The organism is Roseburia sp. AM59-24XD, assembly GCF_003478445.1.
Classification (GTDB): Bacteria; Bacillota; Clostridia; order Lachnospirales; family Lachnospiraceae; genus Jutongia.
On record NZ_QUET01000012.1, the window covers coordinates 57,672 to 99,783 of the forward strand.

38 protein-coding genes and 2 pseudogenes (1 of these 40 running past the window's edge) are annotated in these 42,112 nt (G+C 46.6%); 6 read left to right on the forward strand and 34 right to left on the reverse strand.

What is annotated here, in order from left to right; translation table 11 throughout:
- The 5 genes and pseudogenes from mraZ to cls form a co-directional block, all read right to left on the reverse strand.
- A protein-coding gene (gene mraZ / locus DXA20_RS07430; RefSeq protein ID WP_022306638.1) for a division/cell wall cluster transcriptional repressor MraZ crosses the window boundary here: on the reverse strand, positions 1–73 show its 5' portion. The gene continues 353 nt to the left of window position 1, outside the view; the window shows 73 of its 426 coding nt (coding positions 1–73); it begins with the start codon at positions 71–73; its stop codon lies off the left edge, out of view.
- A gap of 449 nt (positions 74–522) precedes the next feature.
- A pseudogene (gene ruvB, locus DXA20_RS07435) lies at positions 523–1,523 on the reverse strand (Holliday junction branch migration DNA helicase RuvB).
- Between the two features lie 132 nt (positions 1,524–1,655).
- Complete coding sequence (gene ruvA, locus DXA20_RS07440) at positions 1,656–2,270, reverse strand: Holliday junction branch migration protein RuvA (RefSeq protein ID WP_022306649.1); 615 nt, start codon at positions 2,268–2,270, stop codon at positions 1,656–1,658.
- A 47-nt stretch (positions 2,271–2,317) separates the two neighbouring features.
- The gene (locus DXA20_RS07445) at positions 2,318–2,569 is read right to left on the reverse strand and encodes a MerR family transcriptional regulator (RefSeq protein ID WP_022306650.1); all 252 of its coding nucleotides are present in this window, start codon (positions 2,567–2,569) and stop codon (positions 2,318–2,320) included.
- A 53-nt stretch (positions 2,570–2,622) separates the two neighbouring features.
- Positions 2,623–4,320, reverse strand: coding sequence for a cardiolipin synthase (cls, locus tag DXA20_RS07450; RefSeq protein WP_118559837.1), 1,698 nt, complete (start codon positions 4,318–4,320; stop codon positions 2,623–2,625).
- Between the two features lie 83 nt (positions 4,321–4,403).
- Between cls and DXA20_RS07455 the strand changes: the two genes are divergently transcribed.
- Positions 4,404–5,585 carry a ribonuclease H-like domain-containing protein gene (locus DXA20_RS07455; RefSeq protein WP_118559838.1) on the forward strand — a complete coding sequence of 394 codons (1,182 nt, stop codon included), beginning with the start codon at positions 4,404–4,406 and terminating at the stop codon, positions 5,583–5,585.
- Between the two features lie 85 nt (positions 5,586–5,670).
- Positions 5,671–6,546 carry a LysR family transcriptional regulator gene (locus DXA20_RS07460; RefSeq protein WP_118559839.1) on the forward strand — a complete coding sequence of 292 codons (876 nt, stop codon included), beginning with the start codon at positions 5,671–5,673 and terminating at the stop codon, positions 6,544–6,546.
- Positions 6,547–6,575: 29 nt separating this feature from the next.
- Here the strand turns inward: DXA20_RS07460 and atpC are convergent, their stop codons facing one another.
- The 11 genes from atpC to pta form a co-directional block, all read right to left on the reverse strand.
- Positions 6,576–6,995, reverse strand: coding sequence for an ATP synthase F1 subunit epsilon (atpC, locus tag DXA20_RS07465; protein WP_118559840.1), 420 nt, complete (start codon positions 6,993–6,995; stop codon positions 6,576–6,578).
- A gap of 2 nt (positions 6,996–6,997) precedes the next feature.
- Positions 6,998–8,380: a F0F1 ATP synthase subunit beta gene (gene atpD, locus DXA20_RS07470; RefSeq protein WP_022306655.1), complete on the reverse strand. Its 1,383-nt coding sequence runs from the start codon at positions 8,378–8,380 to the stop codon at positions 6,998–7,000.
- Positions 8,381–8,401: 21 nt separating this feature from the next.
- Entirely contained in the window at positions 8,402–9,289 is an 888-nt protein-coding gene (gene atpG / locus DXA20_RS07475; protein ID WP_022306656.1) for an ATP synthase F1 subunit gamma, read from the reverse strand.
- 24 nt (positions 9,290–9,313) lie between these two features.
- The gene (atpA, locus tag DXA20_RS07480; RefSeq protein ID WP_022306657.1) at positions 9,314–10,822 is read right to left on the reverse strand and encodes a F0F1 ATP synthase subunit alpha; all 1,509 of its coding nucleotides are present in this window, start codon (positions 10,820–10,822) and stop codon (positions 9,314–9,316) included.
- 4 nt (positions 10,823–10,826) lie between these two features.
- Positions 10,827–11,330, reverse strand: coding sequence for an ATP synthase F1 subunit delta (gene atpH / locus DXA20_RS07485; RefSeq protein ID WP_118559841.1), 504 nt, complete (start codon positions 11,328–11,330; stop codon positions 10,827–10,829).
- Positions 11,311–11,808 carry a F0F1 ATP synthase subunit B gene (atpF, locus tag DXA20_RS07490; RefSeq protein ID WP_118559842.1) on the reverse strand — a complete coding sequence of 166 codons (498 nt, stop codon included), beginning with the start codon at positions 11,806–11,808 and terminating at the stop codon, positions 11,311–11,313. Before atpF ends, atpH begins: the two co-directional genes overlap by 20 nt.
- Positions 11,809–11,850: 42 nt before the next feature.
- A complete protein-coding gene (gene atpE / locus DXA20_RS07495) occupies positions 11,851–12,075 on the reverse strand; it encodes an ATP synthase F0 subunit C (protein WP_022306660.1) in 225 nt (74 codons plus the stop codon).
- Between the two features lie 151 nt (positions 12,076–12,226).
- A complete protein-coding gene (locus DXA20_RS07500) occupies positions 12,227–12,928 on the reverse strand; it encodes a F0F1 ATP synthase subunit A (RefSeq protein WP_022306661.1) in 702 nt (233 codons plus the stop codon).
- A gap of 226 nt (positions 12,929–13,154) precedes the next feature.
- On the reverse strand, positions 13,155–13,337 hold the full coding sequence (gene rpmF, locus DXA20_RS07505) for a 50S ribosomal protein L32 (protein WP_022306662.1): 183 nt from the start codon (positions 13,335–13,337) through the stop codon (positions 13,155–13,157).
- Between the two features lie 83 nt (positions 13,338–13,420).
- Entirely contained in the window at positions 13,421–14,611 is a 1,191-nt protein-coding gene (locus DXA20_RS07510; RefSeq protein WP_118559843.1) for an acetate/propionate family kinase, read from the reverse strand.
- A 173-nt stretch (positions 14,612–14,784) separates the two neighbouring features.
- On the reverse strand, positions 14,785–15,786 hold the full coding sequence (gene pta, locus DXA20_RS07515; protein WP_022306664.1) for a phosphate acetyltransferase: 1,002 nt from the start codon (positions 15,784–15,786) through the stop codon (positions 14,785–14,787).
- Positions 15,787–15,979: 193 nt separating this feature from the next.
- Here pta and DXA20_RS07520 point away from each other — a divergent pair, with 193 nt between their 5' ends.
- The 3 genes from DXA20_RS07520 to DXA20_RS07530 all read left to right on the forward strand — a co-directional run bounded on the left by DXA20_RS07520 (position 15,980) and on the right by DXA20_RS07530 (position 18,414).
- Positions 15,980–16,864, forward strand: coding sequence for a tRNA(Met) cytidine acetate ligase (locus DXA20_RS07520; protein WP_118559844.1), 885 nt, complete (start codon positions 15,980–15,982; stop codon positions 16,862–16,864).
- 47 nt (positions 16,865–16,911) lie between these two features.
- Positions 16,912–17,211, forward strand: a complete 300-nt coding sequence (locus DXA20_RS17145) for a nucleotidyltransferase family protein (RefSeq protein WP_279222360.1) — start codon at positions 16,912–16,914, stop codon at positions 17,209–17,211.
- A 174-nt stretch (positions 17,212–17,385) separates the two neighbouring features.
- A complete protein-coding gene (locus tag DXA20_RS07530; RefSeq protein WP_022306666.1) occupies positions 17,386–18,414 on the forward strand; it encodes a 3-deoxy-7-phosphoheptulonate synthase in 1,029 nt (342 codons plus the stop codon).
- Positions 18,415–18,559: 145 nt separating this feature from the next.
- Here DXA20_RS07530 and ung read toward each other — a convergent pair whose 3' ends face one another.
- The 11 genes and pseudogenes from ung to DXA20_RS07585 all read right to left on the reverse strand — a co-directional run bounded on the left by ung (position 18,560) and on the right by DXA20_RS07585 (position 31,971).
- Positions 18,560–19,216, reverse strand: a complete 657-nt coding sequence (ung, locus tag DXA20_RS07535; RefSeq protein ID WP_330420693.1) for a uracil-DNA glycosylase — start codon at positions 19,214–19,216, stop codon at positions 18,560–18,562.
- A 37-nt stretch (positions 19,217–19,253) separates the two neighbouring features.
- Entirely contained in the window at positions 19,254–20,015 is a 762-nt protein-coding gene (gene hisF / locus DXA20_RS07540; RefSeq protein WP_118559846.1) for an imidazole glycerol phosphate synthase subunit HisF, read from the reverse strand.
- A gap of 154 nt (positions 20,016–20,169) precedes the next feature.
- Positions 20,170–20,775 (reverse strand): imidazole glycerol phosphate synthase subunit HisH, encoded by a 606-nt coding sequence (hisH, locus tag DXA20_RS07545; protein WP_118559847.1) that lies wholly within the window; start codon positions 20,773–20,775, stop codon positions 20,170–20,172.
- Between the two features lie 393 nt (positions 20,776–21,168).
- Positions 21,169–21,366: pseudogene (locus DXA20_RS07550) on the reverse strand (transposase); the annotation flags it as partial.
- 291 nt (positions 21,367–21,657) lie between these two features.
- Positions 21,658–21,945: a hypothetical protein gene (locus DXA20_RS07555; RefSeq protein WP_118559848.1), complete on the reverse strand. Its 288-nt coding sequence runs from the start codon at positions 21,943–21,945 to the stop codon at positions 21,658–21,660.
- A 298-nt stretch (positions 21,946–22,243) separates the two neighbouring features.
- The gene (locus tag DXA20_RS07560) at positions 22,244–22,498 is read right to left on the reverse strand and encodes a hypothetical protein (protein WP_118559849.1); all 255 of its coding nucleotides are present in this window, start codon (positions 22,496–22,498) and stop codon (positions 22,244–22,246) included.
- A gap of 30 nt (positions 22,499–22,528) precedes the next feature.
- The gene (locus tag DXA20_RS07565; RefSeq protein ID WP_158577164.1) at positions 22,529–24,835 is read right to left on the reverse strand and encodes an ABC transporter permease; all 2,307 of its coding nucleotides are present in this window, start codon (positions 24,833–24,835) and stop codon (positions 22,529–22,531) included.
- Between the two features lie 52 nt (positions 24,836–24,887).
- Positions 24,888–25,664 (reverse strand): ABC transporter ATP-binding protein, encoded by a 777-nt coding sequence (locus DXA20_RS07570; RefSeq protein WP_118559851.1) that lies wholly within the window; start codon positions 25,662–25,664, stop codon positions 24,888–24,890.
- Between the two features lie 51 nt (positions 25,665–25,715).
- Positions 25,716–27,248: a leucine-rich repeat domain-containing protein gene (locus DXA20_RS07575; protein ID WP_118559852.1), complete on the reverse strand. Its 1,533-nt coding sequence runs from the start codon at positions 27,246–27,248 to the stop codon at positions 25,716–25,718.
- Between the two features lie 244 nt (positions 27,249–27,492).
- On the reverse strand, positions 27,493–30,966 hold the full coding sequence (locus DXA20_RS07580) for a leucine-rich repeat protein (protein WP_118559853.1): 3,474 nt from the start codon (positions 30,964–30,966) through the stop codon (positions 27,493–27,495).
- Positions 30,967–31,140: 174 nt separating this feature from the next.
- The gene (locus DXA20_RS07585; protein ID WP_118559854.1) at positions 31,141–31,971 is read right to left on the reverse strand and encodes an AraC family transcriptional regulator; all 831 of its coding nucleotides are present in this window, start codon (positions 31,969–31,971) and stop codon (positions 31,141–31,143) included.
- A 212-nt stretch (positions 31,972–32,183) separates the two neighbouring features.
- On the opposite strand from DXA20_RS07585, the gene DXA20_RS07590 reads away from it, so the two are divergent.
- A complete protein-coding gene (locus DXA20_RS07590; protein WP_118559855.1) occupies positions 32,184–33,662 on the forward strand; it encodes a DUF1846 domain-containing protein in 1,479 nt (492 codons plus the stop codon).
- A gap of 194 nt (positions 33,663–33,856) precedes the next feature.
- Here DXA20_RS07590 and DXA20_RS07595 read toward each other — a convergent pair whose 3' ends face one another.
- From DXA20_RS07595 to DXA20_RS07625, 7 genes are all read right to left on the reverse strand, one after another.
- Positions 33,857–35,659, reverse strand: a complete 1,803-nt coding sequence (locus DXA20_RS07595; protein ID WP_118559856.1) for a hypothetical protein — start codon at positions 35,657–35,659, stop codon at positions 33,857–33,859.
- A 124-nt stretch (positions 35,660–35,783) separates the two neighbouring features.
- Positions 35,784–36,698: a chemotaxis protein gene (locus DXA20_RS07600; RefSeq protein WP_118559857.1), complete on the reverse strand. Its 915-nt coding sequence runs from the start codon at positions 36,696–36,698 to the stop codon at positions 35,784–35,786.
- Between the two features lie 56 nt (positions 36,699–36,754).
- Positions 36,755–37,465, reverse strand: a complete 711-nt coding sequence (locus tag DXA20_RS07605; RefSeq protein ID WP_118559858.1) for a hypothetical protein — start codon at positions 37,463–37,465, stop codon at positions 36,755–36,757.
- Between the two features lie 109 nt (positions 37,466–37,574).
- Positions 37,575–39,152 carry a sensor histidine kinase gene (locus tag DXA20_RS07610; protein WP_022306683.1) on the reverse strand — a complete coding sequence of 526 codons (1,578 nt, stop codon included), beginning with the start codon at positions 39,150–39,152 and terminating at the stop codon, positions 37,575–37,577.
- Between the two features lie 6 nt (positions 39,153–39,158).
- Positions 39,159–39,830, reverse strand: coding sequence for a response regulator transcription factor (locus DXA20_RS07615; protein WP_022306684.1), 672 nt, complete (start codon positions 39,828–39,830; stop codon positions 39,159–39,161).
- Positions 39,831–39,861: 31 nt separating this feature from the next.
- Positions 39,862–40,980: an FKBP-type peptidyl-prolyl cis-trans isomerase gene (locus DXA20_RS07620; protein ID WP_158577165.1), complete on the reverse strand. Its 1,119-nt coding sequence runs from the start codon at positions 40,978–40,980 to the stop codon at positions 39,862–39,864.
- Positions 40,981–41,045: 65 nt separating this feature from the next.
- Complete coding sequence (locus DXA20_RS07625; RefSeq protein WP_118559860.1) at positions 41,046–41,720, reverse strand: HAD hydrolase-like protein; 675 nt, start codon at positions 41,718–41,720, stop codon at positions 41,046–41,048.
- Positions 41,721–42,112 lie beyond the last annotated feature (392 nt).

Below are 42,112 nucleotides of genomic sequence, written 5' to 3' on the forward strand. Positions count from 1 at the left end.
CCTCACGGTACTTCGCCGGTACGATAGCTCTGCCCTTTGCATCGATCGAGTGCTCATACTGACCCATGAACATCGCTATCACCACCTCTCCACTTTTTGGGTATTCCCTGACACTTTCCCCCACTTTCTACCACTTTCAAATTTATTTTAACTGGTTTTTGGGAATTTATCAACCCCTTTCCCGTAATTTATTCATTTTTTTGTCACATTTATGTCACATTTAAGGACAAAGAACAAAAGGGCAAAACCAGCGTTTTGCCCTCCAAGAATTGCTTCGCAATTCTCGTTGGCATTCCACCACGTTACGAGCATTTTCCTATACCGGAACAAAGCGGGCTTGCCCACTTTGCGCGTCACCGCACAATTGCTTACGCAATCTTCCTCTGTGCGGTGATCGCATCCTCGCGGAGCGTTTTCACATTATAGGAAACAACAAGTTTCCTATAATGTGAAAAACACCAGACTCCATAACTGTCTGGTGTTTCATTCCTTTTATGATATTGTTTCACGTACTTCTGCGCATTACGCTTCCTCTCCGGACAGCCCGAAATGACGGTACGCCAGATCCGATGCCATACGTCCCCGCGGCGTCCTTAAGATCAGTCCGTTCTGGACAAGATATGGCTCATACACATCCTCCAGTGTCCCTGCATCCTCTCCGATCGATACTGCAAGCGTCTCCAGCCCCACCGGCCACCGCCAAAGTTATGGATCATCGTCTCGATGATCTGACGATCCGTGTTATCCAGTCCCAGCTTGTCAACCTCTAACAGGTCCAGCGCAAAGTCCGTGACCTTTTTGTCGATCCTGCCGTCGTACTTGATCTGCGCAAAATCACGCACCCGCTTCAAAAGGCGGTTAGCAAGACGCGGCGTTCCTCTGGATCTTCTGGCCAATTCCATCGCACCCTCCTCGTCAATCTCCACATTAAGGATCCTTGCAGAGTGCTTCACAATCGCCGCCAGCTCCTGCGGCGTATAAAACTCCAGACGGTTCACAACACCAAACCGATCACGCAGAGGTGCTGACAGCATACCGGCACGCGTCGTTGCTCCGATCAGGGTAAACTTCGGAAGATCGATGCGTACCGACCGCGCAGACGGTCCCTTTCCGATCACGATGTCGATCACATAATCCTCCATTGCCGGATAAAGTACCTCCTCCACCTGGCGGTTCAGACGATGGATCTCGTCCACGAAAAGCACATCCCCGTCCTGAAGCTTTGTAAGGATTGCTGCCATCTCTCCCGGTTTCTCGATCGCCGGTCCCGCCGTGATCTTCATATTGACACCCATCTCGTTTGCCACGATGCCTGCGAGTGTCGTCTTACCAAGTCCCGGCGGACCATATAACAGCACATGATCCAGTGCATCGCCTCTCTGCTTTGCCGCTTCAATATAGATCGCCAGATTTTCCTTAATCTTCTGCTGTCCGATATAATCCGTCAGACGCTGCGGTCTGAGTGTCGGTTCCAGCTTCGCATCCTCCGCTGTAAATTCCGTACTGATCGTCCGTTTTGCCATTCTAATCAACCATGCCTTTCCAAAATTCGGTGTCCAGCCCCACAAGATTTCCTGCTGCTTCCCCTTCACACCGCGCCGGTACATCTTCTCTTTACACCGCGCCGGTTACGCCTTTCCTTCACGCCGTGCCGGTTACATCAGCTTCAACGCCTGCTTCAAAAGCTCCTCCGTGCTAAGCTCGTCTGCATTCGTAATCTGCCTGACTGCCTTTAATGACTCTGCCGCAGAATAGCCCAATGCCGCCAGTGCCTCGACCGCCTCTGCGGACGCCTTTGCCACCGGTGCCGTATTCTGCGTACCGCCGCGCTCTGCCGCCTTCTCTAATACGGCATCGACCGTTTCCCTCGCCGCGATCTTATCCTTGAGTTCCACGATCAGCTTCTTTGCCGTCTTGGCACCGATGCCCGGTGCCTTTGCGATCGTTGCCGCATCATCTGCCAACACCGCAAACCGGATATCGTCTGCCGACAGCGTTCCAAGAATGCTTAATCCCGCCTTCGGACCGATCCCGCTGACCGTGATCAGCTGACAGAACATCTCCAGCTCATCCATACTCTCAAAGCCAAACAGCTGCATGGCGTCCTCCCTGACATTCATATAAGTATATATCTTCATTTCACCGCCAATGCCCGGAAGCCTGTCCATCAACGCCCCCGACACAAGGATCCGATAGCCGATCCCATGATTGTCAAGCACCACCGCATCCTCCTCGATCATTTCCAGCGTTCCCTTAATATATCGAATCATGATTACTCCTTTTCCTATATAATTATAATGACTTCAATACACTCACCTCAATCCGGCAGCTTCTCAAAGCTCCCCGTCGACTCTCCCAGCCAGCCCTCTTCCATGAACTTGAGGATCACATAAGGATGAATTCCGAGCTCCTCGGAGATCTGAAGTGCATTGCTGTTGGGATATTCCTTCAGATACTTTACAATATCATCTAACTGATCTTCATCCTCCGCACGGCAGTCCTTACAGCACAAGGTCCGTATCTTGGAATGAAAAACCTTATGGCAATGCTTACATACATTGGTATACATATCAATAACCGCACCTTTCTAAAGTGTTCCGTACCACTGCACAGGCAGCCGCATCAGAACAGCGTTGCAAACAGATTTAACAGCGGCTGTATCAACTTCCAGACAAGCGGACGTCTCTGCCAGTCCTCATAGCTGATCTCCTTACTCTCCTGAAACATCTTCTCAAAATCCCTGTGAATATCATTCTGGATCTTCTCCCCGGACATCCACACACCATTCTCATAATGCAGGTAAAAGCTCCTGTAATCCATATTGATCGTGCCGACGATCGCCGCATCCTCCGTTAAAATCTGTTTTGCATGGATAAAGCCCGGCGTGTATTCATAAATACGCACACCACCCTTGAGCAGCGGACCATAATTAAAGTTCGTCAGCATCTTGGCATACTTCTTATCCGGGATATTCGGTGTCACGATGCGCACATCGACGCCACGGCGCACCGCCTCGATCAACGACTGCTTCATATAATCCTCAATCACCAGATACGGTGTTGTAATGTACAGATACTGATCAGAATACATGATCATCTGATTGTAAATGCTCTCGATCGGATTCTTCGGATTGTTGGCAGGGCCGTCTGAGATCACCTGACACCAGGTATCTCCCTGAACATCCTGCATCACCTTATATTTAAGATAATCCACATGCTCCTTGTCGTGACTGCTCGCCTCCCACATCTGCAAAAACACGACCGTCAGTCCCCAGACAGCATCGCCGCGCACACGGATTCCGGTGTCCTTCCACACACCAAAGCGCTCCACCAGATTAGCATATTCATCTGCCAGATTAAAGCCTCCGGTATATCCAACCTTTCCGTCGATCACCATGATCTTCTGATGCGAACGGAAATTCATATAAAGCTGGCTTGTATACTTCATGATCGGATTGAACACGCGTACCTCAAAGCCCTCATGTTCCAGAATCTGCTTAAAATACTTTCTGGTACGGATCGCCGCACCAAAGTCATCGTACAGAAACTTTACCTCGACACCCTCCTTGATCTTACGCTTCAATATATCATGCATTTTGTCCCACAGACCGCCCTCTGCCACAATAAAGAAGTCGATCAGTACAAATTCCTTTGCATTTTCAAGATCTCGGAAGATTGCCTCAAACGCATCCTCCCCCATCGGGAAGTAATCAACCTCATTCCCCTCTGTCAAAAGAAAATTCTCGGAGAGCATGAACTTGACCATACGACCGGAAACCGGATTCTCCTCCGCATAATCCACCCACAGATCATCGTCCTGCACAAGAAACTTATTGCCATAGCTGATCTGCCGCATAATATAGGTATCGAGTTCTTTTTTCTTTTTGCCGGTACGTCCCCACAGGAAATAAAGCAGGAAACCGGTCAACGGCAAAAGCGTAATGATCGATATCCACGCAATCCGGTACGACGGACTCTGATTACGGTTGATCAGCGCAACGATCGCCACCATGGAAGACACCTGGATCAGATAATACCAGACTGTGCCGTTCGTCCGGATCTGCAGGGAAAGCCACATTACAAACACGATCTGTACCAAAACAAGTAAGGCTGTCATAACCACCTTCAGAAAACCGCTGGTATTATTCTGTATCCTGCCCTTTAACTCCCTAAGATAGCTTTCCTCTCGCTCATCCTCATGAAAATATTTATCATTGCCCCGCCGCTGGTTTCGCTGATCCCATCGTTCGTACGCAGCGTCTTTATCGAATAATTTCTTCTCTCCGATCTCCATAAACACGTCTCTCCTTTTCGCTGCCATAAATTCACATTTCTTCTATTATATGATATCCTTAAATAAATTACAAACACGACATCTACGTTTTTGTTTAAAGGAGCAGACACATGAAGACAATACAAAGTACCGTTTCCACCCCTGATGAGCTCTATCCTTTTCATCAGCCGCTCGAACAGATCGCATTTTTTGATATCGAGACAACCGGACTGTCCCCGAAGACATCCTCCATCTATTTGATCGGAGTCATGCACTACAACAACCATAAGCAAAGCTGGCAGATCACCCAGTGGTTTGCGGATGATTATCAAAGTGAAGAACCGATCCTTGAGGCATTTTTATCCTATCTGGAGGACTTTTCGTATCTTTATCATTTCAACGGCTGCACCTTTGATATTCCTTTTGTAAAGGCAAAATGCCAAAAGCACCACATCGCCATTCCGGAGACCGTTCAGCCGCTTCTGTCAGAGACCATCTCCAGCCAGGTCAACGATGCCGGTGCCAATATTGATCTCTTAAAGGAGATCCGGCCTTTGAAAAAACTTCTCGGGCTCGCAAAAGCTAACCAGACCTATCTGGAACACTGGATCGGTCTGAACCGCGAGGACACCTATGATGGCGGGCAGTTGATCAAAGTTTATTCCGAATATATGCAGCAAAAGATTATGAAAAAACCAGGCGCTGACGAACTGGAGCATCTGCTTCTTCTGCACAACCACGATGATATTGCCGGCATGCTCTCCGTCTGCATCATGTTAAGCTATAAGGATCTGTTTTATCCGGTCAGACCGTTTTTTTCCTGCTCCTGCACCGCAGAAAACGACCGTATCCATATCTCCTTTCCGGTCAGACTTCCACGGGAAAGCACACTGTATCATGCCTTCGAAAAGTCCGACTCTTCAGAATGTATCTTCACAGAGCCCGCCTGTTTGTCTCTGCAAAAGAATCTTGCTACCCTCTCGCTTCCGCTGTACCGGGGCGTGCTGAAGTTCTTTTTCCCGGATCATAAGGATTATTATTATCTGCCGCAGGAGGACACGGCGATCCACAAAAGCGTTGCTCAGTTTGTCGATGCATCCTGCCGACGGAAAGCAACGGCAGCCAACTGCTATACCAAAAAAGAGGGCATTTTCCTGCCATCGCTTGCCGCAAAGGAAAGCAGTCTTGACAAACCACGCTTTTACATGGCATACAAAGCATCTCCTGCCTGCTATCTGCTGTCCGCAGATGACCCGGACGAACAAAAAGAAATGCTATCCTCCTACCTTTTCCACGAGCTTCCTTTCTTTTGATCATACTTGAATTTTGCAGATAAATCCTGTATGATATGAAAATATTGTTTATGATCGTTAGCATTCGAAAGAAAAGAGGGAAATCATGGAATTATTTCAGCTTAAATATTTTCTGACCGTTGCCCGGTTTGAGCACGTGACAAAAGCCGCCGAGAGCCTGCATGTCGCACAGCCTGCCGTATCACAGGCAATCCGTCATCTGGAGGAGGAACTGGATGTTTCCCTTTTTGACCGCGAGAATCATCATATTGCACTGAACAGTAACGGCAAATATCTGCAGAACCGTCTGCTCCCTATTATGTCTGCACTCGACAGTCTTCCGGAGGATCTCAAGGAGGCATCCCTGCAGAACCATCCCGTGATCCACATGAACCTGCGCTCCGCTTCTGCGATCATCACGAACTGCATCATCGCATACCGTGCGATCCACCCGGAGATTCGTTTTAAACTTTCCCAAAAGCCTGAAGATCCGACTGCCGACTACTTTATCTCTGCCGTCCGCTGCGACACGGAGCTTCTGCCCTCGCAGCATGTTCTGTTTGAGGAGGATTTCTATCTGGCTGTGCCGGCCAACTCAAAGCTTGCCTCCCATCCTTCCGTCAAGCTCGAGAAAACCGCAAACGAATCCTACGTCAGCCTTGAAAGCAACCGGCCACTGCGTACAATCTGTGACCTGATCTGCCAATCCATCAGCTTCACACCAAACATCGTCTATGAAAGTGACAATCCGGAAACCGTACGGGATCTGATCGCCGCCGGTCTCGGTGTCGGCTTCTGGCCGCAATACTGCTGGAAGAAACCCGATCCGACGCAGGTGGCACTTGTGCCGATCGACAATTCTTCCTGCTGCCGCAAGGTCGTCGCATCGATTCCAAAAGCATCAACGCAGAATCCTGCGATCATGGAATTTCATACATATCTGACTGACTGGATCAACAAAAACCTGATATCCGGCAATTAGCCGCCGGATATCAGGTTTTTTGGTCTAAATTATATTCTCATATCATCCTTGCTGCTGTAACGCAGACGCGACATGGCTCTTGCAAGCGATGCCTTTGACATGTAATACTCCTTAATGCTTTGTTTCTGTCTGAGCTGCTCTCTCGCACGCTCCTCGGCCTCCTTCGCTCTCCGGACGTCAATCTCCTCCGGATGCTCTGCCGTATCCACCAGTATACTGACACGATTATTGATCACCTGCGCAAACCCGGTTCCAACCACACCGGTGATCCATTCTCCATCCTCTGTCTGAATGCGAAGCTCTCCTACCTCAACCGCAAAAACCATGTTTTCATGATGCGCCTGAATTTCCTTATCACCATCCTCCAGAGGGATCACCACCTGCTTACATCGTCCCTCAAAAAAGACTCTGTCACAGGCAGTTACATTTAACAGAAATGTATTATCCATACTTACTTCCTGCCTTTCTCAATTACCTCATCAATCGTACCAACATTGAAAAATGCCTGCTCCGGATAATCGTCCATCTCTCCGTCAATGATCATTTTAAAACCGCGTACCGTTTCTTTAAGCGGAACATATTTGCCCGGAACACCGGTAAAGGTCTCTGCCACATGGAACGGCTGCGACAGGAAACGCTGAATCTTTCTTGCACGGTAAACCGTAATCTTATCCTCCTCGGAAAGCTCCTCCATGCCAAGGATTGCAATGATATCCTGAAGCTCTGTATATTTCTGCAGAATCTCCTGAACACGGCGTGCCGTCTCATAATGCTCCTTGCCGACAATGTCCTCCTCCAGAATACGCGAGTTGGATTCCAGCGGATCGACTGCCGGATAAATTCCCTGCTCCACAATCTTTCTGGAAAGCACCGTTGTCGCATCCAGATGGGCGAAAGTAGTCGCCGGAGCCGGATCAGTCAGATCATCCGCAGGCACATAGACTGCCTGTACCGAAGTAACGGAACCGTTCTTTGTCGATGCGATCCGCTCCTGAAGCTCACCAACCTCATTGGCAAGCGTCGGCTGATATCCTACTGCGGACGGCATACGTCCCAACAGGGCGGACACCTCAGAACCCGCCTGTACAAAACGGAAGATATTATCAATGAATAAAAGCACATCCTGATGCTCCTCATCACGGAAATATTCTGCCATCGTAAGTCCTGTCTCAGCCACACGCATACGTGCTCCGGGCGGCTCATTCATCTGTCCGAACACCAGTGCTGTTTTGTTTAATACGCCGGACTCTTTCATTTCAGACCAGAGATCATTTCCCTCACGGGAACGCTCACCCACACCGGTGAAAATAGAATATCCACCATGCTCCGTGGCAACGTTCTGGATCAGCTCCTGGATCAGCACAGTCTTGCCGACACCGGCGCCACCGAACAGACCAATCTTACCGCCCTTGGCATACGGAGCCAGAAGGTCAATAACTTTAATTCCTGTCTCCAGCACCTCAACAGCCGGACTCTGCTCCTCAAAGCCCGGTGCATCCCTGTGAATGCACCAGTGCTGTTCATCCTTAAGAGATTCGCCTTTATCAATAGTATCTCCCAACACATTGAACAGACGTCCCAAAGTCTTTTCACCAACCGGAACCTTAATACCGCTGCCGGTTGCAACGACCTCCATATCCTTATGAAGTCCCTCGCTGGATGCCAGCATGATACAACGCACCGTATTGTTACCGATATGCTGTGCCACCTCCATGACACATCGTTTTCCATCATTATCTACTTCCAAAGCATCCTTGATATAAGGAAGATCGCTGTCCTCAAACTCCACATCAATGACAGGACCTGATATCTGAACTATTTTTCCCTTCTTCATATTCATCCTCATTTCTGCACTTTACTTTTTGCGTTTCTGTGCCTTTGCACCACTGATAACCTCTGTGATCTCCTGCGTGATCGCCGCCTGACGCACACGGTTGTATTCGATGGAAAGCTGCGCCAGAATCTGTCTGGCACTGTCGGTTGCCGACTGCATTGCCATCATACGTGCGTTGTGCTCGCTCGCATAGGATTCCACCAGAGCGCCGTAAATGAAGCCATTTACATAGTTGGGAACCAGATGATTTAAGATCTTTTCCCAGGACGGCTGCGGCGTCAGCGTCTCCTGATACACATCCACAGGAAGCTTCTCCGCAAACTTATCCTTTTCCAACGGCAGAAGCTTTCGCTTTTCCGCCACGGCTGTTACGGCATTTTCCATTCGTGTGTATAAAATATACACCTCATCAAGCTCTCCCTTCCGGTACCGCTCGATAATGTCATCCGTGATCATGCGGGCTCTGTGAAGGCTCGGATCCTGCACCGTATATTTGAAATGCTTGTGAACCCTGAGTCCCTCTCTCGCAAAATATTGTCTTCCAAGTTCTCCCAGAACGAAAAGACTGTTCTTGCCTCCCTGCTCAAAAAGGGAATGTGCCATTTTGAATATATTGTGATTGTAGGCTCCGGCAAGACCTTTGTCTGCCGTGACTACAATATAGCCAACCTTCTTATCTTCTGCCGGAATCTTTCCGGTATCCTTAAAATAAATGCTTTCCAGATCCGGCGTGTGACGCAGGATACGCTGAAATGCCTGCTGCAACGTATAGAAATACGGTTCTGTATCCGCCAGCTTTTTCTTTGCCTTCTGCAGCTTTGTGGAAGAGATCATATACATCGCATTTGTTATCTTCATCGTATCCTTGATACTTTTCATACGCTTTTGTATTTCTTTCGTATTCGCCATGTTCGTCTCCAATCTATGTGCTGCTTATTTAGCCTGCTCCAGAAACTCTCCGGCCACGTTAAGAATCTGCTGTCTCAGTTCATCGGTAAGTACCTTATCTTTCTGAATCGTCTCACCGATCTCCGGGTGAACATCCTCAAAATACTGCAAAAGCTTTCCCTGAGTCTCCTTGATCTGTTCCTTCGGAATAGTAAGAAACAGCTTTCCGGTCGCAGCCACAAGCGTGATCACCTGCTCTGCCAAAGACATCGGATGACCAAGCGGCTGTTTCAAAAGCTCCATCAGACCGTTACCGTAAGCAAGCTGCTGCTTCGTCTCTTCATCAAGATCGGAGCTGAACTGTGTAAACACCTCCATCTCACGGAACTGCGCGAGATCGATACGGATCGTACCGGACGCACTCTTCATTGCCTTAGTCTGTGCAGCTCCACCGACACGGGATACAGAAAGGCCTACGTTGACCGCAGGACGCATACCCGAGAAGAAAAGGTCACTCTCCAGGAAAATCTGTCCGTCTGTAATAGAAATTACATTGGTCGGAATATATGCCGAAACATCGCCTGCCTGCGTCTCGATGATCGGCAGTGCCGTGATCGAACCGCCGCCAAGCTCATCGCTTAACCGGCTGGAACGCTCCAGCAGACGGGAATGCAAATAGAATACATCACCCGGATAAGCCTCACGTCCCGGAGATCTCTCCAGCAGCAGGGACAGTGCACGGTATGCGACCGCATGCTTTGACAGATCGTCATACACAATCAGAACATCCTTACCCTGATACATAAAATACTCCGCCAGAGCAGTGCCGGAATACGGAGCAATATACTCTAACGATGCGGACTCACTGGCTGTCGCCGAAAGCACGATGGAATACTCCATCGCATCGTTTTTCTCCAGTGTATTTACCAGCTTTGCCACGGTCGATGCCTTCTGACCGATCGCTACATAGATACAGATCACATCCTTGCCCTTCTGGTTCAGGATTGCATCCATCGCGATCGATGTCTTACCGGTCTGACGGTCTCCAATGATAAGCTCTCTCTGTCCACGTCCGATCGGGAACATCGAATCGATTGCCAGAATACCGGTCTCCAACGGTTCTGTAACCGATTTACGGTCAATGATTCCCGGTGCATCGCACTCGATCGCCCGATAGTCTGACGCCTCAATGTCGCCCTTTCCATCAATCGGCGCACCCAGCGCATTGACAACTCTTCCAAGATAGTTGTCTCCGACCGGAATGCCGGCACGCTTCATGGTACGCGTTACCTTCATTCCCTCGCGGATCCCGTTGTCCTTTCCAAGAACGATACAGCCGATCTGCGTACGCTGAATATCCTGTACCATTCCCTTCACGCCATTTTCAAAAATGACGATCTCGCCGTACATTGCATGTTCCATTCCATAGATCGTGGCAATCCCGTCACCAACCCAGATCACGGTACCTACCTCATGCTCGCGGCTTTCCATTTCATAATGTTCAATCTCGCTTTTTAAAATTGATATAATATTTTCTGAGCTGATCGCACTCACATTATCATCTCCTAGCCATTTTTTCTCTCAGACAGTTGATGCTTCCCCGCAGGCTCCGGTCAATCTCCAGATCGCCGATACGGATCACAAACCCGCCGACAAGCTCCGGCCGGGATTCCAACGCAAGTGTTACCTCGCTGCATTTTAACTGACTGCACAATCTTTTCTCTATCAGGGCTAACTGCTCCTCATCGGGCTTTTCCACATAATACAGGATGCCTCTGCGAATGTTATGACTGTCGTCATAGCACTCCTCATACGACTGAAAAATTTCTTTTAACAGTGCCTCCTCATGATGCTCCGATACCACCTTCAGAAACGGCTGCATCTTCTCCGGAAATATTTTCTCGATCAGATGCTTCTTCGCCTCCCCGGATACCACCGGACTGTTCATCGCCTCCCGAAGCGGCTCACTGCCATTCCAGATTTCTTCCGTCTGTTTTATATCCTGTCTGTCGATTCCCAGCAGAAACAGTACCTTTCCATAATTAATTGCTATCTGCTTCATGGGCTTCACCTGCTCCTGCTATATAGCTGTCATATATGGAACGATTTGCGACGCTGCCTGCATTCTCTGACAATATCTTTTCGGCAGCAGCCATGGCAACCTGTGCCACCTGCTTCTGCATGCCGTCCAGCGCCCTCTGCTTCTCAAGCTCGACATCTTTTCTTGCCTTGTCCACAATATGACCTGCCTGTTTCTCTGCTTCCATCACTCTGCTTTCATATTCTCTCTGCGCACGCTGTCTGGAATCCTCCAAAATCCTCCGGGATTCCCCCTTCGCATCTGCAAGCAATCCCTCATACTGTCCTTTCAACTGCATTGCCTGCTCTTCCTTTCCTGCAGCCGATGCAAACTGACCATCGATCATCTGCTTTCTCTGCTCTAACACAGACTGGATCGGACCGATCAGGAAGTGGCGCAGCGCCGCATAGAGAATCAGCAGGTTGATCAATGTAAAGACAATTCCGTCTAAACGTAACATATTACATCGCCAGCCTTTCTCTTTGTTTGCTTCCTCATGCTGTTATTTCAGAAGAAGAATGATCAGCAGCGCGATTACAAAACCATAAATAGCGGTTGCCTCTGCAAGAGCACATCCGAGTACCAGATTGATCTTGATCTTTGGCTCTGCCTCCGGCTGTCTTGCAATGGCATCCACTGCCTTTGAGGTTGCCAGACCAATTCCGATTCCTGCTCCAATACCTGTTAAAACTGCGATTCCTGCTCCAATTGCGATTAACTGTGTCATAATTATCCTCATTTCTGTGCTGCGTTCATATTTTATGGATGTCGGTTTCACCGGCAGCACTCCGTGAAACCTGCGGGTAAATTTGTTCTTATTTCTGCTCTTCTTACTTTGTTCGTTCTCTTCTCTTTTCTCTTACACTCTTACTTTTTGCTTATTCAACCGCCACTGCTTCTCCGATATACAAGGATGTCAGAAAGACGAATACAAACGCCTGTATCAGACCATCAAAGATATCAAAATAGCAGCTGAATACTGCCGGCAGCACCGCCGGAACTACAAGCTTGATCAGCTCCATAACTACATAGGATCCCAGCACATTTCCAAACAGTCGCATACAAAGCGAAAGCGGTCTGGTAAACACCTCCAGCAGATTGATCGGTGCAACGATCCAAATGGGTTCTCCAAAGCTTTTCAGCCAGCCTTTGCCTCCTTTTTGACGTATCCCGGCAATCTCTACGACCAGAATACTCATGATTGCCATGCCTGCCGTAACACCCATATCCTTTGTGGGCGGTTTGAAACCGATCAGGCCGATCAGATTAGCGATTGCAATGTAGATCAGAATACTGATCAGATACGGCAGATACTTTAATCCATTCTGTCCCAGTAATTCACCAAAGAAATTCTCTGCTGCCTGATAACCTGCTTCCAGTGCAAGCTGTACCTTTCCCGGATTATCAACACTCAGATTTCTGGTTAATAATATGGAGACAATGATCAATACTGCCATGATCAGCCATGTTACAACGACCGATTCCGGAACTGCGATCCCACCTCCGATCGGGATGGTGAATGCCGTGTTACAATTTAATTCCTCCAACAGTTCCTTTGTTAATTCCTCCGTAGTACTCACTTCCCTTCCTGGCTTTTTGCCACGTTTTTCATTATATGCATGCCGTTTCAAATGTCTAATAACTTATAATTATTTTGTCATATCGAACAATTATCATTACCTCTAAACGCACAAAAACAGGGCAAAACAAGCGTTTTGCCCTGTCAGAATATACGTCAAAAATTCCTGTAAAATAAAAAAAGAAGCACCGCCGGAGCGGTACCTCTTTATGTTCGTGAAAATGAAATTATTCTGCGTTTGCAAGAATCTCTTTCTTGTTGTAGCTTCCGCATGCCTTGCATACTCTATGTGGCATCATCAGAGCGCCACACTTGCTGCACTTTACAAGATTTGGAGCAGTCATTTTCCAATTAGCTCTTCTACGATCTCTTCTTCCCTTAGAAGATTTATTCTTTGGACAGATAGACATTTTCTTACACCTCCTACTGTTATCCTACTTACTTTTTACAACACTTTCTCGATTATATCAATTGCGTTATTGTTTGTCAACCATTATTTTTCAACAACTGCGGCTGTTTCTCTGGCAATGCGAAGCTCCTCATTGGTAGGAACAACCCATACAGGAATTGTACTGTCCGGAGTAGAAAGAAGAAGCTCTTCTCCTCTTACGGTATTGGCTGCCTCATTCAGCTTGATACCGAGAGCGGAAAGTCCCTCAACAATGCGGCCACGTACCACAAAGTTGTTCTCACCGGCACCGGCTGTCAATGCGATCGCATCAGCTCCACCGATTGCCACATGATAAGCACCGATATATTTGATGATGCGGTAAACCAAAACGTCTAACGCATTGTGTGCATCCTGATTGCCGTTTTCTTCACCCTCTAAGAGATCTCTGTAATCATTGGACAGACCGGAGATTCCAAGTACACCGGACTTCTTATTTAACATGGTCAGAACCTCACTTACACTCTTTCCTTCCTTATTACAAATGAACTCAACGATCGCCGGATCAATATCTCCGGAACGGGTTCCCATAACAAGACCTTCTAACGGAGTCATGCCCATACTTGTATCTACAGACTTTCCATTGACAACAGCGGAAATACTTGCTCCGCTTCCGATGTGGCAGATGATCATCTTAGAATTGTTGATGTCGAGTCCTGCAAGCTCAGCCAGTCTCTCGGAAACAAACGCATGGCTTGTTCCATGGAAGCCGTAACGACGGATTCCGTATTTCTCATAATACTCCTTCGGAATACCATATAAATATGCCTTTGCCGGCATGGTCTGATGGAATGCCGTATCAAACACTGCAACATTCGGCACACCCGGCATGATCTTCTGGCATGCACGGATACCAAGGATGTTGGCTGGGTTATGTAAAGGTGCCAGTGCGCTGCATTCGTCGATCTCACGGATCACTTCCTCATCGATCAGTACAGAAGAGGAGAACTTCTCACCACCATGTACCACGCGGTGTCCAATCGCCTCAATCTCATCCAGAGACTTTAACACGGCATGCTCCGGATCAACAAGAGCATCTAAAACTGTCTTCATTCCTACAGAATGATTCGGAATATCAACTTCTTTCTCAATCTTCTTTCCATTGACCTTGATCGAAAAGATTCCGTCAAGACCAATTCTCTCACACTGTCCGGAAGCACTTACTTCCTCTGTTGCAGAATCGATCAGCTGATACTTCAGAGATGAACTTCCACAGTTTACTACAAGTATTTTCATGACTCATTTCCTCCATATAACATATAATCTATACACCTGTACAACGAAGGCTCTCTATATCTAAGACACACCACATTGTACCTGCACAAATAACACAGTCTGCCCGGAAGCACACAATGACCCTCCGGATCACATGTACTTCCGGGCATACCGGATACTCTGTGTTTTTTGCTTTACTGAAGCTGTGCCTGTACGGCAGTCAGCGCGATAACACCTGTGATGTCCTCTGCGGAGCATCCACGGGACAGGTCATTAACAGGGCTTGACAGTCCCTGCAGCATCGGTCCGTATGCCTCTGCCTTTGCCAGACGCTGAACCAGCTTATAGGAAATATTACCACAGTCCAGATTCGGGAATACCAAAACGTTTGCCTTACCGGCAACATCACTTCCCGGTGCCTTTGACTTTGCTACCTCCGGCACGATCGCTGCGTCTGTCTGAAGCTCTCCGTCGATCACAAGCTGCGGATACTTCTCATGTGCAATTCTGGTTGCCTCAACCACCTTGTCCACCAGAGGATGCTTTGCGCTTCCCTTGGTAGAATGGGAAAGCATTGCGATGATCGGATCACCGCCCACCAGATTACGGAAGCTCTTGGAGCTGGAGTGTGCGATTGCTGCCATCTCCTCGGAATTCGGATCCTGATTCAGTCCGCAGTCTGCGAACAGGAAGGTTCCGTTTGCTCCATACTCACAGTTCGGTACATCCAGAATAAAGAAACCGGATACCAGCTCTGTGCCCGGTGCTGTCTTAAGGATCTGCAGTGATGGACGAAGCACATCAGCCGTTGCATGACAGCAGCCTGCCACCATACCGTCTGCGTCTTTGCATTTTACCATCATAACACCAAACATTATATAATTATTTAAAAGCTGTTCTCTTGCAGATTCTAATGTCATTCCCTTTTTCTTACGAAGCTCGTACAGAAGATTTACATACTCGTCCAGCTTCGGAGACGTTTCCGGATTTACAACAGAGATGCCGTCTAACTCAACATCGAGCCAGTGAGCACCGTCTCTGATCTTCTCTTCATCCCCAACCATGACAATTTTAGCCGTGCCTTCCTTCAATACCTGAGCCGCTGCGATCAGTGTTCTTTTGTCGCGGCTTTCCGGCAATACGATTGTCTTAACATCCTGTTTTGCTCTTGCTTTAATCTCGTCAATAAACTTCATGATATCCTCCATTTCTACCCTAGAGCTATGGCATAAGTACAAAATCACCCAATTAATTCAAGTATAATGGATTCGCTCTTTTTTGTCTAGTACATAGTATCAAAAATACCGCTGATGCATTTTATACCGCAACTGTGGTATACTGGTACGCAAAGAGCCGTGACGCATTTATCTGTCCGGAAAGGAGCGCTTTATGAGAAATTTTACCGGTATCATCGCAGAATACAATCCGTTTCATAACGGTCACCGCCATCAGCTTGACTATGTCCGTTCCCAGGGTGCCGAAGTGATCGCCGTGGCAATGAGTGGCAATTTCGTCCAGCGTGGAGCCCCTGCCTGGACCGACAAATATCTGCGTACCCGCATGGCACTCTCCCAGGGCGCCGATCTTGTCTTTGAACTTCCCTCCGTCTACTGTCTGTCAAGTGCAGAAAATTTCGCTTTCGGCGGGATATCTCTTCTAAATGCACTGAAGCTGGACAGCTTTTGTTTTGGGTGTGAGACACCGGAGCTTTCTTTATTAGAAGAAACGGCTGATCTGCTGGTTGAGGAGCCGGAGGCATTCCGAACCGCCCTGCAGGCGCAGTTAAAAAACGGTGCATCTTATCCCGCCGCCAGAGCATACGCACTCCGTCAGTGCCTTCCGGCGCTTCCGGCAGAATTTCTATCCGGTGCCAACAATATCCTCTCACTGGAATATCTGAAGGCCGTGCGCCGTCTGCACAGCGAGATGACGCCGTTTCCACTGCTTCGCTCCGGACAAGATTACCATAACACGGATATCATACCGGATGCATTCTCCTCAGCTTCCGCAATACGCCATTCTTATGAGAGGGCTTCCTCCTTAGAAAAGTGTGCCGACGCCATGCCTGAGGAGGTATACGAACTGCTTGCCGGGCATCCTGACCGCTTCGGAATCAGTCTGTCTGATTTTGATCTGCTGCTCTATTATGCCCTGCGCCGCGCCTGCCGGAACGGCACGCTGGTCGGTTACGGCGATATCAGCACGGAACTTGCAAACCGCATCGAAAAGGAGCTTGCTTCCTATAAAGATGCTGATTCCTTTATCCTTCTTTAAAGAGAAAGAATATCACTTACGCCCGGATCAGCCGCTGTCTGTTCCAGTTGCTGCTAGAGATTCCAAGCACTGTCTGCAGTGGTACGATGCAGCCGGTTCCGTATCTGCGTCTGCTCGGCATGCGCCGCTCCAAGAGCAGTTATCTGCGCCGCATCACAGAGGTTCCGATCATCACAAAGCCTGCAAATGCGTGGGCTCAGGTAGCATCCTCTCCTTATTCATGCGCCACGGATTATCTGAAGATTGATTTCCTCGCCGCCGATCTTTACCGTCAGGTTCTTTCTCATAAAACCGGCTGCCTGATCCCGGATGAGTATCATTCCGGCGTTATCATTATGGAGGATTAACACGGCAAATCACAGGAAAAATGACAATTTTTTCATTTACCCCCTACCCATTTTCATATTTTATGGTTATAATAAAAAACTGTGAGTATTTTACCCACATCGGAAAACGGCTGTTTTGTAGTGCTGCATGAAACAGCTTCTTACTAGATCCGCAGCACAGAAATGAGGATAAAGATGGGTGTAACCTACGTAAAAGAAGTAATGTCACCGGAGGAACTACTGGAAGCATACCCACTTCCGGCAGAGCACAAGAAGTTAAAAGAGGCACGCGATGCCGAGATCAAAAAGGTCTTTACCGGAGAATCTGATAAATTTTTAGTGATCATCGGACCATGTTCCGCAGATAACGAAGATTCTGTCTGTGATTATATAAACCGTCTCGCAAAGGTACAGGATAAGGTATCTGATAAGATCCTGATCATCCCTCGTATCTATACCAACAAGCCACGTACAACAGGACAGGGCTACAAAGGAATTGTTCATCAGCCGGATCCGGAGAAGGAACCGGATCTTCACGATGGTATCATCGCAATGCGTAAAATGCATCTGCGTGCGATCGCTGAGACACATCTGTTTGCAGCAGATGAGATGCTTTATCCTGAGAACTGGCCATATATCTCTGATATTCTCTCTTATGTTGCAGTCGGTGCACGTTCTGTAGAGGATCAGCAGCATCGTCTCACTGTCAGCGGTTTCGATATCCCATGTGGTATGAAGAACCCTACCAGCGGTACCTTAAGCATCATGCTTAACTCCTGCATCGCTGCACAGAGCAGCCACACATTTATGTACCGTCAGTGGGAAGTGAAAACAGACGGAAATCCTCTGGCACATACTATTCTGCGTGGTGCTGTCAACAAGCATGACCAGTCTATGCCAAACTACCACTACGAGGATCTGGTACTGTTAAATGAGATGTATCAGGAGCTGGATCTGAAAAACCCTGCCTGCATTGTTGATGCAAACCATGCAAACTCCAACAAGCAGTATTTTGAGCAGCCTCGTATCGTTTCTGAGGTTCTTCACAGCCGTAACGTATCCAACGACATTAAGAAGCTTGTCAAGGGTGTTATGGTGGAGAGCTACATCGAGCCGGGCAATCAGAAGATTTCCGAACACATCTACGGTAAATCAATCACAGATGCCTGCCTTGGCTGGGATGAGTCTGAGCGACTGATCTACGATATCGCTGAGAAGCTGTAATTTTCGGATCCATGAAATCAGAATAACGAAATTGCGGTGCCGCGGTGCCGGATGTTTGTAATCATTTCTGATCAATAGATGCACGGTATCCGCACTATCAAAAAAGGGTCACCCCACAATGAGGTGACCCTTTTATGATACTCTTCTATACATTATCAATCTGCCAGTCGATCGGCTCCACTCCATTGGCCTTCAGAAAATCATTTGCCTGACTGAAATGCTTGCAGCCGAAAAATCCACGATATGCAGACAATGGACTCGGATGAGGTGCCTTTAAGATCAGATGCTTCGGATTCGTCAGCATCGGGATCTTGCTCTGTGCCGGTCTGCCCCACAGCATATAGACAATCGGACGATCCTGCGCATTGACTGCCTGGATCACTGCATCCGTAAACCGCTCCCAGCCCTTTCCCTGGTGGGAAGCCGCCTGATGCGCCCGCACCGTCAGCACCGTGTTCAGCAACAGAACTCCCTGATCTGCCCACTTTTTAAGATATCCGTTGTTGGGAATATCACAGCCCAGATCATCGTGAAGCTCCTTGTAAATATTCTGCAGTGACGGTGGGATTTCCTTCTGATCCACCGGCACCGAAAACGAAAGTCCGTGCGCCTGATGTACGTTGTGGTACGGATCCTGTCCGAGGATCAGCACCTTCACCTTAGACAACGGTGTAAAATGAAATGCATTAAATATATCGTCTGCCGGCGGATAGATCACCGCCCTGCTGTATTCGTCCTTTACAAAATGAAACAGATCTCTGTAATATGGCTTGGCAAATTCGCCTGAATCGCATCCAGCCAGTCATTTGTAATCATTGCCATCTCTTTGTCCTTCTTTCTTATAAACGCACGGAAATGCCCTCATCGCGCAGATATTCCTTCACCTGACGGATCGTCAGCTCCTTATAATGAAATAACGATGCGGCAAGCACTGCCTCTGCGTGTCCCTCCGTAAATGCATCCTTAAAATGCTCCAGCTTCCCCGCTCCACCGGATGCGATCACCGGAACCGGCACATTATCGGAAATGATCCTCGTCAGCTCATTGTCGTAGCCTGCCTTCGTTCCGTCACAATCCATACTCGTCAGAAGAATCTCTCCGGCACCAAGCTCTGCTGCTTTCATGGCCCACTCCACGGCATCAATGCCCATGTCCACTCTTCCACCGTTCTTGTAAATATTCCAGCCGCTTCCATCTGCTCTGCGCTTGGCATCAATCGCAACAACAACACACTGGCTTCCAAACTTGAGTGCCGCCTCCGAGATCAGCGTCGGATTCATGATCGCCGCCGTATTGACAGAAACCTTATCAGCGCCCTCGCGAAGGATCACCTTAAAATCGTCTACCGTGCGGATACCGCCGCCTACCGTAAACGGAATAAACACCGTCTCAGCCACCCTGCGCACCATATCAATCTTCGTTGCTCTGGCATCAGAGGATGCCGTAATATCAAGAAAGACCAGCTCGTCAGCGCCTTCTCTTCCATAAGCAGCACCAACCTCAACCGGATCACCGGCATCACGCAGATCAACAAAATTCACGCCCTTCACCACACGTCCTTCATGCACATCAAGACATGGGATTACTCTCTTTGTAAACATATATCCTCCATTCCGGTGCCGTCAAACGGCATCCCTCCGTCATTTCCTATGATGTATTCTCTCTGTAACGATGCGGTACTGCGAAAGCCACATAACAATGCTGCAATCCGCAGCATCGCCGCAATCCGCACTATCCGTCGAAGTTCCTGCTGCACTACAGATCACAGAAATTCTTCAAGATCTGCAGACCGATATCTCCGCTTTTCTCCGGATGGAACTGGCACGCAAACACATTACCATGCTCCACCGATGCATGAATCGGTACAATATACTCTGTTGTCGCAGCCACATCCTCCGGATGATCCGCCTTCAGATAATAGGAATGCACGAAATACACATACGGATCCTGACCAATGCCCTGAAACAATCCGGCACCTTCCCGGATCTTCAAAGAATTCCATCCCATATGTGGAATCTTATAACCCTCCTTCGGAGGAATAGAAACAATCTCTCCGTCCAGAACACCAAGTCCCTCCACTCCCGGAGACTCATCACTGCTACGGAACAAAAGCTGCAATCCCAGACAAATTCCCAAAAACGGCGTTCCTGCCGCTGTCACCTGACGGATCACATCCACCAGTCCGAACCGGTGAAGCTTCTCCATGGCATCGCCAAATGCACCAACCCCCGGAAGGATCACCTTATCTGCTCCAAGGATCGTCTCCGGATCTCTTGTCACAACACACTCCTGTCCAAGGAAAAGCAAAGCCTTCTCCACACTCTTCAGATTGCCGGCGTCATAATCGATTATAGCTATCATTGTTGTATATCACCTCTGTTGTCGTTGTTTTGTATGGTAAAAGTGTACCACATACGGGGAGGGTTGTCGATATGGTTATTACAGGTGAGGTTTTATCCTAATCTTGTAAGTCCACAAATCTATACCTTCCGGGACCAAATCCTTTTACTTTTTCTATTGTCTTTGCCTTTTTTATAGCAACAAAACCGCCATGAAGATGGACTCTCCACAATGGCTCATTTAATTGTTACTATTTCTTTTTGCTTTCCATTTTTTTTTGACAAACAATACTTTTGCCTATATTATAGATGTTAGAAAGAAACGAAGTTTACTACCGTACAGCTATTGCTCATGCGGCTTGCTCGTTTCTTTTTTTTCTTACCAAATCATAAAACTTCATAATCTGAGACTTTGGATTGCAACGTCCATATCTCCATAACTGGTATGCATTGTTTTCTTGGAATATCCATTCCGGCTGTTATCGGTCTCTTTATTGCGGTAATCATATTTGGAATACCCCAGTTCTTCATTAAGCTCTTCGTCAAGAGCTCCTTCCAATAAAACAGACATCATGTCCCGCATGATGGAATTAACATCGTTTCCGCTTTTGATACTGACAACAAGACACCAGTGCCTGCTCTGTACAGAAACAAAACACTGGTGCCTGTATGATTACTTATCCCTTCAAACGACTTCCATTTTAATATTCAATTTTATGGGATTACGTTATTTTAGGCATTCGTCAGATAGGTATAAGGGGATCACTATTTTTTATATCTACTGCTCCTGCTTTTAATCTGTTACTAATATCTGCTGTGCTACATGACCTAAATGGAACGGTTTCTCATTTTTACTTTCCAAGTTGACAAGGTTAATACCACAGATATACACCTTCAGTTATCACTAATGCCCCGAAATATCAAAATCAGCAGAATATCCGCCATCATATATTATTAAAACATAATAATCATTAAAATTAACTTCGTTTTTTAAAGTCCCAAACTCTATTTCTTCATGCTCTACATACTTTGTTTTTAATTGAATACTCTGTAATTTTATCACTTCTGTCTCTACAATTTCATGATTTTTTGCTGGAATAAATTTTTGATTATTCAAACAATCACGGAGTTCCTCTTGTGAACGCTCCGTCTTAACTAAAATACAAGCAAAAAAATCCATTCCCGTTTCCATTCAACTTCCCTTTAACCTTATATTTCTCTATGACATGAACACCCTCTGGCAAATCCATTTCAAACAGCTGAGAAGAAAACTTTATTAAAACATAGCTATTGTAATTCATAGCCAACACAAACAATCCAATTATAAAACATACAATAAACAGTTGCGCAATCCATCTTGATTTCATACATATTCTCTTTATATTTTTACAATTTTCAACCAAAACCCTCCTTGTAAAATAGTTTAAAAACAAAACCAAAAACTTACTATATGCTTTAGATATGTTTCTCTTCGCTTCCAAATATATCCATCAAAGAAATATATACTTCTTGTCTATAAAATGATAATCCTTTTCAGCATTTTTAAGACGTCTTATTTCCATCACATTGTCCTTATCACGGATATCGTCTTTCGATTTTACCTTTTTCATTTTATTCTCTGCAAAATCCCACTGAAATTTCAAAGACACACCCGGAAAATCTGACGATAAAAACTCCTTTTTGTTACAATCCGCAAATGTGACTCTGGAATAATCAAAATGTATGATCTCCTGATCAGAAGCCAAATCATCTTATTTACTCAAACTTATCTTCTATCACATTTTCCTGACAGTGGGATATAACACAAACGACACTCCAAACAAATACATGACAATCCCAATTAAATACTCCCATTCAACCGTGATCGGCGTATTGGTAATAACATTGCCTTTCCAAATACCATAAACGATTATCATTCCAAGAAGTGCACCTAAAACAACGCCCGAAAGCATATAACTCCAAACCTGAAACCAACAGATCTTATGAACACTCTTTTTTGTTTCTCCTAACATTCGTAAGATCCGGTATTCTTTTTCCTTGGCTAACAGCATTCCATTTGCAGAATTAAGCAAACCGATTCCTGACACAATAAGCAGCATAACCAGAACAACATGCAGACTGGTCGTCCATTGCCTGCATATGCGTACTGACTCTTCCATAACATCATCATAAATGCACCATTCAAAGGAGGTATCACTTCCCAGTTCGATCTGCAGCTCCTGAATTTTATCCCGTATCAGCTCCTTGTCGCCATCGAGCCACAATCCTATGTAATCTCTGTCCGTGTTGTCCTCTGAAGCTGCTTTTTCACTCAGATTATCCCAGTCTACAATGATATTGTATTCGTCATTCCAATTGGTTTTTCCATTGATGAGCTCCACTAAAACGAAGTCCCGGCTGCCACCAAAATAGTCCGACTCCAACGTTACTTTATCTCCAAGCTGATATCCACATTGGGAGGCAACCGTTTCATTCATAACCACTCTCTTTGTTTTCGGTACAGTCTTATAATTTTTCCAGATACTTACATTTAAAAGCTGCGGCAATGTCTCTAAATCCGACACCTTGAAGCGATTCAGATCCGAATCATATTCATCCTCTGAGTTTAAGCCAAATGTCCCATACAGCATGTAACCTTTGCCGATCACCGGTTGAAAACGATGATATATCTTTTTCGCATAAGAAACAGACATCGGCTTATCATTATAGATCTCTGCTTTTGCCGTTTTTCCCTGTACAAGATTATAGTTATACCAGTTATCGTTTGCCTTCAACAACTTCAAGGACGCCTGCCCTGTATATGCAAGTGCCGTGATCAAAGCAATAATTACTATCATCATAAAATTCTGGCGAAGCTTTGACGACATGAACTTCATTGCAAAATACATTTCTTTTCCAAACATTTTTCTCACAAGCTGAAAACGATGTGCTTTGCTGCTCTTTTTTAAGCCGGAGGATGTCTCTTCAAACACCTGTATTGGCAGCACATTTTGACCGAAAGAAAAAACGATACCGATAAGTACGTTAAACAGTACAAACACAAACACAGCGATGAACCATAACATTTTCCAATTTATGGCGGCACTGCCTTCAAATAACTGCACCTTTTCATTAAACCAGTTTAATGTAATACCGGAAACCAGGGCACTAAACATCGCCCCGGCAAGACACGCACAGCCACTGATTACAAAAGACATCGATGAAAAAATCGTTTGAACCTGTTCCTGCGTTCCCCCTATTGTCCGGATCACTGCCATATCTTTTCTGTATTTTCGAATGTATTCCAGAAAAATATTCGCAACAAACAGACCGCTGATCATATAAACGACAACGAAAAATATCCGGAATATCTTTTTGATATTACGAAGCAGGGCATAATAATCCTCACCTGCACCTTGGTCTGACACCACGAAATCTGGATACTGTTTCTTAATACGATGAACGATCCCTCCACCATAATCTACATTTTCAAATGCCTCTTTATCACATTGAAGCAGGATATAATTGACATGCGCAGGATCATTATGTCCCAGTAACTGATGAAGCTGCGACAATTCCATGACCACCATAGGCATCGTATAATCTGATCCCGAAACCGTCTTTATCACTTCGATGATCTGAAACTTCTTTCCGGCAATGAGATAAGAATCTCCTGTTGATTTGTTGTCCCGCCTCGCCAAAGAATCGTTGATAACGATACGATTTCCGCTCACGTCTTTGGTATACTTGTAAAGACTCTTATTTATCGCATCATCTGATACACCTGCCGCAAATGCTTCTGACAATTCATCGGTCTGATATCCTATGCTATATCCCGTCACATCCTTATCCTGTTCCAGTTCCTTTAATTCCTCATTCTGAAAAGTTTCCCCCTCATCTTTTGTGATTTTAAGATCAAACACACCCTTTTTCGCTTCCAATCCTGCTACAATCGAGGTTTCCACATTAGAAGATAACTGGAACATGCTTATACTGAGAAAACATGCCACAAAAATGCTTAAAAAAGCAGAAAAAGTAAGCATCTTACTCTTCCAGAGAAATGTCATTCCCATTCGAAACATTTTTCTTTTGCCGCTTCTCATTTTGTCCCCTTTTCCTTTGCCAGTTCCGTTTTTCCTTTTATCTGTTTTTCTTCTACACATTTCGCCCGATTCGCCCTTTCTTCAGGGACAACATCTTAAATTTATCAACAATCCGGTCCATATCATTCCCGTTTTTCTGACAACGATACTCATCACGAACCAGTCCGTCATGCAAAAACAGAATGCGGTCGGTATATGCTGCCACCATGGCATCATGCGTCACAATGATAATGCTGTGATCCTTCTCCTGCTGCAGCTCGAGAAAAAGCTGCATGATCTCAATCGAGGTATTGTAATCGAGATTGCCGGTAGGTTCATCCGCTAACAACAGCTTTGGTTCCGTGATCAACGCCCTCGCTATGGCAACACGCTGACGCTGTCCACCGGAAAGCTCTGTGACAGCATTCTTTTTCTTATCGAGGATTCCCACCTTCTCCAACATCTGATCTGTCTTCTCCCAGATGACACGATTCTTTTCCCCGGCAAGCATCAGAGGCAGTGCCACATTCTCCTCTACCGTCAGATCCTGGATCAGATTAAAATCCTGAAAGATAAATCCGATCTGTTCTGCACGGATCCTGGTCGCCGCCGGCTCTGTCCCGTAATCTTTTCGAAGCTCCCCATTCAGCCGGATTTCTCCTTCATCGGCTGCATCCATCGCTCCGAGGATATGTAACAGCGTACTCTTGCCGGAGCCGCTGCTTCCCATGACTGCGAGCATTTCCCCCTGCTCCAGCGATAAGGACACTCCGCGCAGAGCCTCAAACGATTCTTTTCCCGTGGTGTAGCTCTTGTGAATATTATTTACCTCTAAAATAGTTTCGCTCATTGATCCATTTCCCCTGGCAATCTGCCACTACCAGATTCCTTTCCCCGTATTTTATCGATATACCACCTTTACACCATACTTTTTTGCCTGTCGTTTAAGCCAGTTACGATCCTTTACGGCAAGCTTTTTGCTGGCAATGATCTTTTCAACCGGTTTCTTCGTTTCCCTGCGGATATATCTTCCGGTCTCGAGATCATACCACCAGAAATATTTTCCGTTCATCAGATTGATGACATTTTTCTTATGAATGTTTTTGAAATTTCTGCTCTGTGACAGGTCTGCCACCCGGATTGGATTGCCATCAAAAAGACTTCTATAATAGTTTGATTCACTGGAAAGCTGCTCATTGTATCCTTTGCTCCAGATATCAGCATCCGGCAGAGTAAGCTTTGTAATCTTGTTGTTGCGGCAGGAAAGCCATAATAAGTTTTTATTCCGACGCAGATCAAGCCTTTTCAAACGGTTCCCGGCAGCCTGAAGATTACGCAGCTTTGTCATTTTAGACAGATTGAGTGTCTTTAGACTATTTTTATGTACATCCAGCAAAGTCACCGGACTTTTCGTGGTGCAGATCAGCTTTGTCAGCTTGTTATTACCGCACATTACACTGCTTAACGATGGGTGTCGGCTGATATCGAGCTGTAACAGCTGGTTAAAAGAGGCATCCAATGCCATCAGTCCTTTATTCTGACGGATGTTTAACGTTGTAAGCTGATTAAACGAACAGTTGACTATCTCAAGCTGTGTATTCTGACTGAGATCAAGCTGTGTCAATTGATTATATCCACACCCCAGATTGGTCAGCTTTTTGTTCTGGCTAAGATCCAATCCTCTTAACTGATTACCGTTACACTGCAGCGTAAGCAGCTCTGTATTCTTACTGACATCCAGTGTATCCAAAGTCGGCGAGTCGCAATATAAGCCACGCAGTCCCGTGCAGCCGGATACATCCAGATGATTTACCTTTGTCACAGCCACACCGGATGCCACCCGTGCAACCTCTTCTACACCATATTCTGTTTCCACATAATATGGTCCCCAGCCTGTGCTGAGATCTCCCTCATAAAATCCAGGGAAGGAAAGCCTGTCTAAGCCTTCTCCGGACACCTGCAGCGTATCGATCACGGAGTCGGTCAGATATATTTCCTGCAATGACTGCGGCATATGATCGATCACCAGCTTGTTGCAGGACACTCCCGCCAGTGCAAGCTTCTGACATGCAGTCAGATGTTCCAGTCCTCTGGTATCGACAAGCTCCTTCCCGGTCAGATCATTGCCGGATATAATCTTATCGTAATACAAATAATCGCTGTATAATGGTGATACCGCCAGCGTATCTTTTCCTTTCAGCTTGCAAGACGCATTCGTAAGACAGGTTATGTTCTGAATCTCCTTCTCCGACAGGATTCCGTCTCCATTCACATCGTAAAGCGGCGTCTTCATCAGATTTCTAAGCCATTCTGATGGGAAATTCTGCTCGTTGACCACCAGATCAGCCGCCATGGCTTTTCCGGTCATCCCTCCCATGGCAAATGTCATCGCAAGTGCCAGTACAAACGTGATTCTTTTCCATTTCATTTTCATAAAGTACCTCCTCTTCTGTAAAAATCCCCAACTGCTTTCCCTTACATGATACTATAAATGTATTAAATTCATTCTGCAAGCAAATTATGGCAGATCTATGACACAAACGTGATATATGCCAAATATTCAGAATGATATCATATATCTGCACATTTTATATCAAAAAACAGGTCTGGAATTTCGTCATTCCAGACCTGTCGTAATATCTTATTTTCCAATCGGATTCTGTTATTTCACAGTCTTTTTATTTTCCGATCTTCATTGATTTCTTATAACCTGTTTTGGCGGTAAAGAGCTTCTTGTAAGCCTTTACATTCTTTCCACAGGAAATCTTTGCCTTTGCGGAAATGCCCTTGACTGCATTCTTACCAACCTTTGTAAGCCCGGTGGACTTGATCACGATCTTCTTTAAGGCTTTATCCTTTGCAAATGCTTCCTTTCCGATGGAGGTTACATTCTTGCCGATCGTGATCTTCTTCAGCGCACTGCAGCCTGCGAACGCCTTATCGGAAATCGCTGTCACACGGAAGGAATAGGTTGTTCCGTCTGCAGTCGTCTTAACCATTGCCGGTACTGCTGCCGTCTTAAGCTTCTTGCTTGCCGGTGCCTTAAGTGACACGGTCTTTTTCGCTACATCTGTCACCACATAGGTCATTCCCTGTGCCGTAAAGCTGTATCCCTTCCGAACGGAAGATGCAGCAGGAGCTGCAGGCTGATCCTGTGATGGTGCTGTCGATGGCACTGCTGTTGCCGCAGGACTTGGTGCAGGCTTCTGTGATGGTGCTGCTGACTGCTCCGGCTCCTGGCTTGGTGCCGGACTCGGTGTTTCAATATTAGGTACTACATTTTCGGTCAGCTCTGTCGGGAGCTCTTCCTCCGGAAGTCCTGTTTCTGTTCCAACCTTCGGAGTCGTCGTTACTTCCTCTCCGTTATATACGGAACCGATGACTGCTACTGCATCTACAGCAAGACCGCCGCTTGCAACCTCAATGGATACCGTATGCTCTGTATCCTCAAGACCGTTGATCTGATATGCCGTACACATATTGTCTGCATCCCAAAGCTTCGCTCCCTTTGCATAGCTCTCGCCATCCACAGTTACATTTAATGTTCCTGCATCTGCCTTATTGTAGCCTAACAGCTCAAGACCTGTTCCCTTAAAGGTATAAGTAAGCTTTGCGCCTGTTCCCGTGCTGTAGGCAGCACTTCTCTGATAAGTGAACATTCCCTGATTTGCACAGGTAAGAGACCATCTGTTGTTGTAGATCAGCTTTGTATTCTTCTCCGGTGTCAGATCATAGGTCTCCATGTTATCAAGATACTCATTGTAATATGGCGCATAACCCTTGATCTTTGTTACGGCAAGATTATCAAATCTTGTATACGTGTTGCCGCTACCGATCGCTACACGACCTGAGGTGATCGGATTGCTATCCTCATAGGTTGCAACAAGCACGTCGTTGATATATGCCTTAATAACATTGCCCTCGCCGCGAAGCTTAAGCTGGAACCATGTCCCCGGTGTTACCTGCTTTACATCAACGGAGCCTGTCAGAAGCTCTGTTGCCTTTGTGGAAGTGATACCCATTTTTGCGCGGTACAGGATCCATGTACCGTCATCGTTTACCTTCAATGAATATCCGGCACAGTTGGAAAGATTCTGTGTTCTTCCTGTCTCACGGATACCGATCTGTGCATACTGCTTCTCTGCCTCACGCTCAAACAATGCATCAATGGATGCGGTGTAGTTTGTCCAGCGGTAGTCACCGATCAGCGTCACAGGATCACCACTGTTCCATGCTGTTCCCACGCCGGTAGACTGCTTATCCACCTGCTGGCGCAGCACATGGTTGCCGTTGCCGCTCTTATATACCTCAAATGCACCGTTTAAGGTGTGCGTGTAACGTGCCATTGCACCCTTCTGTCCTCCACGGGATTCGATGTAATCCTCTGTCTCTCCGGTGAAGCCGCCCTTTCCGTCAAGAACAGGCACTGTCTTACCGGTATACTCAAAATCATCTGCATATAAATATCCATCGTCAACATTCTGTACATCACCGGTCGCATCGGTGTCGAGTACGGTACGCTCGCCCTCTACCGGCATTGCCTTTGTGTGCTCCTCGCTGTCGGATACGTCAAGAGAAGTAACGGTTACTGCCGAGTTTGGTTTTACCTCGAAGGAATAAACTCCATTCTCATCGGCAGAAAGCTCCTGAATGCATTTCATATAGTTTTCGTTAAATGCACCGTCATCGGCAGCTCTTGTCTCCCAGAGCTCTAATTTCTGATCAGCCGCTAACTTCATGTTCTTCATCTGAAGAGTGTAGGTCATCGGATACTCGCTGTCATTGACGATCACAGTTGAGAAGTTATCCTTTGTCGGTGCAGCCAGTGTCATGTAGTTCTCTCCGCCGGCACGACCATCGACTGCATTACTGCTTGTTCCCTGATAAGCGGATGCCTTACTTGCGGATGGAACACCACGCCAGATGCCTGCTGTGTTGTCTTCGTTCTCCCATCCTGTCACCGCGAACTTGCTGATATGTGCCAGAACAAGAAGACCTGCATCATAATGCATCCAGCCGGACCATGGATCTCTTGCGCTGACCAGCTCCTTGAAGGAATACTGTGCACCCTCATAGAAAGCACCGATCGCCGGCTGATAGATCACATGTCCGCGGCGTGACTCTACGAAGCTCTTGATCACGGTATTGCCCATTTCAAGTGCACTTCCGGAACCGCCAATACCGGTACCTGCTACGGTCGGAGCCTTATCGGTTGTCGCCGGACGGAAGGCGGAATTGGAAAAGGTTGCCTGCTCCTCGCTGTTCCATACTTCCTTGTCAACGACCTCGGCAAGCCACTTCATTCCACCGTTATTGTCATCTGCCGTCTTATAATGATAACCGACAACATCCACAGCATCCATAAATTCCTGATCGCTCTTCATTGTCTCTGCAACGGAATCGCTGACTACGTTTGCCTCGTCAGAAACAACCAGCTTGATCTTTTTGAAAAGCTCCAGAGCCTTCTCATCCTTGATGGTTGCTGTACTCTCTGCAGCGATCCATTTTGCAAACTTCTTGGTATATTTCACATCGCCGGCACCGCTCCACGCTTCGTTCACATTCGGATTAATGTAATCAACCATATAACCGTACTTCTCATAAGCGGCAAGAATACTCTGCTTATACCAGATGTACCGGTCCTCATCCTTCTTCACCCACGCCGGTGTACGCCAGCGTAAGATGCTGACCTTCAGATCCGGATTGATCTTCTTGGCATCTGCTGCAAGCTGCCAGCCCGGATTACGAAGAACATTGGCTTTCTCGCCCTTCGTTCTCATCGTAGCGCTCTCTGCACCGGTTGAATTGTTGCGGTCATTACCCATCTCCAGCTTCACATGCGTAAAGATCGGATACTTTCCGCCAAACAGATACTGCATCAGCTCTGCATATTTTTCCGGATTCTGCGACTTATAATCCATCAACAGATCACTGGTCGAATTGGCACTCAGCATACCAAATCCCTTGTAAGTAAGTCCATTCACATTGTCTGCCTTGATATCATTACCATCAATCACAATGCTTCCTGTCTTCGTGTCCACTGCTGCCCCTTTCTTTGATGAAATGCCTGCCGCACTGACCCCGACATTACTTGTCAGTACCATAGAAAGACTCAGCAAGCAAACTCCTGCCTTTTTCAATAATTTTCTCACTATTTACTCCTCCTTACCGATGATGTATAAAGTGTTGTTACTGTCTGTATTATAAGTATTTCATTACCTATTTGACAATCTGAAATAATTATGACATCCCAGTAATATGAACATTTTTCTCATGATTTGTTTTTTCAAAATAAGCTCTACTTTAATAAAAAGAAAAAGACATGGCTACCATGTCAGGCTTGTGCCATGTCTCTTTCTACAGTCTGTCGGCGCAATACCTTCATATTTCTTAAACACCATTCCAAAATAGGTCGGATTGTCATATCCCACTGCCTCGCCGATCTGCGCAATGCTTTCTTCTGTGGTGAGCAGCATATTACGGGCAACCGCCATGCGGCGTCTGGCAAGATATTCCATCGGGCGCATCCGCATCTGCTCCTTGAACACGCGGCAGAAATGCTGTTTGGTCACACCACTCATCCCCGCCAGCTCCTCCAGGGTAATGTCATCCGCATAATTTTCATTGATATACACGACCGCCCGGCGCAGGATATCCTTCGCCCCATGACCTCCATACTTTTGATTCTCCTGAAGTGCCTGACGGATATTCATAATATATTCGTACAGAAGCATGGAGCAGCGCTCATCTCCATGGATTGGATCCATTGCCGCCTTAAGTATCTGGTAGAATATATTTTCTATTTTCTCATTGACGATATTTTTGTCGTAAACAAAGCCTTCAAACCCCAGCCCTTTTAGCAGTGCTGTCAGGTATTCTCCACGAAAAACCACCCAGCAGGTGGTCCACTCCCCGTCCTTCAACGGATAATATTCATGCGGTATGCCCGGTCCAAGATAAAACAGGCTTCCCGGCTCCAGTTCATAGCTTCCTCCGCCAACGAGCAGATGACCTTTTCCGCTTTTGGTATATAAAAGCTGGTGCGATACCAGACCTTCCTCCCGCCTTACATGATATTCCGGCTCCGCAACACCGACACCGGACAGATAAAACGGCAGACACTTTTGCTTTCCAAGGATCGGATAGATCCACTCCATTTAAGTCACCCCTTTCCGGTCTCGAAACACATTTTGTTCTGTTTATTGATAATGCTATCTTACCACAAATCCACCGCTTCGCACATCTTCTTTTTTTGAAGAAATCCCTGTAAATATACTGTATTTTTTCTTCGCAATGTGGTATCCTCATATGTGGCACTTACGATTTTAAAGGATATATATATATGAATAATACACAAAGGAGATTCTCAATGAAACGTATTGGCTTCGACAATGATAAATACCTGTCTATGCAGTCTGCACATATCCGTGAACGGATTGCACAATTTGGTGATAAATTATATCTGGAGTTTGGCGGAAAGCTTTTGGATGATTATCATGCCTCCCGCGTACTTCCGGGATTTGCACCGGACAGTAAGCTTCAGATGCTTTTGCAGCTCGCCGATCAGGCAGAGATGATCATCTCCATCAATGCTGCCGATATTGAGCGCAATAAGATCCGTCACGATCTTGGTATCACCTATGATCAGGACGTACTTCGCCTGATCAAGGTCTATCAGCAGAAGGGACTCTATGTGAGCAGTGTCGTGATCACCCGCTATGCCGGTCAGCCATCGGCGGATCTGTTCCAGAAGAAGCTAGAAGCGATCGGTATTCACGTTTACCATCATTATTCGATTGAGGGCTACCCAAACAACATCGATACGATCGTCAGTGATGAAGGTTATGGTAAGAACGACTACATTGAAACGACACGTCCGCTTGTGATTGTAACGGCTCCGGGACCAGGCAGCGGCAAAATGGCAACCTGTCTTTCCCAGCTCTACCATGAGAATAAGAACGGTATCAAAGCCGGATATGCGAAGTTTGAGACCTTCCCAATCTGGAATATACCGTTAAAGCACCCGGTCAATCTGGCATATGAAGCGGCGACTGCCGATCTCAACGATGTCAATATGATCGATCCATTTCATCTGGAGGCATACGGCGAAACGACCGTCAACTATAACCGTGACATTGAGATCTATCCGGTACTTGCCGCTATGTTTGAGAGGATCTACGGTCATTGTCCGTACAAGTCTCCGACCGATATGGGCGTGAATATGGCAGGCAATTGTATCATCGACGATGAAGCCTGCCGGGAAGCCTCCCGTCAGGAGATCATCCGCCGCTACTATCAGTCCCTGAACCGTTTTGTCAAGGATGAGGCAACGAATGACGAGATTTACAAGCAGGAGTTGATCATGAAGCAGGCTAAGATCACGGTCAACGACCGCATTGTCGTACCTGCCGCCAATGATCTTGCCCGCGAGAACGGCTCCGCTGCTGCAGCACTGGAGCTTCCGGACGGATCGATCGTAACCGGATCAACCTCTGATCTGCTTGGACCTGCTTCTGCCGTTCTTCTGAATGCGATCAAGGTTCTTGGCAATATTGACAAGAAAGAACATCTGATTTCCCGCACCTTTATCGAGCCGATCCAGCAGCTTAAGACCGGTTATCTCGGAAGCCGCAATCCGCGTCTTCACACCGATGAAGTGCTGATCGCACTGTCCATGTGCGCTGTTTCTGATCCGAAAGCCAAGCTTGCTCTCGAGCAGCTTCCAAAGCTGTCCGGCTGCCAGCTTCATGTGTCGGCAATCCTTTCCGCGATCGATAACAACACGTTCAAAAAGCTCGGTATCGAATGTACGACCGAGGCAGTCTATGAGGGTGCTTCCGGCAACTAAGACCGGCACTGGCGGTGATCGAAGTTTTCCGCGAAAATCATAGTTTCTCATGACGAATAAATACGAACATATATAGCAACAGCCCGGTGGAATCCCCCACCGGGCTGTTGCTATGTCATATATCTGCGCACGATTTCTGCGCATGACGGAGTTTCTAAGAAACTCCTAATATGAGTCCTTGGGGACTCATTATGTTATGACTGCTTCTTCATGGCGATCGCAACCACCTTATCCGTGTAGGAAGTCTTATCCAGAACAAGAAGCTCCCTTGCCTGCGACTCTGACAAACCATACTCCTCATCAAGCAGTGTTACGATCTTGTCCCTGCAGGAATCAAGATCCTCCTCCACCTCAAGACTCTTGGCAGTATCAAGATTCTCATCGTACTTCTTCAGACCTACCAGCAATGCATTGAGTGCATCCGGATAATACTTCATATTATCATAATTCTCATAGGAATTGAGCGCCCGCTGCACCTTCATCACTGTGACGATCTTATCGTATGTCTCCTGATCCGATTTCTTCATGTCCGTACCAAGAATCTCCTGATATGCATCGGTATATTTTCCGGCATCAAAGAAGCTCGTTGCCTCCTTGATCGTTGAACGGTAGCTGAAGATCTTCGTTCCGGAAATCTCTGCTGCAAGAAACATTGCCGCCAGGATCACTACAATGGAAACACCGACTTTATTCAGCTTGCCGGTAACCTCTAATTCAGCCTCCGCATCCTCTTCGGCTTTCTTTGCTTCCTTCTCTGCCTTTTTGGCTGCCTTCTCTTCCTCTTTTGCCGCTTTCTTTAATTCCTTTTCTTCCGCCTTTGCTTTCTTAGCTTCCGCTTTCTCCTCTGCCTTCGCCGCTTTTGCTGCCTTTTTCTCCTCTTTAGCTGCCTCTGCCGCTTCCTTCCTGGCTGCCTCTTCTTCCTGTTCTCTGGCTCGCTCGGCAAGCTCAGCTTCCGCAATCTCATCCGTAACAACATTGCCAAACAGACGCTTCAACAGTCCCGGTTTCTTCGTCACTTCCTGTACCTCAGAAAGCTCCTCCGGAATATCACTGCCGCCAAGTCCTTCCAGCAATGCCTGCATGTCATCATCCGGATTGTCCATTCCATCCTCGTCGAGTGCCAGAATGTCATCCAGACTGAAGGTCTCCTCCTCAGGCTCTACAAGTGCATCTGCTACCTCCGCCCGGGTCTCATCCTGCTCCGGTTCTACCAGTGCATCCGCCACCTCCGGCACAGTCTCATTCTGCTCAGGCTCCACAAGCATATCCGCCGCTTCCGGTTTTGGCTCATCCGCCTCCGGTTCAACAAGTGCGTCTGTCACTTCCGTGCCTGCTGTCTTCGGTGCTAAAAGGGCATCCATTGCAGCCTGCATATCATCCTCTGCGGACTCTGATTCATTCCGCGTCTCGCCCAGGCTCTCTGCCGCGTCCTGTATTGTCCCGGCAACCGGCATCTCATCCTCCTTAGCCTGTGAAATATCGACCTCTCCGGAATCTCCGGCTCCATCATCCTCCTCAGTGTCGAGGGAATCGAATGCCAGCAGTGATTCCAGATCATCCGGAATGCTGTCCTGCAAAGAGACCTCATCCTCTTTACTGTCCGGCGCGATATCATTACTCTCAGGCTCCGCCACACCTCCTGCAGCATCCAGATCATTTAAGAAATCTCCCACCAGATCATCAAGTGATGCCTCAGGCTCTTCCGTCACCTGTGCTTTCTCCACTGTCTCTGCCTGATTGTATTGTTCCGGCACCTCATCTGTCACCAAGGGCTGCTGTTCCGGCAGCTTCTCTGTCATGTCAGCCGGAATATCCTCCTCATCCCCATTCAGATCAAGATCGGAAATATCCCCAAGATCATCCAGATCGGCAAAATCGTCTTCGCCCATGAGACTGCTTAAATCCTCCAGATCCACAAAATCTGCAAGCTTGTCATATTCACTTTTCTCTTCTTCTGCAGCATCTACTGCCGCATCCTTGATATCCTCTTCGCTCAAGCCATTATCTCCTTAATTACCTGTTCTTTATCTGCCCTTTGACCGCTCCATCTGCTCTGTCAATCTCCAGAATTCCGTCAATCACTCAATCAATTCTGTCAATCTGCAAAATTACGTCAACCTTTTAATCTGCCCTGTCAATCTGCAGGATCTCATCAATCGCTCCGACAAGCTGACCGATCTCCGGTTTGGAAAGCTGCATATCTGCTCCCAGACTCTCTCCCTTTTTGCGCATCTCCGTGTTGATCAGAGAAGAGAAAATGATAACCGGAATATGTGCCATATTCTCATTGCTTTTGATCAGCTTGGTCAGATGATGTCCATCCATCTGTGGCATCTCGATATCTGTGATCACGCAGGCAACCTTCTCATCAAGAACACCCTTCTGCTCATATGCTGTCAGCTTATCCCAGCATTCCTTTCCGTTCGCTGTGATATCTACATTATTAAATCCTGCTCTCTTCAAACAATCCAGAAGCATCTTTCCCAGAAGCTGTGAATCCTCTGCAATAAGAATCGGAGAATCCACTCTTGTTCTGCCACTCATATGATCGATATCAGAAACCTTCAGTCCCGTCTCCGGATTGATCTGTGCTACTATCTTCTCAAAATCAAGTATAATGATCAGCTTTTCCCCGATCCGGATAATTCCCGTCGCCATCCCCATGCCTGACGCATTGATCGTCGAATCCGGCTCAATGATATCCTCCCAGGAAACTCTGTGGATTCCCTCCACGCCCTGTACATGAAAGGCTGTATTCAGCTTATTGAAATTCGTTACGATATACATATCCCCCGCCGTAGATGCTGCCTTCGGGATATTCATCACGGTAGAAAGATCCACAATAGAAATGACCTCATCTCTCGGCATAAAGATTCCCTCGATCCTTGCATCTGCATTCGGGATTGGTGTCGGCTTCTGATACGGAAGGATTTCCCGTATCTTCGCCACATTAATACCATAATAGTTCTTGCCCACACGAAATTCCAATATCTCCAGCTCGTTTGTTCCACTCTCCAATAAAATACCTGTCTCCATATAAACCTCAATCCTTTCTATATTCCTGTTATCCCCGGATAACAGTAGCTTCCTTGCTAATGAACAGCAATCTCTCCCGTAACTTTTCCATCCGTCACCTGAATCACCGGATTCTGAAGTTTCTGCTTCCCGTCAATCTCAAATACCAAAACCGCCTCGGAATTTCGACCGGCCTTCATGTTCTCCTTATAATACTGCAGGTCATTCTGCAATATCGTCATCAACGGTTTTCCTAATACTTCGCCGTCAGAGACCAGTGTATACTCAAGATCCTTCTTGAGAAGATTCACCTTCTGCCGTATAGATGCCTGATTCTTCACACGAAAATGCACAATATAAAGCTTGCTGCCACTATGCGCAGTGACCGCTGCATCTGCAGAACCATACGTCTGCTTCAGTTCACTGGACATCATTTTAATGTCTACCTGCTTCAGATCAAACACCTTTTCTGCCGGAACTGTCGCTGCCACCTCACCGGTACCGTCAGAATCGTTTCCTGCTACAGCAGAACCGGACGGTGTTGCCGTCGTCTGTACCGGTTTGCTTGTCGGAACCGGTGTCGGTGTCGGCGTTGCCCGTAAAATACTTCTGTCATAGTCAAGCATATCGTCATTATTCTTATCATATTTGAGCAGTGCACCTGCCATATACTCCGCTTCCATATCACGATTAACATGATCCAGATCCGGAACAGAACCACAGCCTGTCAGCGTAAACGCCATTACGGCAGCCGCTGCGATCAGTCTTTTATTGGTATGAATCTTCATCTCTCATAATCCCCTTATTCTGTGCGAAAAGTCTCTCGGGCTAATGCTTATATTGTAGCATATTTTCTGTTTCCACGCAATGATTTCAACTCTGCCGCCCTGCGCCGGATCAATGGCTCTGACGGTCAAGATCAAACCAGAATTCCACACCGTCATGACAGTTTTTTACACCGCACTGCTGATTCATGGCGTCCACGATTGCCTTTACGATAGAAAGACCGATTCCGCTGCCTCCGTAAGCTCTTGTTCTTGCCTTGTCCACCTTATAAAACTTGATCCAGATCTTGTCCAGCTCATCCTCCGGAATCTGTTTTCCTGTATTAAATACACGGATACGGACAACCTTTTCCCGCATTTCCAGCGTAACACGGATCCTCTTCTCCCCATCCACATGATTGATCGCATTGCTAATATAATTCGTCACGATCTCCTCCACCATGTACTCGTCAGCCCAGACGTAAACCGGCTCAGTCTCCTCCATGTAGATCTCCGCATCCTTCTGGTCCGCAAGAAGCGATGCCGACTGGATCACTGAACGGATCACCTGAACGATATCAAAGCGTTCAAAATTGATCTGGTTCTTACCAAATTCGATCTGATTCAGCGTCAGAAGCTTCTTGACCATTTTGTTCATTTTATTGGCTTCATCAATAATGACATCGCAATAAAATTCCCTGCTCTCGCTGTCATCATTGATATTATCATGAAGTCCCTCCGCATATCCCTGGATCAGTGCGATCGGCGTCTTTAATTCGTGGGACACATTCGACAGGAAATCCTTACGCATCTCGTCAATCTGAATCTTATTTTCAATGTCCTTCTGCAGCTCATTGTTGGCAGATTTAAGCTCGGAGATTGTCTCCTCTAAGCGTTCCGACAGCATATTAATGCTGTTGCCAAGCCTGCCGATCTCATCCTCCGTGGTGACCGGATATTTTGCTTCAAAATCTAACTGCGACATTCTCGTTGCAATGTCGGTCAGATAAACGATCGGCTTCGTAAAGCTGTTACCGATCATAAACAAAATGATTCCGGATATCAGCACAGCGATCACACCGATATAAGCAAGAAAACGGTTAGAAACCGCTACACTCTCCTTCATACTCTGATAGTTGGTGCTGATATAAACAAAATCGCCGGAGTCAATACGACCGAACAATTCCAGATAATAGGAGCCGATACGCTCATCATAGGATTTAAATACCTGATATTTGTCATTCCCCTTGATAAGTTCTCTGCTCTTTCCCTCAACATAACCATTCACCAGACCAATAACATAGTCCATGGTCTTGTCGCGTACATTCTGCTTCTGGACATTACTCAGGGAATCTGCAGACGGATAACAGAAGGTATACTGCAGCATTCCAAAATAATCATTGATCCGGAACAGGTATGCATTCATGGATCCGTTTTCGGTCAGAGAATCCAGAGTATTAATGCTCTTTTCAGACAGACCGCTGTCGCTTGGATTCCCCTGCTGCTCGCTGTCGTTCTTCACAATATGATTGATCTTACGGAAGGAAGCGGACAACGTGCTTATCTTGCTATGCTGATAGTACATCGGCAAAAAAAGTTGATTGGTAAGCCAGCAGCCAAGGATCGTCAGTGCAAGGATACTGCACAAAACCACGATCAGCTTTGTTTTGATCGAACTGATCTTTCGAAAGGAAACGTTCTTATTTCTCATCGTCAATTACACCTCAAATTTGTACCCCATTCCCCAGATTGTCTTAATATACTCACCCTTGTCACCGAGCTTGCTTCTAAGCTTTTTGACATGTGTATCGATCGTACGGGCATCGCCAAAATAATCATAATTCCAGACATTATTCAAAATACGCTCTCTGGACAGCGCTACCCCCTGATTGTTGATAAAATAAGTAAGAAGCTCAAACTCCTTGTAGCTGAGCTCGATGTTTTTGCCATCGATCTTGACCTCATGGGCTGCCTGATTCAGCACAATGCCTCCAACCTCCTTAACGCCCTCTTCGAGGGCATTGGTACGGCGAAGGATTGCTTCCACACGCGCCACAAGGATCTTTGGACTAAACGGCTTGGACACATACTCATCCACGCCCAGATCAAACCCCTGCAGCTCATCCTTCTCGTCACTTTTAGCGGTCAGCATAATGATCGGCACCTGAGAATATTTGCGGATCTCACGGCATACCTGCCATCCGTCCATCTTTGGCATCATAACATCCAAAATGATCAGAGCGATATCCTTATTGGCATAAAACAGGTCCACTGCTTCCTCTCCATCGCCGGCTTCCATCACTTCAAAATTCTGCTTCACCAGAAAGTCACGGACAAGCTTGCGCATTCTCTGCTCATCATCCACAACCAATATCTTTAATTTGTCCATTGTAAGACCTCCTTTAATACCATATATACCATCAACCGGAATACTTCGCATGATCGGCAATCCATGTTTTTACTTTTTCCAACAACAACTGACGCTGCAGATATTCTTTGTTTGCTTTCTCATATTCCTTTGCGGAATCGTATTCATCGGACATATCCTCATACTGTGTCTTGACATATTTTTCGAACTCTTCTTCGGTATAACTGATGTCCTCCTTCTGGGCGATTGCTTCAGAAGCAAGATATTCCTTGGCAGTGTCCTTGGCCAGAGGTGTCAGATCTGTCTTGGTAAACTCCGCCTCGTCCGTGTAGCCAAACATCGGGAAAATCTCTTCTTTGCTGCAATTGTAAACAGAAGCCATGTCATAGTAACCCTGAAGCACTTCCTTCTTGGAAGCCTCCAGCAAGGACTTTGGATACTTCTTCGCCTCACAGGTCTCAAGTACATCCGACCATGCATATTCTGCCTTCTGTTCCTCATTCTCCTTATGCAGTTTCTCCCTGAGGTAATTATTGTACTCCTCGGTTGTCTTGTATTTCTTGGAAATAGATTTCACAAAATCATCCGAATACTCCGGCAGATTTTCCTCACCGCAGATATAAAGCACAGTCGCATGAAACTCTACATTCTTGCCGTCAATCGTCGGATCATCATAGGTTCCTTCCGGCACTGCAACGGTAAACACAACGGAATCCCCTGTCTGCACACCGGTCAGATTCTCCTCAAAGCCATCCAGCCAGTCACCGGAGCCAAGCTCTACATAATCCTCTCCGCAAGTGGCATCCATCTTCTGTCCGTCCACATATCCCTCAAAGGAAGCACGGATCGTCTGTCCTGTCTGCGTTGTTCCTGCAAGCTGCTGATAGGTTGCATTTTCTTCCCGTATATTGTCGATCTCGTCCTGCAGATCCTCATCCGTCACTTCAAGAGAAACCTGCACGCCCTTATATTCACCGATCGTCACATACTGTACCGGATCATAATCCAGCTTGTCTCCGACCGATTTATGCTGCTGCCACCAGAAGATTCCTCCTGCAGCCACTGCCACGACAGCAAGCCCTGTCACTGCCATGATCACTTTCTTCTTTTTCTTTGCCGCAGCCATCTGAGCTGCTCTTTTCCTGCTGTTTGCCTTTTTGTTTTTACTCATAATAATCCTTTCTGTCTGGTCGTTTTCTTTCTGATATAACATAAGAGTTTCTTCCTATTAAATAACTATCTTTCCTTCATCCCTTCATCACCCACAATCTCCAGGACATCCGATACGCTGTGTGCAATATAATCTGCCCCTGCCTGCTCTAATTCTCCCGGCTCCGCAAATCCATAATATACTCCAAGGGATTCAATCCCGCATTTCCCGGCTCCGATGATATCGTGACGCCGGTCTCCTACCATAATGACATCCCGGTATTCCTCTTTGGAAATATTAAGACGCCGCAGAGCCTCTCTGATCACCTCTGCCTTATCGTTACGTGTGCCGTCCAGCTCGCTCCCCACTGTCTCATCGAAATATTTCATCAGATGAAAATGCTGCAGGATCCGGACCGCATATGTCTCCGGCTTGGAGGTTGCCAGTGCAAGAAGCTTACCCTGCTTCTTTAATTCTGACAGAACCTGCTCAATTCCTTCATATGGTTTGTTCTCAAACAAACCGATCACACCATATCTTTCCCGATACTTTGCAGTTGCCGTCACAGCCTCCTCACGGGTCATCCCGGTGATCTCCTGAAAACCGTCTACCAGAGGCGGTCCGATAAATTTTAATAAGGTCTCTCTATCCGGGATCTCCTTTCCCGCCGCTTCCAGTGCATAGACCACACAATTCAAGATTCCTTCATTAGAATCCGTCAGAGTGCCATCCAGATCAAACAAAATGTATTTCCATCCCATACTGCCTCTTTCTCACAGAAAACGTATCTGTGTGTATGCTGTTATGTCACTTGTATTCACCATATAATATAGAATATTTTGCCGCCGACCGCAAGCATTAACAAGAAACAAAAAGATCTCTGTATAATCCAAAAGGGCAAAACCTGCGTTTTGCCCTTGATTTCCGATGCGTTACGAATCCCTTTCGATATAATCAAAAAGAGCCCCGAGCTCTCTTGTGGATAACTCTCGTTATCCAGCGTATAATAGGGTGGGAGTAGAAAGTTTTCACTTTCTGAAACCTATTATACGAATTATATGTGTCTAAATTGTGTAAATATTGTAAACAATTTATTCATATTTTCAAAAATATTCCATACTTGTATACAGGTATTTTGTATACAAGTATTTTT

Excerpts from the sequence above, each read along its gene's own strand:
- atpE (WP_022306660.1), bottom strand. The coding sequence starts at position 12,075 with ATGACACAGTTAATCGCAATTGGAGCAGGAATCGCAGTTTTAACAGGT.
- DXA20_RS07575 (WP_118559852.1), bottom strand. The coding sequence starts at position 27,248 with ATGAAAATGAAATGGAAAAGAATCACGTTTGTACTGGCACTTGCGATG.
- DXA20_RS07530 (WP_022306666.1), top strand. The coding sequence starts at position 17,386 with ATGGGTGTAACCTACGTAAAAGAAGTAATGTCACCGGAGGAACTACTG.
- DXA20_RS07590 (WP_118559855.1), top strand. The coding sequence starts at position 32,184 with ATGAAACGTATTGGCTTCGACAATGATAAATACCTGTCTATGCAGTCT.
- DXA20_RS07460 (WP_118559839.1), top strand. The coding sequence starts at position 5,671 with ATGGAATTATTTCAGCTTAAATATTTTCTGACCGTTGCCCGGTTTGAG.
- DXA20_RS07520 (WP_118559844.1), top strand. The coding sequence starts at position 15,980 with ATGAGAAATTTTACCGGTATCATCGCAGAATACAATCCGTTTCATAAC.
- DXA20_RS07625 (WP_118559860.1), bottom strand. The coding sequence starts at position 41,720 with ATGGGATGGAAATACATTTTGTTTGATCTGGATGGCACTCTGACGGAT.
- DXA20_RS07620 (WP_158577165.1), bottom strand. The coding sequence starts at position 40,980 with ATGAGTAAAAACAAAAAGGCAAACAGCAGGAAAAGAGCAGCTCAGATG.
- cls (WP_118559837.1), bottom strand. The coding sequence starts at position 4,320 with ATGGCAGCGAAAAGGAGAGACGTGTTTATGGAGATCGGAGAGAAGAAA.
- hisH (WP_118559847.1), bottom strand. The coding sequence starts at position 20,775 with ATGATAGCTATAATCGATTATGACGCCGGCAATCTGAAGAGTGTGGAG.
- atpG (WP_022306656.1), bottom strand. The coding sequence starts at position 9,289 with ATGGCGAATACGAAAGAAATACAAAAGCGTATGAAAAGTATCAAGGAT.
- DXA20_RS07605 (WP_118559858.1), bottom strand. The coding sequence starts at position 37,465 with ATGAAGATTCATACCAATAAAAGACTGATCGCAGCGGCTGCCGTAATG.
- DXA20_RS07585 (WP_118559854.1), bottom strand. The coding sequence starts at position 31,971 with ATGGAGTGGATCTATCCGATCCTTGGAAAGCAAAAGTGTCTGCCGTTT.
- atpC (WP_118559840.1), bottom strand. The coding sequence starts at position 6,995 with ATGGATAATACATTTCTGTTAAATGTAACTGCCTGTGACAGAGTCTTT.
- DXA20_RS07570 (WP_118559851.1), bottom strand. The coding sequence starts at position 25,664 with ATGAGCGAAACTATTTTAGAGGTAAATAATATTCACAAGAGCTACACC.
- DXA20_RS07455 (WP_118559838.1), top strand. The coding sequence starts at position 4,404 with ATGAAGACAATACAAAGTACCGTTTCCACCCCTGATGAGCTCTATCCT.
- DXA20_RS07510 (WP_118559843.1), bottom strand. The coding sequence starts at position 14,611 with ATGAAAATACTTGTAGTAAACTGTGGAAGTTCATCTCTGAAGTATCAG.
- atpH (WP_118559841.1), bottom strand. The coding sequence starts at position 11,330 with ATGAAGCAGATAGCAATTAATTATGGAAAGGTACTGTTTCTGCTGGGA.
- ruvA (WP_022306649.1), bottom strand. The coding sequence starts at position 2,270 with ATGATTCGATATATTAAGGGAACGCTGGAAATGATCGAGGAGGATGCG.
- DXA20_RS07610 (WP_022306683.1), bottom strand. The coding sequence starts at position 39,152 with ATGAGAAATAAGAACGTTTCCTTTCGAAAGATCAGTTCGATCAAAACA.
- DXA20_RS07445 (WP_022306650.1), bottom strand. The coding sequence starts at position 2,569 with ATGTATACCAATGTATGTAAGCATTGCCATAAGGTTTTTCATTCCAAG.
- DXA20_RS07565 (WP_158577164.1), bottom strand. The coding sequence starts at position 24,835 with ATGAGAAGCGGCAAAAGAAAAATGTTTCGAATGGGAATGACATTTCTC.
- DXA20_RS07615 (WP_022306684.1), bottom strand. The coding sequence starts at position 39,830 with ATGGACAAATTAAAGATATTGGTTGTGGATGATGAGCAGAGAATGCGC.
- hisF (WP_118559846.1), bottom strand. The coding sequence starts at position 20,015 with ATGTTTACAAAGAGAGTAATCCCATGTCTTGATGTGCATGAAGGACGT.
- rpmF (WP_022306662.1), bottom strand. The coding sequence starts at position 13,337 with ATGTCTATCTGTCCAAAGAATAAATCTTCTAAGGGAAGAAGAGATCGT.
- atpD (WP_022306655.1), bottom strand. The coding sequence starts at position 8,380 with ATGAAGAAGGGAAAAATAGTTCAGATATCAGGTCCTGTCATTGATGTG.
- pta (WP_022306664.1), bottom strand. The coding sequence starts at position 15,786 with ATGAAGTTTATTGACGAGATTAAAGCAAGAGCAAAACAGGATGTTAAG.
- atpF (WP_118559842.1), bottom strand. The coding sequence starts at position 11,808 with ATGTTACGTTTAGACGGAATTGTCTTTACATTGATCAACCTGCTGATT.
- DXA20_RS07555 (WP_118559848.1), bottom strand. The coding sequence starts at position 21,945 with ATGGAAACGGGAATGGATTTTTTTGCTTGTATTTTAGTTAAGACGGAG.
- DXA20_RS07600 (WP_118559857.1), bottom strand. The coding sequence starts at position 36,698 with ATGGAGACAGGTATTTTATTGGAGAGTGGAACAAACGAGCTGGAGATA.